This is a genomic window from Azospirillum sp. UENF 211521, from assembly GCF_058780535.1.
Map to the genome: position 1 here is coordinate 60,172 of NZ_JBSNCF010000002.1, position 53,385 is coordinate 113,556.

Genomic DNA, 53,385 nt, shown 5'->3' on the forward strand with positions numbered 1-53,385 from the left:
AGGCGGGCGGCGCGCGCCGCTATTGCGAGGCGCTGCGGGCGCGCGGCGTCCTGGCGAAGGACACCCACGACCACACCATCCGCATCGCCCCGCCGCTGGTCATCACCCGCGAGCAGGTCGATTGGGCGCTGGAGCAGTTCGACGCCGTCCTGACGGGAACCGCCGTTCCGTAAAAGGCCAGGGTCATCGCATTCGCCCCTTTTAACCCTCTCCCCTCCGGGGAGAGGGTGGCCCGGAGGGCCGGTGAGGGGGGTGCGCTTGTGCCGGACGTCCCGCCAAGCGCAACCCCCTCACCCTAACCCTCTCCTCAGGGGGAGAGGGGACTTAATCGAGACAGCCCAGCGCAAAAGGCGCTTGCGGCCCGCCCCGGCCTTCGCCACGGTGGGGCGGGCTTCTCCTTTATCCAGCAGCGATCCGCCATGCACAGCGCCATCATCGACCTCCCGTCCGCCACCCCCGGCACCCGGCGGACCCTGACCGTCCAGCGCTTCGGCACGGCGGGCGCTCGGCCCTGCGCCTACATCCAGGCGTCGCTGCACGCCGATGAGATCCCGGCGATGCTGGTGGCCGACAAGCTGCGCCGCATCCTGACCGCGCTGGAGGCCGAGGGGCGGATCGCCGGCGAGGTGATCCTCGTCCCGGTCGCCAACCCGGTGGGTCTGGGCCAGTCGCTGATGGACCATCACCTGGGCCGCTTCGACCAGGACGACGGCAAGAACTTCAACCGCGACTACCCCCACCTGACCGAGGCGGTGGCCGAGCGCGTGGCCGACCGGCTGACCGACGACGGCGAGGCCAACAAGGCCGCCATCCGCGCCGCCTTGGCCGACGCGCTGGCCGAACGCACCCCGCGCACCGAGACGGAGCACATGAAGCACCGTCTTCTGGAACTGGCGCTCCAGGCCGATTGGGTGCTGGACCTGCATTGCGACCTGGAAGCGGTGATGCACCTCTACACCCTGACGCCCTCGGCGGAGGCCTTCGCCCCGTTGCAGCGGCTTCTGGGCGCGCAGGCGGTCTTCCTGGCCGAGGAATCCGGCGGCGACCCCTTCGACGAGGCGGTCAGCCGCCCCTGGAACGAGCTTGCCAAGCGCTGGCCCGACCGCCCGATCCCCTTCGGCTGCCATTCCGTGACCGTGGAGCTGCGCGGGCAGGCCGACGTGGAGCACGCCCAGGGCGAAGCGGACGCCCGGGCCATCGCTGGCTTCCTCACCCACGTCGGCGTCCTGTCCGGCGAGCCGCCGGCCCTGCCGGAGCCGCTGTGCGCCCCGACCCCGCTGGAATCTTCCGAGCCGCTGACCGCGCCGGTGGGCGGCGTGGTGGTTTTCCATCACAAGGCGGGCGACCGCGTCGAGGCCGGCGCCGTGGTCGCCGACATCCTCGACCCGCTGACCGGCGAGGTGACCCCAGTGCGCAGCGAGTTGGCGGGCGTGCTCTACGCCCACAGCGCGACCCGCTTCACCCTGGCGGGCAAGCGGATCGCCAAGGTGGCGGGGACGACGCTGCGGCGGACGGGGCCGTTGCTGAGCGCGTAATCCAGTTGCACGATGATGCCCTCATCGTTGTTCAGCCGCGACATTCGGCCGATCAAAGCGCTGGCGCTGATTGAGGGGGCCACGTCGGCAGAGCCATGCGGCGCTGCCGGCAAGAGGTGGCAATCCTGGCCATGCTCGCTCTCTCGATCCGTCTCACGACGCTGATCCGGATTTGATTTTATCAAGGATCTTTTCGTTTTCCTTCGCGTGATTGTTCACGTCCGCTTCGGCCAACATCTTGATGGCGGATTCGAATTTTTCCGATTTGAAGCCAAGTTCGTTCAAGCGCTGTCCGGCTTGGCGCTCTTCGTCACTCTGCACGTAGCGTTCATCGCCAGCGCTCATAAAATACGGCGTGCTGACATTTCCAAAGGATCTTTTGGCGGCTTCGAATTCCGCGGACCCCTCGACATTCTTGCCGAAGACCTCGCTTTGCATTTGCTGCATCGCGGCGATTTCCTGAGCGCCGGTCATGCCGCTGCTTTTGATCGCGCTGCGCCGCGCGGCGGTTTGACTCATCTGTTCTGCCGAAATGTCGAGTGGGCCGGGCGTCCCGGATGCACGGCCCGAAAGGGACTCAACGGCATCGGATGCCTTGCCCCAGAATGTGTTGGCGCGTTGCTGCTTCAAATGACTGGACAGAGCAAGTCCCAGATCCCGCGCGCTCATCGCTCCGGAGGAAACCAAGTTTCCGAGTTTGCTGCGATCCTCGGTTGAAAGCTGTGAGAAGACCTTAAGGGAGTCTCCCTTCAATTCCGAGGCGAGAGGGCTGAGGACAACCGAGTCCTGTTGAGAGCCGGCGCGGCTGGAGGCCTGAGCGCCATCGCTTTTCGTCGATGCAGCGCCGGGCGGGGGCGTGGCCGGGATTGTCTTTGCTGCGCTGGCGGCTCCCGATAAATCGGAGACAATCATATCGATCTCCTTCGTCTGCGAAATTGCCAAATGGCGTTTCGGGGGCGTCTCTTCGATATCTAAGTATTAGATTTCGAATGATCGCGTCGTCTGCCTTGTATGTTCTCATTGCGCTGTTAATAAAAACTTAAAATGGTCGAATACTGTAGTATTCTCATGATTTGAATTCTAAGCAATGCAAACGTATTAATAAAAATATGTTGCCGATTTATAATTTTTGTGGGATAGGTGCGTCGCTGTATTATTCGTCTATAACTATGATGATGGGGGTTGTTATGGGTGTTTATGTTCTTCCGTCTACGCAGTACAACTGGAGCGCAACCAACGTCAGTGAGTCGTGGTCTGTGTACGGAAATAACCTTGATAACTATATTATTGGCGGTAATCTTGGTGATTACATTGACGGTGGTGCCGGGAATGACAAGATAGACGGTAATCCCGGTAATGATACGCTCAATGGTGGCACCGGCAACGATACACTGCTTGGCTGGACCGGCGATGACAATCTCATCGGGGGCAGTGGCGAGGATTGGCTTGAAGGGGAGGCCGGCAACGACACGCTCAACGGTGGGGCCTCGGGATTTCGTGATGTTCTCCTCGGTGGCGACGGAAATGATACATACATTCACTATTACAACGATACCGGCCTCTCTTGGATCGCTGACAGCAGTGGGTCAAGTGACAAGATCGTAATCAACGATGTTTCATCCATCTACGATCTCCGTTTCGCTCTGGATTCGAGCAATGCCAACAACTTGGTTATATACACCGATGCGGACGCGGTTAACGGTATCGGCGATGGCGTGGTGATTCAGGATTACTTTAGCGGCGGCGGGCATGGCGCCGGAGAGGTCGAGTATATTCAGGTGGGCAGCTACACCACTTCCCTCTGGGGCTTCCTCGGTCTGCCGTAAGCTTGGTATGCATTTGCGGTCGAAGAAGCTGGCGAAGGGAATCCTCGCCAGCTTCTTTGAATTGATCCGAACGCCCAAACATGTTTGACAGGCATACCAACCGTTCGGTATGTTTCAGGCTATGCCGAGACCTGCCAAACATCACCCCGAACGCGGCGATGCCCGCACCCGGCTCCTCAATGCAGCGCGGGACGTCATCCGGGCCAAGGGCTTCGCGGCGACCTCCGTCGATGATCTCTGCAAGGCGGCGGGGGTCACCAAGGGCGCGTTCTTCCATCATTTCGAGACCAAGGAAGCGCTCGGCGTCGCCGCCGCCGCCTATTGGGCGGAAACCACCTCGGCCTTCTTCGCGAACGCGCCGTACCACCGGCTCGACGATCCGCTCGACCGCCTGTTCGGCTATGTCGAATTCCGCAAGGCGATCATCGACGGCGATCCCGCCGAGTTCACCTGCCTCGTCGGGACCATGACTCAGGAGGTCTACGGGTCGCACCCGGCGATCCGCGACGCCTGCGCCGCCAGCATCTTCGGCCACGCGGCGACGCTCGAACCGGACATCGCGGCGGCCATGGCGGCGCGCGGCATCGAGGCCGACTGGACCCCGGCGAGCCTCGCGCGGCACACCCAGGCCGTGCTCCAGGGCGCCTTCATCCTCGCCAAGGCGACGGGCGGGCGCGAGGACGCGCTGGACAGCGTCGATCACCTGAAACGCTACCTCACGCTGCTCTTTTCACAGCCCCGCTCGAAAGGGAATCCCCATGACGGAAGGTGAGCGCGACCTCGTTCTGACCCGCAGCCTCGACGCGCCGCGCGGCGCGCTGTGGCGCTGCTGGACCAAACCCGAGTTGCTGAAACAGTGGTTCTGCCCCAAGCCCTGGTTCGTGTCCGAGGCGCGGATGGACCTGCGGCCGGGCGGCGAGTTCTTCACTCTGATGAACGGTCCGAACGGCGAATCCTTCGGCGAGCCCGGCGTCTTCCTCGACGTGGAGGAGGGGCGGCGTCTGGTCTTCACCGACGCCTTCCGCCCCGGCTGGCGGCCGTCGGGCCGGGCCTTCATGACCGCCGACGTGCGGTTCGAGGACGCGGGCGACGGCCGGACCCTCTACACCGCCCGCGCCATGCACTGGAGCGCCGAGGCGCGCGACGAGCACGAGAAGATGGGCTTCCACGAAGGTTGGGGCAAAGCGACCGACCAGCTCGAAGCCCTCGCCAAGACGCTCTGACCCCAGAACAATCCGACCGGGAGGAAACGACACCATGGAACCGACGATCTACCTGTTCTTCAACGGGACCTGCCTGGAGGCGATGACCCACTACGCCGAGACCCTCGGCGGCGAGGTCGTCTATGTGTTCCGCAACGGCGACGCCCCGGATGCGGACAGCCGGATGCCCGGCGGCGATCACCTCGTGATGAACATGATGGTGAAGCTGGGGGCGACCACGGTGATGGCGTCCGACTCGCCGGACAGCATGTACAGCAAGCCGCAGGGCTTCCGGGTGCAGATCGCCCCGCCGTCGCTCGCCGAGTTCGACCGCATCTTCGCCGTGCTGGCGAAGGACGCCCGCGCCGTGGAGATGCCGCCGGGCGAGACCTTCTGGGCCGAGCGCTTCGCCATGTTTACCGACCGCTTCGGCACGCCCTGGATGTTGAACCACACCGGCGCGAAGTGCCCGGACGCGGCGGCGTCCTGACGGACGGGGCCGAAGCTTCAAACAAACAATGGGAGGAAGGACATGGCGTACATCGACGGGTTCGTCATCGCGGTTCCGACGGCCAACAAGCAGGCCTTCATCGACCACGCCAACAAGATCGACGTCCTATTCAAGGAGCTCGGCGCGACGCGCGTCATCGAATGCTGGGGCGACGACGTGCCAAACGGCAAGCTCACCGACTTCCGCCGGGCGGTGCAGGCGACGGAGGACGAGACGGTCGCCTTCTCCTGGATCGAATGGCCGGACAAAGCGACGCGGGACGCCGCGATGGGGCGGATCGAGGAGCTGATGAAGACCGACGAGCGGTTCAGCCCGGAGAAAAACCCGATGCCCTTCGACGGCAAGCGGATGATCTTCGGCGGCTTCACGCCGGTCGTCGAGGTGTGAGCGGGCGCGTCAGGAGCCGGTGAGCGCGCCGGGCTCAGCGAGGGAAAGACCGAGGTCCGCGGCGGCGTTGCGCATCAGCGCCGCCACGTCCCGGTCCCTCATGCGCCGGTGTCCCGCCTCAGCCAGCGCCGCCCGACGCGCATCGTCGGCGACCAGCGCGCAGGCGGCCTCGACCAGCCCGTCGTAAGGGGCGAAGGCCATGGCGTCCAGAAGGTCGGGGTCGATCTCGCTGCCGGGGTGGCGCTCGGCCAGCACCGCCTTGCGGTTCGACAGCAGGTGCGAGACGCGGACGATCTCGAAGATGCCCGCCTCGTGGTAATGCAGGTTCAGCACCAGCTTGGCGTCGGCGACGAAGCGGTCGCGCAGCGCCCCGTAATAATGCTGGAGGCTGACCACGGTCAGCCCGCACTCGCCCAGCGTGTCGAGGACGGCGCGGCGCCGCGGGTTCACGGCGCCGTAGAACAGCACGTCGATGCCGGGGGATGGGCTGTTGGGGATGCGGGTCATCTCGTCCACATGCCCGATGGGAACGAGGCGCGCCCGGATGCCCTGGCCGGCCAGATCGGCGATGTTGCGCGGGCTGTAGTCCCACACCCGGCAGCGGCGCAACAGGTCCAGATAATGGGCGTTGCGCGGGTGGAGCGTGGCGATCTGCTCCAGATTGTAGAGGATGGTGCCGCTGGGCAGGCGGTCGCCTTCCTCCGGCGTCAGGTCATGCCCGCCGAGGACGATGGCGCGGCGCCGGCGGCCGACGCGGTTCCACACGATCTCCGCGTCGATGCCCAGGCGGCGCAGCGCGAAACGCAGGGTTTCCGCGACCTCCGAAAAGACGCTGGCCCCAGCGTCGCCCAGCCCGTTCTTCTTGATGATGACGATGTCGATCCCGTCGGCCATGCGATCGCCCCTCCGCCCCGCGCGCCCATCCTAAAGCGCGGGCAGGCGGACGCACAAAAAGAAACCCTCCTTCCCTTGCGGGAAGGAGGGCGTGCAGTCAGGGGACTTCACTGATAAATCGGGACTGACGGATCAGGCCCCAGCCTTACGCAGAGACCAGCTCCTCCAGGGAGCGCTCGATGATGTCCAGGCCCTCGTCCACCAGCGCGTCCGACGCGGTCAGCGGAACCAGGATGCGGATCACGTTGCCGTAGGTGCCGCAGGACAGCAGGACGAGGCCCTTCTCCGCCGCCTTGGCGACCAGCGCCTTGGTCAGCTCCGGCGCCGGCTCCTTGGTGCCGCGGTCCTTCACCAGCTCCATGGCGATCATGCCGCCCAGGTTGCGCACGTCGCCGATCACCGACAGCGTGTTGCGCTGGGCCATGGTGCGGAAGCGGCCGGCGATGCGCTCGCCCAGGTCGTTGGAGCGCTGGATCAGCTTCTCCTCCTCGATGACGTCCAGCACGGCCAGCGCCGCGGTGGTCGCCAGCGGGCTGCCGGCGTAGGTGCCGCCGATGCCGCCGGGGATCGGGGCGTCCATGATCTCCGCCTTGCCGGTGACCGCCGACAGCGGGAAACCGCCGGCCAGGCTCTTCGCCATGGTCATCAGGTCGGGCTCGACGCCGGAATGCTCGATGGCGAACATCTTGCCGGTGCGGGCGAAGCCGGTCTGGATCTCGTCGATGATCAGCAGGATGCCGTTGTCGTCGCAAATCTTGCGCAGGGCCTGCAGGAACTCCGGCGGGGCGATGTTGAAGCCGCCCTCACCCTGCACCGGCTCCACGATGATCGCGGCGACGCGGGTGGCGTCGACGTCCGACTTGAAGAGCTGCTCCAGCGCCTTCAGGCTGTCCTGGACGCTGACCCCGCGGTAGGCGTTGGGGAAGGGCGCGTGGTAGACCTCGGCCGGGAAGGGGCCGAAGCCGACCTTGTAGGGCACGACCTTGCCGGTCAGCGCCATCGCCAGCAGCGTGCGGCCGTGGAAGGCGCCGGAGAAGGCGATCACGCCCGGACGGCCGGTGTGGGCGCGGGCGATCTTCACGGCGTTCTCGACGGCTTCCGCACCGGTGGTGAAGAAGGCGGTCTTCTTCGGCGTGGCGCCCGGAACCAGCGCGTTCAGCCGCTCTGCCAGGGTCACGAAGGACTCGTAGGGCGTGACCATCGCGCAGGTGTGGGTGAAGCGGTCGAGCTGGGCCTTCACCGCCTCGATGATCTTCGGATGGCGGTGGCCGGTGTTCAGCACCGCGATGCCGCCCGCGAAGTCGATGAAGCGGTTGCCCTCGACGTCCCACAGCTCGGCGTTCTCGGCGCGGTCGACATAGACCGGCATGGCGTTGGCGAGGCCGCGCGGAACGGCGGCGTTGCGACGATCCTGGAAGGACTGGTTGCTCATCTCAAACCCCCGATTGGAAAGGATGGCGTCAGGCGCCCAGGCCGACGCACAGGTACTTGATCTCCAGGAAGTCCTCCACACCGTACTTGGAGCCTTCCCGCCCGATGCCCGACTGCTTGATGCCGCCGAACGGCGCGACCTCGGTCGACAGGATGCCTTCGTTGATGCCGACCATCCCGTATTCGAGCTGCTCGGCGACGCGCCACACCCGGCCGATGTCCCGGCTGTAGAAATAGGCGGCCAGACCGAACTCGGTGTCGTTGGCCATGCGGATGGCGTCGGCCTCGGTCTCGAACTTGAACAGCGGGGCCACCGGGCCGAAGATCTCCTCGCGGGCCACGCGCATCTCGGTGGTGACGCCGGTCAGGATCGTCGGCTCGAAGAAGGTGCCGCCCAGGCCATGGCGCTTGCCGCCGAGCGCGACCGTGGCGCCCTTGGCCAGCGCGTCGCCCATCAGCTCCTCGACCTTCTCGACGGCCTGGCCGTTGATCATCGGGCCCTGGGTGATCCCGGCCTCCATGCCGTTGCCGACGCGGATCTGCTTCACCGCCTCGGCCAGCTTGGCGGCGAAGGCGTCGTAGACGCCGGCCTGGACCAGCAGGCGGTTGGCGCAGACGCAGGTCTGGCCGGAGTTGCGGTACTTGGACGCCAAGGCACCCTTGACCGCCTCGTCCAGGTCGGCGTCGTCGAACACGATGAAGGGCGCGTTGCCGCCCAGTTCCAGCGACACCTTCTTCACCGTGTCGGCGGACTGGCGCATCAGGATCTTGCCGACCTCGGTCGAGCCGGTGAAGGACAGCTTGCGCACGATCGGGCTGGCGGTCAGCTCGCCGCCGATGGCGACCGGGTCGGACCCGGTGACGATGTTAAACACCCCGGCCGGGACGCCGGCGCGCTCGGCCAGCTCGGCCAGCGCCAGGGCGGACAGCGGGGTGTCCTCGGCCGGCTTGACGACGATGGTGCAGCCGGCGGCCAGCGCCGGGCCGACCTTGCGGGTGATCATCGCGTTGGGGAAGTTCCACGGGGTGATCGCCGCGACGACGCCGATCGGCTCCTTCAGGACGACGATGCGCTTGTTGCCGGCGAAGCTGGGGATCACGTCGCCGTAGACCCGCTTGCCCTCCTCGGCGAACCACTCGATGAAGCTGGCGCCGTAGGCGACCTCGCCACGGGCTTCGGCCAGCGGCTTGCCCTGCTCCAGGGTCATCAGGACGGCCAGATCCTCCTGCGCCGCCATGATCAGCTCGAACCAGCGGCGCAGGATCGCCGCGCGCTCCTTCGCGGTCTTGGCGCGCCAGGCGGGCAGGGCGGCGTCGGCGGCATTGATGGCCTGCCGCGTCTCTTCCGCGCCGACGTCGGCGACCCGGGCCAGTTCCTCGCCCGTCGCCGGGTTGGTCACCGCGAAGGTCTTGCCGGAGAAGGCGTCGCGCCACGCGCCGTTCACATAGGCTTGCGTCCGAAGAAGGCTCTGGTCGTTCAGCGACAGCATGGGAATCAGCCTCGATTTGCAATGTGAAGGGAGCGTACCCATGTTTAATAAATTAAACAACCCTAATCGGGTGTTGAGTTTTTGATGACGCACACACGCGAATCCGGTATGCCTTCCGGTCAGGAGCGAGGAACCGATCCATGGATGTGGACGCTGTCGATTTCAACGTGGGCGCGCGCCTGAAGCAGGTTCGCGAAGCGCACGCCCTGTCCCAGCGCCAGTTGGCGCAACGGGCGGGCGTGACCAACGGCACCATCTCGCTCATTGAACAGAATCGGTGCAGCCCGTCCGTCTCCTCGCTGCGCAAGGTGCTCCAGGGCATTCCGATGACCCTGGCGGAGTTCTTCTCGTCCGACGACCTGCCGCCGCGCGAGCAGATCTTCTTCAAGGGCGGCGAACTCGTCGAGCTGACCGGGCTGGTGAAGAGCCGGGTCGGTTCCATCTCCTTCCGGCAGGTGGGCGACCTGCGCGGCCGCAACCTCCAGGTCCTGCACGAGAAGTACGCCCCCGGCGCCGACACCGGCGGCCGCACCATGCTCCAGCACGAATCGGAGGAGGGCGGCATCGTCATCAAGGGCCGGATCGAGCTGACGGTCGGCGACCGCAAGGAAATCCTCGGCCCCGGCGACGCCTATCTGTTCGACAGCCGCATCCCGCACCGCTTCCGCAACCTCGGCGACGAGGAATGCGAAATCATCAGCGCCTGCACCCCGCCGTACCTGTAATTCCCTCTTCATAGTCCGTTCCCTCTCCCCTCTGGGGAGAGGGGTAGGGTGAGGGGGTTGCGCTGTTGCCGGACGTACCGCCACGCGCACCCCCCTCACCGGCCCTTCGGGCCACCCTCTCCCCAGAGGGGAGAGGGTTGAATTCCCCAGAATGAGGCTCAGCGCAGGTTGCCCTTCAGCCGCTCGTTGCGGCGGCGCAGCGCCTCCAGCGTGGCGAGCAGGATGACCGAGATGGTCGTCAGGATCACCGCCGCCGCCGTGATGGTCGGGCTGATGTTCTCGCGGATGCCGCTGAACATTTCGCGGGGCAGGGTGCGCTGCTCCGGTCCCGCCATGAACAGCACCACCACCACCTCGTCGAAGCTGGTGGCGAAGGCGAACAGGGCGCCCGAGGCCAAGCCCGGCAGGATCAGCGGCAGGATCACCCGGCGGAAAGCGTAGATCGGCGAGGCGCCGAGCGAGGCCGCGGCCCGCGCCAGATTCATGTCGAAGCTCTGCAGCGTCGCGCTGACCGTGATGACCACGAAGGGCGTGGACAGCGCGGTGTGCGCCAGGATCAGCCCGGCGTAGCTGCCGGTCAGGCCCAGCGGCGCGAAGAAGAAGTACAGGCCGACCGCGGTGATGACGCCCGGCACGACCACCGGCGACAGCACGATGGCCAGCACCAGCGGCTTGAACTTGCTCTTCCACTGGGCGAGGCCGAGCGAGGCGAGGGTGCCCAGCACCATCGACAGGATGGTCGAGGCCACCCCGATGATGACGCTGTTCTTCAGCGACGACACCCAGCGCGGGGAGTTCAGGAAATCCTCGTACCAGCGCAGCGAGAAGCCGGGCAGCGGGTAGGTCAGGTAGGAGCCGGAGCTGAAGGACAGCGGCATGATCGCCAGGATCGGCGCCATCAGGAAGACCAGCACCAGCGAGGCGACGACCACGGTGGTGATCCAGGCGACGCGCTGGCTGGCGGTGCGGGGGGCGTGGTTGTCGCTCAATTCTTCATCCCTCCCGTGACCTGCTGGCCGTGGACCAGCTTTCCATAGACGACGGCGAGCAGCAGCGTGGCGAGCAGGAGCACCGCGCCCAGCGCCGAGGCCAGACCCCAGTTGACGGTTTCCGTCGTGTAGAAGGCGATGAAGTAGCTGATCATCTGGTCGGCGGCCCCGCCCACCAGGGCCGGCGTGATGTAGTAGCCGATGGCCAGGATGAAGACGAGCAGGCTGCCCGCCCCGATGCCGGGCACGGTCTGCGGCAGGTAGATGCGCAGGAAGGCGGTGACCGGCGAGGCGCCGAGCGACGCCGCGGCCCGCATGTAGGCCGGGGAGATCGAGCGCATGCTGCTGTAGAGCGGCAGGATCATGAAGGGCAGCAGCACATGCGTCATCGCCACATAGACGCCGAAGCGGTTGTAGATCAGCCGCAGCGGCTCGTCGATCAGGCCGATCCAGCGCAGGCTGTCGTTGACGATGCCCTCGCTCTGCAACACGACGATCCAGGCGCAGGTGCGCACCAGAAGCGAGGTCCAGAAGGGCAGCAGCACGAAGATCATCAGGACGTTCGACTGGCCCGTGGGCAGCGTCGCCAGCATGTAGGCGACCGGAAAGCCCAGGATGAGGCAGAGGACCGTGACGCCCAGGCTGATGGTGAAGGTGCGCCCGAAGACGTCGCGGTAGATCGCCTGCTCCTCGGGGGCGGCAACGATGGCGCCGTCCACGTTGCGCGTCAGATCCAGCGCGCCCAGCAGGTAGAAGCTGGTGAGCGGCCCGCTGGCGCCCTTGATCGCCGCCCAGGTGGCGCGTTCGCCCCAGGCCGGGTTGATGCCGATCAGCGTGTCCTTGGCGGTGCCGGGTTCCGGCAGGGCCTTCAGGTTGCGCGCCGTGCCCGACATGATGGTGCGGAAGCCGTTCAGCGCGTAGTTCAGCCGCTTGGACGCGATGGCGACGGTTCCGGCGTCGCGCGCCGTGCGGATGTCGCCGGCCAGCGCGGCGAAGGCCGGCTCGCCCGGAACGTCCTTGCCGTCCCAGTCGGCCAGGGCCGCGACGGTGTGGGGCATGACCTGACGCACCTCCCAGTCGTCGACCGACCGCCAGAGCATGCCGGCGATGGGACCGAGGAAGGTGAACAGCAGGAAGAGGAGGAGCGGCAGGATCAGCGCCAGGGCCTTGAGCCGGCGCGTCCGCTCCGCCCGTTTCAGGCGGCGCTTGAGAGGCACCTCGGACGACGCATCGGCGCCGGCGACGAACGCGGCTGTCATGGGCGGCCTATTTCGAAAAATGCGGTAGAGACGTGTGCGGGGTGGTCGAGGTGGGCCCCCACCCTAACCCTCCCCCGCTTCGCAGGGGAGGGGACCAATCTCCCTCCCCTGCGTCAGCGGGGGAGGGCCGGGATGGGGGCCCGTCGCAACCACTCAGAGACGGAAGCGGCTTACTTCGCCGCCCACTTGTTGAAGCGCTCGGTCAGGCGGTCGATGTTCTCCAGCCAGAAGGGAACGCTGATCTCGACCGCGTTCTTCATGTTGTCCGGAGCGGTCGGCAGGTCCTTCAGGACGGCGGGCGCCAGCTTGGACGGGGCGTCCTTGTTGGAGGTGCCGTAGGCGATGTTCTCGGACAGCTTGGCCTGGTTCTCCGCCTTGCCGACGAAGTCGAGGAACTTGTAGGCGGCGTCCTTGTTCGGGCTGCCCTTCAGGATCACCCAGCTGTCGATGGTGTAGAGCGCGCCGTTCCACACCATGCCGAAGTTCTTCTTCTCGGCCTTGTTGGCGGCGTCGATGCGGCCGTTGTAGACCGAGGTCATCGCCACCTCGCCCGAGGCGAGGAGCTGCGGCGGCTGGGCGCCGGCCTTCCACCAGAACGATGTCGTTCTTGATGGTGTCCAGCTTCTTGAAGGCGCGCTCCAGTCCCTCTTCGGTGCCCAGGACCTTGTAGACGTCCTTCGGCGCGACGCCGTCGGCCATCAGGGCGATTTCCAGCGTGGTCTTGGCGCCCTGGCGCAGGCCGCGCTTGCCCGGATACTTGGTGGTGTCGAAGAAGTCGGCCCAGCTCTTCGGCGCGTCCTTCAGCTTGTCCTTGTCGTAGCCGAGCACGAAGTCGTACACGATCGCGCCGACGCCGCAGGCATCGACGGTCTGCGGCAGGTAGGCCTGCTCGCCGCCGATCTTGCTGAACTCCATCGTCTCGAACAGGCCCTCTTCGCAACCGACGGCCAGTTCCTCGCTCTCCACCTGGACGACGTCCCAGGTCGCCGCACCGCCCTGGACCTTGGCGCGCAGCACGCCGATGCCGCCGTCCCAGGACTCGTCGTTCATCGGGGTGCCGGCCTTCTTGAACGGCTCGAAATAGACCTTCTTCTGGGCTTCCTGATAGGCGCCGCCCCAGGACACGACCGTCAGGTCGCGGGCCTGCGCGGCGGTGGCCAGCGCCACACCGGCGGTGAACGTCGCAAGGAACCCAACTGCCACCTTAAGCTTCGACATCGTCCCCGTTCCTTCATTATGTGTGGTTGCGTCAGGAGGTGGTGCGCGCCCCCGGCCCCCCCTCCCGGAGAGACCGGACGGACGGGTTGCTGCCGATCACACGGGATCGAGCGCCCGGCAGTCCTCGGGGCGGAAGCCGATGGACACGCTCTGGCCGTGGCTAAGGCCCGCGTGGGCGCCCGGCGGCAGCTTGACCATGAATTCCCCGTTGCCGGCGACCTTCAGCACGGCCAGCGCGTGGTCGCCGAGATAGATGGTGTCCTGGACATGGGCGGGCAGGGCGTTCATGCCGTCCGGGGCCTGCCCGTCGGTCAGGATGCTGATGCGCTCCGGCCGGACCGACAGCGCGGTGGCAGCTCCGGCACCGGCGACGTTGATCGCCTGGGCCACGACCGAGCCGCCCGACGCCAGGGCCACGCGGCAGAAGCCCTGTTCGATATTCTCGACGGTGCCGCTCAGCACGTTGTTCTCGCCGATGAAGTTGGCGACGAAGCTGTTGACCGGGCGTTCGTACAGCGCGTCCGGCTTGTCGATCTGCTGCACGATGCCATCGTTGAACACAGCGATGCGGTCCGACATGGTCAGCGCCTCGCTCTGGTCGTGCGTGACGTAGACGACGGTGATGCCCATCGTCTCGTGCAGCTGCTTGATCTCGAGCTGCATGTGCTCGCGCAGCCGCTTGTCCAGCGCGCCCAGCGGTTCGTCCATGAGGACGAGCTGCGGGTTGAAGACCAGCGCGCGGGCGAGCGCCACGCGCTGCTGCTGGCCGCCCGACAGCTGGCCGGGATGGCGGTGCGCCAGATTCTCCAGCTTGATCATGCGCAGCGCCGAGCGCACCCGCTCCTTCACCTCCGACCGCGGCATCTTGCGCACGGTCAGCGGAAAGGCGACGTTCTCTTCGATCGTCAGGTGGGGGAACAGCGCGTAGTTCTGGAAGACCATGCCGATGTCGCGCTTGTGCGGCGGCATGTTCTTGATCGGCCGGTCGGCGAGATAGATATCGCCGTGGGTGGGGACCTCGAAGCCGGCCAGCATCATCAGCGTGGTCGTCTTGCCCGATCCCGAAGGGCCGAGCAGGGTGACGAACTCGCCCTTCTTGATGTCGAGGTCGAGGTTCTTCACCACGAGGTGTTCGCCGTCATAGGTCTTCTGGACCCCGACGAAGCGCACCAGTGCCTGTGCGGTCGTGACCATGCCGCCGTCCATCATCCTCCCCCCGTCCGAGGTGTCCCGAGCGCGGTCCGGGGTCAGGGTTGCGTTCCCGACACAGGACCTATGCAATGGGTCAGACGGTATACCCGTTTAATAAATTCGACAAGCCCGACGCTCGCATTGTGATCAATTCAACGGTTCGGCGTCGGTCTGACGAAATTTTGTGCATCTGCGAAGGCCGTGCACGCGGTTTGAACGGGAGTTTGCTCCTTCCTTGACCGCTTGAAAACCCAGACTTTGGGAGGTTCGGGGTCCGGACGGGCGATTTTTCCCGAGTCGCCGGTCAGGTGTCGGGGATCGGTGGAACAAACGGAACGATCCGTTCGACGAGACCGGTGAATTTTTTCACCAGGGGCGAACTTTCGTTGCTCCGTTGGGCCAGTTGCAGGGTGGTGACGGCGTCCGGCGTGTCGAGCGGCCGGTACACCACTCCCTCCAGCGCCACCTGCCGAAGCTGGCCGGGAAGAATCGACACGCCCAGCCCGGCGGCGATCAGCCCGATGATGGTGAAGGCCTCGCGCGCGTCCTGGGTCACGTTGGGGCGGAATCCGGCGGCGGCGCACAGGGCGAAGACCTGCTCGTGCGTGCTGGTGCCGAAATCGGCGGGGTAGAAGACGAAGGGCTCGTCGCGCAGCGCGGCCAGCGGCACCACCTCCCGCCCGGCCAGCGGATGGTCGGCGCGCATCACCGCCAGCAGCGGTTCCCGCACCACGTCGTGGAAGCGAAAGGAACTCGGGCTCGGGGACGAAGCGCGGCTCCCGGATGAAGCCGACGTCGAGCCGGCGGTCGGCCAGCGCCGTCAACTGCTGCTTGGACGGCAGCTCGACCAGAGTCAGATGCACGTCGGGATGGGCCCGGCGGTAGGCGTCGATGATCCGCGGCACAATCGGCAGGAAGGGGGCCGCCGCGGTGAAGCCGACGCGCAGTTCGCCGACCTCGCCCTTGGCGGCGCGGCGGGTCAGCACGGCGGCGCGCTCCGCCCGCGCCAGGATCTCCCGCGCCTCGCCGAGAAGGAGTTGCCCCGGCTCGGTCAGCTCGACCCGGCGTTTGGTACGCTCGAACAGGCGGGCGCCCAGTTCGGCCTCAAGCGCCTGGATCGACTGGCTGAGCGGCGGCTGGCCGATGCCCAGCCGGGCGGCGGCGCGGCTGAAATGCAGCTCCTCGGCGACGGCCACGAAATGGCGGAGATGGCGCAGGTCCATGGCAGTGTCTTATATGAGGATCATATTAAAGTCCCCTGATAAATGTATTTGAACCATGAAAGCGACCGCGCCATGTTGGGCGCATCGGACCTAGGGAGATTTTAAACATGGCCGCCAAGACCGGAGCCGCCTCCGCCAAGCTCGCTTCCTTCGCCTGGGAAGACCCGCTGCTCCTCGACGAGCAGCTGACCGAGGACGAGCGGATGATCCGCGACGCCGCGCGCAGCTATTGCCAGGACAAGCTGCTGCCGCGCGTGACCGAGGCCAACCGGCACGAGATCTTCCACCGCGAGATCATGAACGAGATGGGCGAGCTGGGCTTCCTCGGCTCGACGATCGACGGCTACGGCTGCGCCGGCGTCAACTACGTCTCTTACGGTCTGGTCGCCCGCGAGGTCGAGCGGGTGGACAGCGGCTACCGCTCCGCCATGTCGGTGCAGTCCTCGCTGGTCATGCACCCGATCTACGCCTACGGCAGCGAGGCGCAGCGCGAGAAGTACCTGCCGAAGCTCGCCACCGGCGAATGGATCGGCTGCTTCGGCCTGACCGAGCCGGACGCCGGCTCCGACCCCGCCGGCATGAAGACCCGCGCCAAGAAGGTCGCGGACGGCTACATCCTCAGCGGCGCGAAGATGTGGATCACCAACTCGCCGGTCGCCGACGTCTTCGTCGTCTGGGCGAAGACCGACGAGGGCAAGATGAACGGCTTCGTGCTCGAAAAGGGCATGAAGGGCCTGTCGGCGCCGAAGATCGAAGGCAAGTTCTCGCTGCGCGCCTCGGCCACCGGCGAGATCGTCATGGACGAGGTGTTCGTGCCGGAGGAGAACCGCCTGCCGAACATCGAGGGCATCGTCGGCCCGTTCGGCTGCCTGAACCGCGCCCGCTACGGCATCGCCTGGGGCGCCATGGGCGCCGCGGAGTTCTGCTTCCACGCCGCCCGCCAGTACCAGATCGACCGCAAGCAGTTCGGCCGCCCGCTGGCCGCGAACCAGATCCCGCAGCTCAAGCTCGCCAACATGCAGACGGAGATCGCGCTCGGCCTGCAGGCCGCGCTGCAGGTCGGCCGTCTGCTCGACGCCGGCAAGGCGGCGCCGGAGATGATCTCGCTCATCAAGCGCAACAACTGCGGCAAGGCCCTGGACATCGCCCGCGTCGCCCGTGACATGCACGGCGGCAACGGCATCGCCGACGAGTTCCACGTCATCCGCCACGTGATGAACCTGGAGGCGGTGAACACCTACGAGGGCACGCACGACATCCACGCCCTGATCCTGGGCCGCGCCATCACCGGCATCCAGGCCTTCGCGTGAGGTGATGTTGCCCCTCTCCCGCCTCGGGAGAGGGAAGGGGCCCACGCCAGTGGCGTGGGAAGGGTGAGGGTGCCGCCAAGGATCAGCGCGACGATCCTCGTACGACCCTCACCCGCCCGCTGACGCGGGCACCCTCTCCCGGGGCGGGAGAGGGGAATCAGGCGCTTTTCCATAAGGACCCCACCATGCCCGGCCCGCTTTCCCATGTCCGTGTTCTGGAACTCTCCCGCGTGCTCGCCGGGCCGTGGGCGGCGCAGACGCTGGCCGATCTCGGCGCGGACGTCATCAAGGTCGAACGGCCCGGCGCCGGGGACGACACGCGCGCCTGGGGCCCCCCCTGGGCCGGGGAGGAGTCGGCCTATTTCCTCTCCACCAACCGCGGCAAGCGGTCGATCACCATCGACTTCGAGCGACCGGAAGGCCAGGAGCTGGTCCGCAAGCTGGCTGCCCAGGCCGACGTCGTCATCGAGAACTTCAAGGTCGGCGGGCTGGTCAAGTACGGGCTGGACTATGACAGCCTGAAGGCGATCAACCCGGGTCTCGTCTACTGCTCGATCACCGGATTCGGGCAGGACGGCCCCTACGCCAAGCGCGCCGGCTACGACTTCATGATCCAGGGCATGGGCGGGCTGATGAGCATCACCGGCCAGCCCGACGCCGAAGCGGGCGGCGGTCCGGTCAAGGTCGGCGTCGCGGTGACCGACGTCTTCACCGGCCTCTACGCCACCATCGGCGTGCTCGGCGCGCTGGCCCACCGCGACCGGACGGGGGAGGGGCAGTGGGTGAACCTCGCCCTGCTCGACGTGCAGGTGGCGGTGCTGGCGAACCAGGCGATGAATTATCTGGTCGGCGGCAAGGCGCCGCAGCGGCTGGGCAACGCCCACCCGAACATCGTGCCCTATCAGGCCTTCGCCACGCTGGACGGCCACATCATCCTGGCGGTCGGCAACGACGGGCAGTTCACCAAGTTCTGTCAGGTTGCCGGCCGTCCGGAGCTGGCGCAGGACCCGCGCTACGCCACCAACCCGGCCCGCGTCGCCAACCGCAAGGAGCTGGTGCCGATCCTGGAGCGGCTGCTGGAGCAGCGGACCAGCCGCGACTGGCTGTCGGCTCTGGAAGCGGTGGGCGTGCCCTGCGGGCCGATCAACGACGTGTCCCAGGTCTTTGCCGACCCCCACGTCCAGGCCCGCCACATCCACCAGGACCTGCCGCACCCGACCGCCGGGACGGTGCCGACGGTGGCGAGCCCGATCCGCTACTCCGCGACCCCCATCGAGCATACGGTCGCCCCACCGACGCTCGGCCAGCACACCGACGCCGTGCTGGAGGAGGCGCTGGGCCTATGCGCGGCGGACATCGCCGCCCTGCGGGAGAAGGGCGTGGTCTGAACCGCGCGCACCCGTCATTTTGCCGCCCCGATCCCATCCCTTCCCCCGCCGTGCGCGGGGGGAGGGATTTTTTGCGTGAACCGAGATGATCGCCTCCAGCACCCCGTCCTCCGCCGCCACCGACACCCGCCTGGGCATCCTGCTGATGCTGCTGGGCATGTCGCTGTTCACCGTCAACGACGCGCTCGGCAAATGGCTGGTCGCCGACTATCCGGTGGCGATGCTGCTGGCCATCCGCAGCCTGTTCGGCGCGATGCTGCTGGCCCCGCTGATCCTGCGCGAGGGGGTGCGGTCGGTCTTCGCGGTGAAGCGGCTGCCGTTGCATCTTCTGCGCGTCGGCTGCGTGGCGGGCGAGGTCGCCTGCTTCTACTGGGCGGTGCGGTCGCTGCCGCTCGCCAACGTCATGACCATCTACATGGCCGCCCCGCTGATCGTCACCGCCCTGTCGGTGCCGCTGCTCGGCGAGAAGGTGGGCTGGCGCCGCTGGGCGGCGGTGGTGGTCGGCTTCGCCGGGGTGGTGATCGTGCTGAACCCGACGGGCCAGTTCGACGCGGTGCCGTCGCTGGTCGCCCTGTTCGGCACGCTGGTCTTCTCCACGGGCCTGATCTCCACCCGGCTGCTGCGCGATTCGAGCAACCTGTCTCTGGTCAGCTTCCAGACCTTCGGCACCGGCCTGCTCGGCAGTGCGGCGCTGCCGCTGGTCTGGGTGCCGCCGCCGGGGTTGGACTTCCTGCTGCTGGGCGCGCTCGGCGTCACGGCGCTGGTCGGGCACGCGGCGATGAACCGTTCGCTCCAGCTCAGCCCGGCGGCGGTCGTCGTGCCGTTCCAGTATGTCTCGATCATCTGGGCGGTGGTGCTCGACCTGCTGGTCTGGGGCACGGCGCCGACCCTGCGCATCATCGTCGGTGCGCTGCTCATCATCGGCAGCGGCCTGTTCGTCTTCCACCGCGAGCAGGCGTTGAACCGCGGTGCCGCGGCCGAGGCCAACGCCAGCGGCGGCCCCGGCGCTTAAAAACGGCGCCTAAAGCGGGAAGAAGCGCGGCTCAAGCCGGACGGCGACGGGCTCCACCGGGGTCCAGCCGAGGCGCGCGATCACCGCGTTCGACTCCACCGCCCGGCGCCCCGGTCCCAGCGACCATGTGATGTGGTAGATGCCGCCGCCGGGCCGGCCGGTCGTCCCGGCGATGGCGACGACCAGCGCCTGAACGCCTTCGCCGTCGTCGGCTAGCCCGAGGACCGTTCCCTCACGTTCCGTGGGCAGCGGATGTCCCGCTCCGACGCCGTGGGCCAACGTGATGTGATGGGCGACGGTGCGGGCGTAGCGCGCCGGGAACCGCGCCAGCAGGCGGGCGCGCTCCGCCTCCGGCAGCGCCCAGCCGACATAGCCTCCGCGGCGCGTCATGCGATCTCCCCGGTGCCCTCAGCGGCGTCCACCCCGCAGGATGTCGTCCATAACCTGGTTGGCCTCCGCCGGTCCGGCAATCAGCTCGATCATGCGGATGGCGGTGTAGCCTGTCCGTGCGTCGCCGACCCCGTCCGCCAGCGACTGCCGTGCCGTGCCGGTCAGCGAGGCGGTGGCCTGCTGGGTCACGCTCTTCAGCTCGCCGCGCAGGCCCAGCGTGTCGACGATGGTCGAGCATTTGCGCAGGGCGCGCGCCTGATTCTCGGCCTGCGCCATCCGCGCCGTGTCGGTGCCGGGGACCAGCGTCTCCACCGCGGTAAGGATTTCGGTGTCCGCGCCGTCGAGCACCTGGGTGCGCACCAGCTCGTGCACCGAGTTCCGGATGGTCTTCAGCCGCTGGTCGAAGTCCTTGTTGCGGCTGTGCTCCATGGCGTTGCGCGTGGCCTCCAGGCTGGCCACCAGATCGACCGCGAGGGTGGCGGCGGCCATGCGGTCCACCGTGCCGCCGGAGGTCGAGGCGACGCCGCGCGACCGTTCCTCGATCTGCGCCACCACCGTGCCGCCGAGGTCCAGGAACAGGGCGGCCCGGTCGCTGGACTTCTGGCCCAGGTCCATGTCCCACAGGCTGCCCAGCAGGATCGATGGGTCGGACAGGCGGGCAGCGGCCAGAAGGATGAACAGTTTCAGCGCCTCCGGGCGGGAGCGCGCGACCTGCCGCCCGATGGCCTGGATGCCGTCCAGATGATCCTTGTGCAGCTTCTGGATCGGCTTGGGCGACAGGACGGCCTTCAGCTCCGCCACCGGCTGGGCGATGGTCAGGATGCGGGCGATGTCCTCAAGGGTCCGGATGCGGTCGGGGTTCAGCCGCAGCCCCAGCTCGTCGGCGAAGCGCCCCGTCTCCGTCTGCTCCAGAATGCCGGCCACGGCGGCGGAGGCCATGGACCAGAAGGCGCGGGCCGGCTCTGCCCGCGACGCGCCGTCGCCCAGCGCGCCCGTGACGCCGCGCAGCCGCTCCTTGCCGATCTGACCCTCCACCAGCGGCCACAGGGCGTTGACGGCGTCGCGGTCCACCTTGTTCAGCGGAGCCGGCTGGTTGCCGGTGGGAAGCTGGAACAAGTCCTCGAACGGTTCGCAGAACAGCCGCTTGAAGGTCGCGCGCCGCCTGGGCCGCACCTCGGCCAGACGGGGGCGGATCAGCGAGAAGGTGTGCCGGACCTCCGGATGGTCGCCGATCTGCTGGAGCAGGTCGACCACCTGCCGGAACCGGGCCTCGTCGATGTCCAGCAGCTTGGTGCCGAGGCTGAGAAGGGCCTTGGGATCGGTGGTCATGGGTCAGGCCGCCTTCGCCTTGATCGCCTCGATCCGCATCACGAGGTCCATGTCGAGCTGGCCGCTGCGCCAGTCCACATAGGCGCGCACCGTGCGGCGGTTCGAGGCGAGAAGCCGGTCGGCCAGCAGCGCGTGGTCGGACTTCTCCTCGTCCTTGGGCAGCAGGGGCAGGACGCGGAACAGCTCGTGCACGGTCATGTCCTGCTCGTGCTTGCTCCGGGTCTGGGCCTCCGCCCAGCTCGTGATGATGAAGTCCCAGCCGTCGAGCAGCCAGGACAGCCGGGTGGTCGACCTGCGCACCAGCGTGCGCTTGGTGTCCCACTGGCGCAGCAGCGTTTCAAAAGCGGCGACCGACTGGTCGAGCTGGTTCACCACGTTGCGGACCTGGTTGAGCGTGTGCTCCGCCACCTCCGCGCAGAAGGTGCCGATGGGGGCGGCCTCCGACACGCTGCCGTTCGCCCAGTCGGTCAAGCTGTCGCGGAACTGCAGCAGGTCGCGGGCCAGACGGCGCAGCCGCGCCGGCTTCGGCGAGGTGGCGATGCCCACCGGCTCCATGAAGGTCGCCAGCTCGGCCACGCGCGCGTAGAGTTCGGTCGGCTCCAGGGCGAGGCTCTGGGCCGCCTTGGTCATGTAGCTGCGGGTCAGCTGCTCGCCCTTTTCCGAGCCGAGGCCGGCGCGCAGGATGTCGGTCGATTCCAGCCCGACCGCCTTCAGCACCTCGACGATGAGCTGGTAGTTGATGAGCAGCCGCTGCTCGTCCTCGTCGCGCAGCGCCGCCTCCGCCGCCTCGACGGCCAGCGGTCCGGCGAGGCCGCAGCGCGCCGCCTGGAGCACCGCCTTGCGGATGTCGTCCGGCGAGCAGCCGTCCGCCTTGCGGATCAGGTCCTGCAGCATGCGGTCGTGGACGGTCATCGGGAAGGCGAGCGGCAGACCCTTCCACGGCACCACATAGACGCCGTGCCCGTCCGACAGGTTGGGAATCAGAACCTCCAGCTTGTCCCGGTCGTCCTTGCGCACCCGCGTCTGCGCCAGCACCGGGGTGGTGAAGGCCACGGCGGCGCCGCGCTCCTCGAAGGTGGAGGGAGCAAAATTCGTAAGTGAACGCATGGTTCTCGGGTCGGGAGGGAAGTGGAACGCCGTGCGGTACCACCCCTAGCATGATTCGCTCAATTTTTCGTTAAATCCGCACAAGATCATCCTTTCCTCAGCCCTTTGGAGGTAAGGCGCCACACCGGCGGTCATTTGCCCGTTATTCAGCCAGAGGGTGCGGTGCGGACAGGCAAGGGGGCGTGGCGGATGGCCGTGGTGAAATGGATCGGCTACGGCCTGTTGGGGCTGGTGGTGACGGTGGCGGCGGGCGTCGGCATCGCCTTGGCCGTCCTCGACTGGAACGACGCCCGCGGCTTCATCGCCCGGCAGGCGTCCAAGGCGCTGAACCGCGAGGTCGCCATCGACGGCGATCTCAACGTCCGGTTGGGGGACCCGCTGCGCATCCGCGTCGAGGGGCTTCGGGTCGCCAACGCGGAGTGGAGCGACGACAAGACGATGGCGGAGCTGCGGGTGCTGGATCTTCAACTCCGCCCCTGGCCGCTGCTGCGCGGCGATTTCGAGTTTCCGGAAATCCGCCTCACCGGTCCCAGGCTGCTTCTGGAGAAGAACCGGGAAGGGGCCGCCAATTGGGACTTCGGCGGGCCGGACCCGCGCAAGGAGGCGGCGAAGGAGACGGTGAAGCCGGAAGACCGCACCGACCTGCCGATCATCGAGACGCTGGTGGTCGAGGAGGGGCGCCTGCGCTTCCGCGACCCGACCCGCAAGATCGACATCGACAGCGGCGTCAACACGGCGGTCGGCGGCAACGGCGATCAGGAGGTCCGGCTGGAGGGCAAGGGCGACTTCGCCGGCAAGCCCTTCACCCTGACGGCGGCCGGCGGCTCGCTGGAGTATCTGCGCGACGATCCCAAGCCCTATCCGCTGCGCGTCGAGACCGCCATCGGCAAGACGCGCGGCAAGATCGAGGGCTCGATCGCCGAGCCGGTGCTGCTCCAGGGCGTCGACCTGTCGGTGGAACTGCGCGGCGACGATCTGGCCGACGTCTTCCCGATCCTGGGCATTCCGGTGCCGACGACGCGGCCCTACGCCATTTCCGGCCATCTCGGGCGCGAGGGCGACGTCTGGCGGTTCGAGGGGATGAAGGGCAAGGTCGGCGAAAGCGACCTGTCCGGACAGGTGGCGGTCGATCTGGGTGGCGAGCGTCCGCGGATCACCGGCGACCTCACGTCGCGCAAGCTGGCGGCGATCGATCTGGCGGGCTTCATCGGCGCCTCGCCGGAAGGCCGCGGCGACTACCCGACCAAGGGGCGGGAGCGGATCATCCCGGCCACCGAGGTGCCGCTGGAGAAGCTGCGCACCGCCGACATGGACGTGAAGTTCCGTGGCGAGCATGTGGAGGCGCCCTTCTCCACGCTGGACGCGCTCGACGCGCGGGCGAAGCTGGAGAACGGGCGGCTGGTGCTCGACCCGCTGTCGCTCGGCGTCGGCGGCGGGCGGGTGGCCGGGACGGCGGTGCTCGACGGCGGGCGGAAGACCCCGGCGTTGGACGTGAACCTGGACGTTCGGCAGATCAAGCTGGCCCGCCTGTTCCGCGAGACGGCCTTCGCGCAGGAGATGGGCGGCACGGCCAGCGGACGCATCCAGCTGAAGGGGCAGGGGACCACGGTCGCCAACATCCTGGGGTCCTCCGACGGCAAGCTGGGCGTCGCCGTGGACGGCGGCCGGATCACCAGCTACGCCGTCAAGGGGCTGAAGACCAACATCCTGGAAACGCTGGGCGTCGTCCTGTCCGGCGACAAACCCTTGCCCTTCAACTGTCTGGTCGCCGACGTGACGGTGAAGGACGGGCTGGTGGAAAGCCGCGCGTTGGTGCTCGACACGCCGGAAACGCTGGTGACGGCGGACGGCACGATCAACCTGCGCAGCGAGGCGATGGACCTGACCGTGCTGGGGCGGGCCAAGAGCCCCCAGATCTTCGCCACCCACGTCCCGGTCCATGTCCGCGGCACCCTGGGGGCGCCGGACATCGGGGTGAACGCGGCGGAGTCGGCGGCGCGCGGCGCCGCTGCGGTGGCGCTGGGCGTCCTGCTGACTCCGCTCGCCAGCGTCCTGCCTTTTCTTGACCCAGGCAGTGACGAGCAGCCACACTGCGGCGAACTTGTCCGGAACGCCCGGTCGCCGTCGAACGCCAACACCGGCTCCAGCGGGGCCGGCAAGGGGCGCGACGCGGCGCCATCGGGCTCATCCTCCGGCAAATCCCAGTAACGACGCACCAACAATTCCCCAAAAAAGGGCTGCATGACGCTCGACCAGGGACTCGCCTTCGGCATCATCGGCGCGGTGATCGCGCTGCTGATCTGGGACAAGCTGCGCTACGATCTCGTCGCCATGTTGGCGCTGCTGGCGGCGGTGGCCGTCGGGATCGTCAAGCCAAAGGACGCTTTCGCCGGCTTTTCCGACGACATCGTCATCATCGTCGGCTCCGCGCTGGTGGTCAGCGCGGCGGTCGGCCGCTCCGGCATCGTCGAGGAGGTGATGCGCCCGCTCAGCGCCCGCATGAAGACCGTGCCGGCGCAGATCATCGTGTTGACGGGGGCGGTGACGCTGCTCTCCGCGGTGGTCAAGAACATCGGGGCGCTCGCCATCTTCATGCCCATCGCCATGCAAGTGGCGCGGCGCAACGGGACGAAGGTGTCGTCGCTGCTGATGCCGATGGCCTTCGGCTCGCTTCTCGGCGGGCTGATGACGCTGGTCGGCACCTCCCCCAACATCATCGTCAGCCGCCTGCGCAACGAGATGGTCGGGGAACCCTTCGGCATGTTCGACTTCACGCCGGTCGGCCTGACCGTCGCGGTGGCGGGGGTGGCCTTTCTGACGGTCGGCTACCGCCTTCTGCCCACCGGCCGGCAGGCGGCGTCGGGCAGCGCCGGGGGCTTCTCCATCGACGACTACACGGCGGAGGCGCTGCTGCCGGAGAAGTCGCCCTTCGTCGGCAAGACGGTGGCCGACCTGGAGGCCTATGGCGAGGGCGACGTGACGGTGGCGGCGATCATCCGCGGCCGGCACCGCCGCCACATCCCGTCCGGCCACTGGGTGCTGCTCGCGGGCGACGTGCTGGTGCTGGAGGCCGACACCCAGGCGCTGGGCGACCTCGTGAAGCACGCCGGCCTGGAGCTGATGCACGAGAAGGAGCTGGAGGGGGTGGAAAGCGACGAGGATCTGGCGGTCCTCGAAGCGGTGGTGGAGCCGCGCTCCCCCCTGATCGGCAGCAACGTCGAGGATGTCGAGCTGCGCGAGCGCTACGGCGCCAACCTGCTGGCGCTCAGCCGGCGCGGCCGGCCGATCCGCCAGAGGCTGCGCCGCGTCCGCTTCCAGCCGGGCGATCTGGTCGTTCTCCAGGCGCGGGCGGCGGGGTTGTCGGACACGCTGAACGAACTGGGCTGCCTGCCGCTGGCGGAGCGCAACCTGTCCATCGGGCGGCGGCGCAAGCGGCGGATCGCGCTGGCCGTGATGGCGGTGACCATCGGTCTGGTGGCGACCAGCCTCGTCCCGGTGACGCTCGCCTTCTTCGGTGCGGCGGTCGCCATGACGGCGCTGCGGGTGATCACGCTGAAAGAGGCCTACGAGTCGATCGAGTGGCCGATCCTGGTGCTGCTGGGCGCCCTGATCCCGGTCAGCGAAGCGTTGCGCACCACCGGCGGGACGGAGCTGATCGCCGGCTGGCTGTCCATCGCGGCGCAGGGGATGCCGCCCATCGGCGCGCTGGCGATGATGCTGGTGGCGGCGATGGCGGTGACGCCCTTCCTGAACAACGCGGCCACCGTGCTGGTGATGGCCCCCATCGCGGCCAGCCTCGCCAACCATCTGGGCCTGCGGCCCGACGCCTTCCTGATGGCGGTGGCCGTGGGGGCTGGCTGCGACTTCCTCACCCCCATCGGGCACCAGTGCAACACGCTGGTCATGGGGCCGGGCGGCTACCGCTTCAGCGACTACGCGCGCCTCGGCCTGCCGCTGTCGCTGATCGTGATCGTGCTGGGCACCGGTGCGATCGCGCTGTTCTGGCCCATGGTGCCGCATTAGGCGCCCTCTCCCTCTCCCGCCCCGGGAGAGGAAGAGGAATGCTCCCTCAATCCCAGGCGGGGGCCAGACCGTCCGGGCTGACGATCCGCCCGTCGGGGCGGGCGAGGCCGTGGATGGCCGCCATGTCCGCCTCCGACAGTTCGAAGTCGAAGACGGCAAGGTTCTCGGCGGCACGCTTCTCGCCGACCGTCTTCGACAGGGCGATCACCCCCTCCTGCTGCACCAGCCAGCGCAGGACCACCTGGGCGGGGCTCCGGCCCAGCCGGGCGGCGATGTCGGTCAGCACCGGGTCCTTGAAAACCTTGCCGTCGGCCATGGCGTAATAGGCGGTGACCGACTGGCCATGGCGGCGCGCCGCCTCCAGCATCACCGACTGGTCGAGATAGGGGTGATACTCGATCTGGTTGGTCACGATCGGCGCTTTGCTGAGGCGCACGGACTCGTCCAGCAGCGCCCGGTTGAAGTTGCTGACGCCGATGTGGCGGGTCTTGCCGGCGGCCTGGACGGCGTTCAGCGCCTCGATCTGCTCGGCGAGCGGAACGGCCTCGTTCGGCCAGTGGAGCAGCAGCAGGTCCACGCAGTCGGTCCGCAGCTTCGCCAGAACTCTCGTCCACCGAGCGGCGGAAGTCGTCGGCCTTGTAGTTGCTGACCCAGACCTTGGTGGTCAGGAAGATCTCGCCGCGCGGCAGGCCGGACGCCTTGATGGCCTCGCCGACCTCGCTCTCGTTGCCGTAGATCTGCGCGGTGTCGATGTGGCGGAAGCCGAGCTTCAGGACCTCCGGCACCATGCGCAGCACGTCGGGGCCGCTCATGCGGAAGGTGCCGAAGCCGAGGGCGGGGATGGAGGCGCCGTTGGCGCTTACGGTGTGCATTGGTCTCGATCCTCTCGAGGGCTGTGTTTTTGTCAGTGTATCAGGCGGATTGCGCAATGGCGGCGCCGTGGCGCCCGTCCTTGCGGTCGAGCGCGCCGCTGAGCAGGGTCAGCGCCAGCCCACCCAGGACGAACAGCCCACCCACCCACGGTGTTGCCGCGAGGCCGAGCGCGCTGTCCACCACCCGCCCGCCGAAGAAGGCGCCGGCGGCGATGCCCAGGTTGAAGGCGGCGATGTTCAGGGCCGAGGCGACGTCCACCGCGCCCGGCGCGTGGCGCTGCGCCAACTGCACGACGTAGAGCTGGAGCCCCGGCACGTTGGCGAAGGCCAACGCGCCCATGCCGGCCAGCGTCACCAGCGCCGGAACCGGGCTGGAGGCGGTGAAGGTGAAGACGATCAGCACCACCGCCTGGAGGGCGAACAGCCACGCCAGCGCGCGGACCGGGTTGCGGTTGGCGAGCTTGCCGCCCACCATGTTGCCGACCGCGATGGCCGCCCCGTAGAGCACCAGGACGAGGCTGACCGTGCCGCTGGAGAAGCCGGTGATCGTCTCCAGGATCGGCGCCAAGTAGGTGAAGGCGACGAAGGTCCCGCCATAACCCAGCGCCGTGATGGCGAAGGCCAGCAGCAGGCGCGGCTTGGCCAGCACGCGGACCTGCGTGCCGAGGCCGGCGGCGGGCGGCTGGCTGAGCTTCGCCGGGACCAGAGCCGCGACGCCCAGCGCGCCGATCACGCCTAGCGCGGAGACCGCCAGGAAGGTGGCGCGCCAGCCGAAATTCTGGCCGATCCAGGTGCCCATCGGCACGCCGGTGACGATGGCGATGGTCAGGCCGGAGAACATCATGGCGATGGCCGAGGCGCGCTTGTCCTCCGGCACCAGATCGGCGGCGATGGTCGCGCCGACCGAGAAGAAGACGCCGTGCGCGAAGGCGCTGAACACCCGGGCGGCCAGCAGCGTCTCGTAGTTGGGGCTGACCCCGGCCAGCAGGTTGCCGGCGATGAAGAGGCCCATCAGGCCGAGCAGCAGCGGCTTGCGCCGCAGCCGGCCGGTCAGCGCGGTCAGGACCGGGGCGCCGACGGTGACCCCCAGGGCGTAGACGCTGACCACCATGCCGGCCATCGGCAGGCTGACGTTCAGATCGGTGGCGACGGTCGGCAGCAGGCCGACGATGACGAACTCCGTCGTCCCGATGGCGTAGGCGCTGATCGCCAGCGCCAGCAGTGCGAGTGGCATGACTGAAGGCTCCATCCATGCGAGCTGTGCAGGACACATCAGATGAGCCAAAAAGCCAGGATGCGGAATGCCGTCCGTTTTCGCATGATCGTGTCATTCAATGACAAGATCGGCGAAAGGGCACACCCGATGAGCGACAGCCGGGCCTGGGACATGAGGGTCTTCCTGCGCGTCGCCGCACTCGGCAGCTTCAGCGCCGCCGGGCGCGAGGTCGGCATGACCCCGTCCTCAACCGCCAAGCTGGTGACCCGGCTGGAGGAGCGGCTCGGCGTGCGGCTGATTGAGCGCTCCACCCGCCGGCTGCGCCTGACCGCGGAGGGCGAGCTGTACCGCGAGCGGGCCGAAAGCCTGCTGGGCGACCTCGACGCCATGGAGGCGGAGGTGGCGGGCGGCGCCCGCTCGCCCACCGGCCTGATCCGCATCAGCGTGTCGGTGCCCTTCGGGCGGCATTGCCTGCTGCCGCTGCTGCCCGACTTCACGCGGGACTATCCCGGCATCCGCCTGGACCTGACCCTGACCGACGAGGTGGTGGACCTCTACGCGGCGCGGACCGACGTGGCCTTCCGCGCCGGTCGGCTGTCCAACTCGGCGCTGCTGGCGGTGCGGCTGGGCGACGTGCGGCGGCGCATCGTGGCGTCGTCGGACTATCTGGAGCGCAAGGGGAGGCCGGAGAGCGCCGCCGATCTGGAGCGTCACGACTGCCTGGGCTTCAACTTCCGCCGCGCCGCCGCGGTGTGGCCGCTGAAGTCCGGCGGGCGGCTGGTCGACCGCGAGATCGACACGCGCATCGTCGCCAACAACGGCGAGACGGTGCGCCACATGGCCCTGCTCGGCCTCGGTCTGGCCCGGCTGGCCGAGTACCACATCCGCAACGACCTCGCCGTCGGGCGGCTGGTCAGCGTGCTCGACGACGTGCTGGTCGACCGCGAGGAGATCCACGCCGTCTACACCGGGCGGGAACGGGTGCCGCACCGGGTCCGCGCCTTCCTCGACCATATGACGCCGCGGATGCGCGCATGCCTGCAATGACCGAGTGGCGGGGTAGGGCGTCTTGCCGAAAATAGATAGCAAAGCTATTAAATAGGCATGCAATCGAACGGCCCGCCCACCCCCGCTCCCACTCCCGCCCCGGACTTTCCGTCCAACTTCGGCATCCACCTGTTCCGCGCCGCCCATCTGTGGCGGCGGGAGGCGAACAAGGTGCTGGCGGAGAGCGGCTTCTCCTCTTCCGTCATCTCGCCGCTGATGCTCCTCAACGAACTGGGTGACGGGATGCGCCAGCGCGAGCTGGCCGAGGAGATGGGGGTGGAGGGGCCGTCGCTGGTCCGGCTGCTCGACAGCCTGGAGGCCGCGAAGCTGGTCGAGCGTCGGGAGGCGCCGGACGACCGGCGGGCCAAGACCCTGCACCTGACCGACGAGGGCCGCGACCTGCTGGTCCGCGTGAACGCCGCGCTGAACGACGTGCGCCGCCGCCTGCTCCAGGGCGCCTCCGGCCCCGAGATCGCCGGCGCCATGCGGGCCATGGCGGCGATTGAGTCGAACGCCCGAGCCATGAAGGGCTGACGGGGGTTTATGGCAATGGAATTCCCCTCTCCCGCCCCGGGAGAGGGAAGGGGCCCGCGCCGCAGGCGTGGGAAGGGTGAGGGGGCCGCCAAGGATCAGCGCCACGATCCTCGTGCGACCCTCACCCGCCCGCTTCGCGGGTACCCTCTCCCGGGGCTCTCGGCGGCCATAGGCCGCCTGACGCCGTCAGCGCCCGCAAGCGGGCGCGAGAGGCGGGAGAGGGTTGGATTCGCAAACATCGCTCCCGGCCGCGCCGGTCGAGCGCAAGGACGAACCACGGTGAAACTCTTCTCCCTCCTCATTCGGATCACGGTCACGCTGGTCGTCACGCTCGGCGCCGGCGGCGGCGGCTGGTGGCTGTGGGACTACTACATGAACGAGCCCTGGACCCGCGACGGGCGGGTGCGGGCCGACGTGGTGCAGGTGTCCTCCGACGTCGCCGGTCTGGTGACCGAGGTGCGGGTCATCGACAACCAGGCGGTTCGCAAGGGCGACGTCCTGTTCGTCGTCGATCCCAGCCGCTACCGCCTCGCCGTCGATCAGGCCGACGCCAACCTGGAAAGCGCCCGCGCCGAGCTGTCCTTCCGCAAGGCCGAGGCCGACCGTTACGCGCAGCTCGGCAACAACGTCGTCTCCACCGCCCAGCGGCAGGAGGTCGCCTCCGCCCAGGCCAAGGCCGCCGCCGCCGCCCGCCAGATGGAGGCGGCGCTCGACCTCGCCCGCTTCAACCTGGAGCGGACGGAGGTGCGGGCGACGGTGGACGGCTTCGTCACCAACCTCCAGCTCAAGGCCGGCAACTACGTGACGGCGGGCCAGCCGGTGGTCGCGGTGATCGACCGCCATTCCTTCTACGTCGTCGGCTATTTCGAAGAGACCAAGCTGCCGCGCATCCGCGTCGGCGACCCGGTCCGCGTCACCATCATGGGCGAGCCGGAGCGGCTGGCCGGCCGGGTGGACAGCGTGACCCACGCCATCGTCGACCGCGACCGTACCGAAGGCACCGGCCTGCTGCCCAACGTCAACCCCACCTTCAACTGGGTCCGTCTGGCCCAGCGCATCCCCGTGCGCGTCGCGCTGGAGCAGGTCCCCGACCCGCGCGACCTCGTCGCCGGGCGCACCGTCACCGTCGAGGTGGTGCGGGGGGCGGAGCAGGAGGCGCCCGCCGAGCGGGTGGCCGGGCAATGAAGACGCCCGTCCTGAAACTGGTCTCGCTGAAACTGCTCTCACTCAACGAGGCGCTGTTCTCGGTCAAGGCCTTCGCGGCGGCCATGGCGGCGCTCTACATCGCCTTTTCCATGGGACTGCCGCGGCCCTTCTGGGCGATGGCGACCGCCTACATCGTCTCCGGCCCGCTTTCGGGCGCCGTGCGCTCGAAAGCGGTCTTCCGCGTCGTCGGGACGGCGCTGGGCTGCGCCGGGGCCATCGCCCTGGTGCCGGCTTTGGCTGATTCGCCGGAGCTGCTGACTTTGGCGCTGGGGCTGTGGGTCGCGGTCTGCCTGTTCATCTCGCTGCTCGACCGCACGCCGCGCAGCTATCTGTTCATGCTGGCCGGCTACACCATCGGCCTGATCGGCTTTCCCGCGGTGACCGACCCGTCGACCATCTTCGACACCGGTCTGGCCCGCGTCGAGGAGATTCTGATCGGCATCCTCTGCGCCACCGTGGTGCACAGCGTGGTCTTCCCGCAGAGCGTCGGGCCGGCGCTGCTCGGCCGGCTGGACGCCACGCTGCGCGACGCGGAGCGCTGGACCCGGGAAGCCCTGTCGCGCGAGACGGCGCCGGAGGGCGCGGCCAACGCGCAGGAGCGCCAGAAGCTGGCCCGCGACATCACCGAACTGCGCGTCATGGCGACCCATCTGCCCTACGACACGTCGGAGGTGCGCTGGATGACGCGGGCGGTGCGGGCGATGCAGGACCGCATGGCCTATCTGCTGCCGCTGACCGCGGGCATCGAGGACCGGCTGGACGCCCTGCGCGGCCAACTGCCCGCCGAGGTCTCCGCCCTGCTGGCCGATCTCGACCGCTGGGTGGCCAGCGAATCAGCCGGCGGTGACGATGAGGAGGGCGGCGCCGACCTCCTGCGCGCCGAGATCGCCCGGCTGTCCCCGGCCATCGGCGAGGGCACCGGCTGGAAGGAGGCGACCCTTCTCAACCTGCTGACCCGGCTGCGCTCGCTGGTGGACATCCACCAGGATTGCCGCGATCTGCGGGCGCACATCCGCGACGGCAAGGGCAGCCTGCCGGAGCGTCTCGATCCGCTGACCCGCCGCCGCTCGCGCGACGTCTTCCATCTCGACGCCGGCATGGCGCTGTGGTCGGGCTTCGCGGCGCTGCTCGGGATCGCGGTGGTCTGCGCCTTCTGGATCGGCACCGGCTGGTCGTCGGGATCGACGGCGGCGATGATGACGGCGGTCTTCTGCTGCTTCTTCGCTTCGCTGGACGATCCGGCGCCGGGCATCCGGCTGTTCCTGGTCTTCACCCTGCTGTCGGTGCCGCTGGCCGCCTTCTACCTGCTGGTGGTGCTGCCGTCCTTCGACAGCTTCCCCATGCTGGTGCTGGGCCTCGCCCCGACCTTCCTGACGCTGGGGGTCTTCATCGCCCGCCCGGCGACCATGGGCAAGGCGATGGCCCTGCTGATGGGGGTGGTCGGCTCGCTCAGCCTGCTCGACCTCGGGTCGGGGGACTTCGCGTCCTTCCTGAACAGCAACGTGGCCCAGGTGGTCGGAATCACCACGGCGCTTCTGGTCACCCAACTCTGCCGCTCGGTCGGCGCGGCGTGGAGCGCCCGCCGCCTGCTCCGCGCCGGCTGGCGGGAGATCGCGGCGATGACCGCCGCCCGCTCCGGCATTCCGGTGGGCAGCTTCGAGAACCGGATGCTCGACCGCGTCGGGCTGCTCTCCTCCCGTCTGGCGCTGGCCGGTCCGCAGCAGGACCTCGCCGCCGCGGACGCGGTGAACGACCTGCGCGTCGGGCTGAACCTCGCGGAGCTGCAGCGCGCCCGCCGTGCGCTGGGCGGCCCGGCGGCGCCCCATGTGGCGCGGCTCCTGGGGGCGGTGGGGCAGCATTTCCGCGGCCTGTCCAGCCGCCGCCTCGGCACCCCCCCGGCGGAGGTCCTGCCGATGATGGACGCCGCCCTGTCCAACCTGTCGGCCGAGCCGCGGTCGGCGGAGCGCGACCGGGCGGTGATCGCGCTGGCCGGCCTGCGCCGCGCCCTGTTCCCGCATCTGACCTTCGCCGCGCCTGAATCCTCCAGCGAATCGCTTCGCGAACCGGTGACCGCATGATCGGCGAAATCGACATCTACGGGCTGTTCATCCCGCCACTGCTGATCCTGGCGATCGCCGCGTGGTTCATCTCGGGCCTGCTGCGGCGCGGCCTGCGGGCGGTGGGCTTCTACGGCTGGGTCTGGCACCCGCCGCTGTTCGATCTGGCGCTCTACGTGCTGGTGCTGAGCGCGCTGACGGCGCTGACCGCGTGGTTGCGCTGAGCGGCAGCGGCGGCGCTGGCTGAGGAAAGGCGGGTCGGGGCGCTTATTGTTATGGACTTCCCTCCGACGCCCCGAACCACCTATACCCATCCAAACCGTAAGGTTTAGAGACGTATCGGTTACCGCTGATATAACAGTTTGTCAAGCGATGGGGCGGTTGAGGTCAGTTCCCTCTCCCGTCCCGGGAGAGGGTGGCCGCAAAGCGGCCGGGTGAGGGTCGTGCGAGGGTCAAACCACCGATCCTTGGCAGCACGCTCACCCTTCCCACGTTTCGCGCGGGTTCCTTCCCTCTCCGGGGCTGGAGAGGGCTATCAATGCCGCCGCGCTTCCTCGCTTCCGCGCGCGACAACGGTTGGACGGAACCGCCTCCGCCTTGCCGGTGGGGTGCTGGTTGCGGTACATAACGGGCATGGTTGAAACGCGACGCACCGGTGACCGCTCCAACGAACCGATCCGCTCCGAGGTCGGGGGCGGGCGAGTCGCGTCGCCGGGCGCGGTCGGCGTCCGCAACCGGGCGGAGCAGGTCGGCGGCGGGCGCCAGCGCATCCCCAGCGTCCGCGAACTGGCCAGCCTTCTGGTCAACGGCATCCTGACGCTGCCGCGCAATTACCGCCGCGGCATGTATCTCGACGTTCAGGTCTGACCCACGCCGCTCCCCGTGTAGGCTGCGATCTCCGGTCCGAACAGGCGCTCCAGCAGCAGGGGCGGCAATTCGTATTGGGGCAGGCACAGGCTGGTGCTGCGGGCGTGCAGGGTGTGCAGGCACAGCCCCTCGGCGTCCGGAAAGGCGGCGACGCGGAAGCGCTCCCGCGCCGCCTTCATGAAGGGCGCGTCCTCGCAGGCGTTGACCGGCGGGAAGCGCACCGCCTCCCACACCGACCGCCGGTAGGCGTAGGAGAAGCCGTAGCCCAGCAGATTGTCGTCGGAGGGCGGAGTCTCCGGCGCCTCCACATAGGACCGCGCCGTGCGGCCCCAGCGGTGATGGGAGCCACCGCGCGCCGTGTCCCAATAGCCGAAGGTCCCGTGCACCGCGCTGTGCAGGAACCAGCCCGACAAACTCACCGCGTCGTGCCCCGCCTCCAGCCAGCCGAGCAGCCGCTCCACATAGGTGGAGGCGTAGAAGTCGTCGTCGTCGAAATGGACGATGATCGCGCCGCGCGCGTGCTCGGCCAGGATGTTGCGCTTCTCCCCGATGGCGTAGCGGCGCGGCGCGTAGAAATACTTCAGCCGCGGGCCGGCGAGCGGCTGGAGGTAGGCGGATGGGCGCGGGCTGTCGTCGAACACCAGCCATTCGATGTCGGGGACGGTCTGCGACAGCACACGGGCGTGGCACAGCGGCAGGAAGGCTTCCCGTCCCCAGCTTGGCGTGATGACGCTGACGAGCGGCCGATCGGCCATGGTCTCTCCTTCGCAACAGACGGCGCCCCCGATTGCGGCACCGCATGGACTCCGGCGCGGCGGCGCGTGTAGACAGGCGGCATGGTGACACTTCGGGATGCCCTGGCCGCCGCGGTCGGCCACCATCAGGCGGGCCGGCTGGACGCGGCCCGGCCGCTCTATCATAGCATCCTGCGCAGCCAGCCGGGCCATCCCGACGCACTTCACCTGCTGGGCGTCCTGGAAAGCCAGAGCGGCCGGCCGGGCGCGGCGCTGCCGCTGTTGCGCCGCGCCGTGGCCCTGCTGCCCGGCGACGCGGATTTCCTCGGCAATCTGGCGCGGACCCTGCGCGCGGCGGGGCAGCCCGACGCGGCGGAGCACGCCTTCGCCCGAACGGTGGCGCTCGACCCGGCGGATGTCCAAGCCGCCTTCACACTGGGCTCGTTGCGGGCGGAGCGCGGGGACGCGGCGGGGGCTGCTGCGGCCTTCGCCCAGGCGCTGGCCGGGCGGCCCGACTTCGCGGAGGCGCGCATCAACCGCGCCAACGCCCTGGCGGCGCTGGGCCGGGCGGAGGACGCGGCGCGGCTGCGCCGGCAGGCGGTGGCCCTGGCGCCCGCCCATCCCGACGCGCTGCACAACGCCGCGGTGAGCGCGCTCGCCGAGGCTGGGCTGGACCGCCCCGTCTCGCACGCCCGGCGCCTCGACCCGGCGCGGGTGGAGCGCGCGGGCCTCGCCCTCACCCACGCGCTCGCCGCCGACCCGCGGCACGGGGCGGCGGCGGACGCGCTGCTCGGGACGGCGCTTTCGCTTGTCCAGGCCGGGCAGGCGCCGGTATGGCTGCTGGAGCGCGCCGCCGCCACCGCCCTGACGGTCCTGCGCCGCAACCCACGCGACGCGCGGGCGGCGGCGGTGGTCGCCTACCGCTTCTACCGGCGGGGGCGGACCGATCTCGCCAGCCGCTTCATGCGGCGCGTCTCCCGGCGCTTCACCGCGGCGGAGGTCGCGGCGGATTTCGAGTTGGGCCTGTGGTCGATGGTGCGCGCCGGGGCTCGGGCGCTCGACGGGCTGCCCGACGCCGCCTCGCTGCTGGACGCCTTTCCGCCGCTGGAGGTTCTGGCCGAGCCGCCGGCGGGCCGCGGCCCGTTGCTGGCGGTGTCCTGCGACGACGGCTATTACCGGCGCTTCGCCACCGGCCTGCTCGATTCGGTGGAGGCGACGGGCGGCGGCGTGGTGGTCCATGTGCATGTCGTAAACCCCTCGCCGGACACCCTGGCCGACCTCGCGCGGCGGAGGGAGCGCCTGCCGCTGGGCACCAGCCGGGAGGAGGTGGATTTCACGGACTGGGACGACCACCGGCGCACCACCTACTACGCCTGCATCCGCTTCCTGCGCTGGCATCAGTTGATGATGCGCTGGGGGCGGCCCCTGCTGCATGTGGACGCCGACTGCACGCTGGCCGGGGAGATGGCCGGGGGGCTCGATGGGCTGGCGGCGCTGTTGGAGGGGAGCGACGTCGGGCTGCTGCGTGACGCCCGCTGGCGTGGACCGACGCGGGAAATCACCGTCTGCTTCGCCGGATTCCAGCCGACCCCGCTCGGCCGGGCCTTCCTGGCGCTGACCGCCGCCTACATCGGGGCCTTCCTGCGCGACGGGCGCGGGTTCTGGATGCTTGATCAGGCGGCGCCCTTCGCGGTGCTCGACGCTCTGAGACGACGGGAAGGGGAGGGGCGGGAGGACGGGTTGCGGGTGCGCTGGTTCGACGTGTTGGACTTCCCCTGGGTCCGCTTCATCGGGGAGAAGTGAGTCAGCAGGGAAGCCGGGCGCAGCGTCCGTCCGGGCAGTTGCGGCAGCATTGCCCGCAAATGTCGTCGAGATCCACGGCGATGCCGTGCCGCTTCAGCATTCCCTGGGCATAGGCGGTGTAGAGCCGGGCCAGCGCCCGCCGGTTGGCGGCCACCGTCTTGGCGGTCAGCGCTTCCGGTGCCAGCACGGCGGCGATGGCTTGTTCCACGTCCTCGATGGCCGTGCGGACAGCCGAAAGGTTCAGCATCCAGGACCCCCTGGGCGTCACGACCCTTGATGAATCTGATATACAACATGTGACGAAAATTCGGAGACCAAACAACCCCTAATTTAGGAGTTGGTGGTGTCCTATCCGGAAAGGCTAGGTGCGTTGCGACAGGTCCCGCAGCGCCTTTGCCAGGGCTTCGGCGAGGCGCCGCCCGTCGCAGAGCGGTCCGGCCGCCAAACGTGGGCGCAGGGTGCGGCGCAGGTCCGCCAGCCGCGCCGGGTCGGCGGCCCAGCCGGCGGCGAGGTCCACATAATGAGCCGGGTCCCGGGCGACGCAGCCCTCCACCCCCGCCACGCTCAGGAACGCCAGGGAATGGCGGCTGGAGAAGGTCTCGCCCGGCAAGGTGACGACCGGCACGCCCATCCACAGCGTCTCCAGCGTCGTCGTGCTGCCGGCGAAGGGGAAGGGGTCCAGCGCCACGTCGACGCGGGCGCACCAGCCCATATGCTCCCGGCTGGTGGTCGCCCCGGCCAGGATCAGCCGCTCCGGCGCGACGCCCGCCGCGGCCAGCCGCCCGCGCCACCGGGCGGCGGTTTCCGGGCAGGACAGCGCCTTGGTCTTCAGCAGCAGGCGCGACTCGGGCACCCGGGCGAGCAGGGCAGCCCAGGTGGCGAGGACCTCGTCGGTCAGCTTGGTCAGGATGTTGAAGACGCCGAAGGTGACGGGCTGGCCGGTCAGGCAGGGCGGCGGGCCGGGCTCCGGCGCGTCCGGCGGCGGGTCGTAGGCGATGAAGGCGCCGGGCATGCGCAGGATGCGTTCGCTGTAAAAGCGCTCCGCCCCCTCCGGCACATGGTGGGCGTCGGCGACCAGCGCGTCCATGGCGGCGAGCCCGGTGGTCGCCATGTAGCCCGACCACGCCACCTGCAGCGGCGCCGGCTTGCGGGCGAAGACCCCCAGCCGTCCGCGGGCGTTGTGCCCGGCGAGGTCGATCAGCGCGTCCAGCCGGTCGTCGCGGATCAGCGTTGCGAGTTCAGCGTCGGTCTGGTCGGCGACCGGCACCCAGCGCGCCGCCGCGGCGCGGAAGCGGTCGGTCAGGTCGTCCGACTCCAACTGGTTGGCGTAGAGGGTCAATTCGACGCCGAAGTCCGGCAGCGCCTCCACCGCCCGCACCGCGAACTGCCCCGCCGGGTGGCGGCGGAAGTCGCCGGACAGGATGCCGACGCGCAGCGGACGGGAGTCGTCCCGAACCGCCGGAGTGCGCGGCGCCCATTCGGCGCGCAACGGCGCGCCGTGCACGGCGTCCCAGCCGCGGTGCGCCTCCAGCACGCGGGCCAGCGTCACGCCGGGCCGGAACAGCTCCAGATAGGCGAGGTTGGAGCGCACCTCCGCGAGATCGGGCCGCAGCGCCAGCGCGCGGCGGTAGCCGGCCTCAGCGGCGTCCAGGTCGCCCTGCGTCTGGCGCACCAGCGCGAGGTTCGCGTAAGCCTCCGCCAGATCGGGACACAGGGCGGCGGCCCGGGCGTAGGCACGAGCGGCCTCGGCCAGACGGTTGCGCTTCTGCAAGGCGTCGCCCCGGCGCAGCGCCGCCTCCGCAAAGTCCGGGCGCACGGATTCGGCGCGGCGGGCCGCCCGCTCGGCATCCATGGGAGCGTCGAGGGCCAGCAAGGCGGCCGACAGGTTGGCGAGCGCCGTGGCGTGGTCGGGGCGCAAGGCCAACGCCCGGCGCAAGGCCCGTTCCGCCTCCGCCGCCCGGCCGCGTTGCAACATCAGCGAGGCGCGGTTAGCGTGCGCCTCCCCGAATCCGGGATCGTCGGCCAGCGCGGCGCGGAAGGCGTCGTCCGCCTCGCCCAGCCGGCCGAGCGCCGTCAGCGTGTTGCCGAGGTTGAAGCGCGCCCGCGCGTAGCCGGGGCGCAGCGCGGCGGCCTGCCGGTAGGCGTCCACTGCCTCCTCCAGCCGGCCCAGCCGGTCCAGCGCGTTGCCGAGGTTGTAATGGGCCTGCGCGAAGGCCGGGCGCAGGCGGATCGCCGCGCGGTGGGCGTCGGCCGCCTCCGCCGCGCGGTCCAGGGCGCGCAGCGCGCTGCCCAGATTGTCGTGATAGTCGGCGACGGTCGCGTCGGCGCGGATGGCGGCGCGAATCCGCGGCTCAGCCTCCGCCGGGTGTCCGGCCTGGAGATAGACGACGCCCAGCAGATGCAGCGCGTCGGGATGGTCGGGCAGCGTGTCGAGGACGGCCTGATAGCCGGCGGCGGCCTGCGCCAGCCGTCCGGCCTGATGATGGGCCAGCGCCGCGGCCAGCACGTCCTTGATCGTCGCCATGCTCGCTTGTGTAGAGCATTTCACCGCATGGCTGAAGAGCGCGCGTCAGCTCACCATGCGCCAGCTTCCGTCCGCTTGGCGGCAGGCGGTGCCATAGCCCTGCTGGAGCTGCCCGCCGACCACGATGCTGGTCTGGAACTCCCGGCACAGCTCGCCATAGGGGCCGGTGCCGTCGCGGGTCGGGGTGTAGGTGCCCCAGTTGCCGGTCTGCGGGTTGTTCCACTGCACGGTCGCGCCGGTGGGCGCCATGTAGGCCTGTCCCGCCGCCTGCTGCGCGTACATCAGGTCGGCGCGGTCCATCGACTGGCCGGCGGCGTTGCCGAGCGCGGCGCCGAGCAGCGTGCCGATGCCGACCGCCACCAGCTTTCCCGTGCCGCCGCCGAAGCGCGACCCGGCGAGGCCGCCGGCCACGCCGCCGAGCAGCGTTCCCGCCGTCGCCTTGTTGCCATAGCCGGGAGCGTAGCCGCCGCCGTAATTGGCTCCGTACCCGCCGCCACCATACCCGCCGCCATACCCATAGCCATAGGGGCTGGCGCAGCCGGCCAGCAGGCCCACGGACAACACAACCGCAACAATCCCCTTGGCCTTCATCTCGAACCCCACGGAACGGAACCTGCCCCCGTAAACATGGCAGCCCCGCAAACTATTCCGTCCGCGTGACGGAACGCCGCCGTTGCCCGTATGATGAAACCAAATGGCCGCGGTCAAGCGGCCGGCAAGAACCTGTCGGGAGGAAAAGCATGCTGCCGGAAGCGGACAGCTACGAGGGCCTACGCGACCGTTTCGTCTGGTCGGTGCCGGAGCGTTACAACATCGGCGTGGACGTCTGCGACACGTGGGCGGAGCGCGATCCGGACCGCACCGCCCTGATCCACAAGCGCCGCGACGGCGCGGTGGAGACCTACAGCTTCGCCGACATCCGCCGCCTGTCGAACCGCCTCGCCAACGTGCTGGCCGCCCATGGGGTGGCGCGCGGCGACCGGGTGGGCATCCTGCTGCCCCAGGCGCCGGAGACGGCGGTCAGCCACGTCGCCGTCTACAAGATGGGCGGCGTCGCCGTCCCCCTCTTCTCGCTGTTCGGGGTGGAGGCGCTGGAATACCGCCTCGGCAACTGCGGGGCGCGGGCGGTGGTCACCGACGCCGTGGGCGCGGCCAAGATCGCCCAGATCCGCGACCGCCTGCCCGAACTGAAACTCGTCCTGCGCATCGACGAGGCCGGGGAGGGCGAGCTGGACTGGCACGCGCTGGTCGAGGCCGCATCGGAGGACTTCACGCCGGTGGACACGGCGGCGGACGATCCGGCGGTCATCATCTACACCTCCGGCACCACCGGCCAGCCCAAGGGCGCGCTGCACGCACACCGGGTGCTGCTCGGCCATCTGCCGGGGGTGGAGATTTCCCACGACCTGTTCCCGCAGCCGGGCGACCGCATCTGGACCCCGGCGGACTGGGCGTGGATCGGCGGCCTGCTCGACGTGCTGATGCCCGCCTGGCACCATGGCGTGACCGTGGTCTCCCACCGCTTCGAGAAGTTCGACGCGGAAGAGGCCTTCCGCCTGATCGCCGATTTCCAGGTGCGCAACGCCTTCCTGCCGCCGACCGCGCTGAAGATGATGCGCGCGGTGAAGGACCCGCAGACGCGCTGGACTTACAGCATGCGCTCCGTCGCCAGCGGCGGCGAGACCTTGGGGGCGGAGCTTCTCGATTGGGGCCGTCAGACCTTCGGGCTGACCATCAACGAGTTCTACGGCCAGACCGAGTGCAACATGATCGTGTCCTCCTGCGCCACGGTCATGCCGCCCAAGCCTGGCGTCATGGGCCGTCCGGCGCCCGGCCACGACGTGGCGGTGATCGACGGGGACGGCAAGCGCCTTCCTCCCGGTGAGATCGGCCTGATCGCCGTGCACCGCCCGGACCCGGTGATGTTCCTGCAATACTGGAACAACCCGGAGGCCACGGCGGCGAAGTTCATCGGCGACTGGCTGGTCACCGGCGACCAGGGCGAGTTGGACGCGGACGGCTACATCCGCTTCGTCGGGCGGGACGACGACGTGATCACGTCGGCCGGCTACCGCATCGGCCCCGGCGAGATCGAGGATTGCCTGATCGGCCACCCCGCCGTCCGCATGGCCGCCGTGGTCGGTGTGCCCGACCCCCTGCGCACCGAGATCGTCAAGGCCTTCATCGTCCTCCAGGATGGCGTGCGCCCCAGCGACGCGTTGGCCGCGGAGATCCAGGCCCATGTGAAGACGCGGCTGGCTGCCCACGAATACCCGCGCGCCGTGGAGTTCGTGGACAGCCTGCCGATGACCACCACCGGTAAGATCATCCGCCGCGAGTTGAGGGGGAGGGGATAGGCTTCCCAAACCCCTCTCCCGTCCCGGGAGAGGGATGAAAAACAACAAGAAAAGACAACGACCCGAACGATGGTGACGATATCCCTTCTTCTGCTCGCCGCGGCCTTCCTGGCCGGGGCGATGAACGCGGTCGCCGGCGGCGGCAGTTTCCTGACCCTTCCCGCGCTGATCTACGCCGGGGTGCCGCCCGTGGCGGCGAACGCCACCGGCACGGTGGCGCTGCTGCCCGGCTACGCCAGCGGCGTCTACGGCTACCGCCACGACCTGGAGCCGGTGGGCGGGGTCGGGCTGGTCACGCTGTCGGTGGTCAGCCTGACCGGCGGGCTGATCGGGGCGGCGTTGCTGCTGGTGACCCCGGATTCGGTGTTCCGCAGCATCGTGCCCTGGCTGCTGCTGGTCGCCACCGCGCTGTTCGCCTTCGGCGGCATGCTGGCAGCCCGGCTGCGGGCGGTGGGGCTGCACGGGACGGGGGCGATGCTCGCCACGCTGTTCGCGGTGTCGGTCTATGGCGGCTATTTCAACGGCGGCCTCGGCATCCTGCTGCTGGCGCAGCTGAGCCTGTTCGGGATGACCAACCTGAACGCCATGAACGCGCTGAAGAACCTGTTCTCCGCCGTGCTGACCGCCATCGCGGTCGCCGCCTACGCGGTCGGCGGGGCGGTGGAGTGGTCCCACGCCGCGCTGATGACCGTGGCGGCGGTGGCCGGCGGCTATGCCGGGGCGCGGGTCGGGCGCAAGATCCCCTCGCGCATCCTGCGCGCGGGCATCATCGCCGTGGGCTTGGCGATGAGCGTCCTCTTCTTCCTGAAGTAAGGGCGGGCTGAAGCAAAAGCCGTTCGGTTCCGGCGGTGCCTGCGCTAAGGTGGCGGCCCTTCTCCCAAGGCCGCCACGACGCAAGACCCCGCATGCTGACCGTATCCGACCTCGACCTCTTCTACGGCGACGCCCAGGCGCTCGACGGCGTGTCCATCGCGGTGGCGGAGGGCACGACGACCGCCATCGTCGGCGCCAACGGGGCGGGCAAGACCTCGCTGATCCGCACCATCTCCGGCATCCTGAAGCCGGCCCGCGGCACCATCCGCTTCCGCGGCAAGGACATCGCCGGCCTGCCCAGCCACGTCGTCTGCGACCTCGGCATCGGGCAGGTGGCAGAGGGGCGGCAGATCTTCCCGACGCTCAGCATCCGCGAGAATCTGGAGATGGGCGCCGTCATCCCGCGCGCCCGCGCCGGGGCGAAGGACACGTTCGAGCGCGTGCTGGCCCTCTTCCCCCGCCTCAAGGAGCGTCTGGAGCAGGCCGCCGGCACCCTGTCGGGCGGCGAGCAGCAGATGCTGGCCATCGGGCGCTGCCTGATGGGCAAGCCCGACCTGATCATGTTCGACGAGCCGTCGCTCGGCCTCTCCCCGACCATGGTGCAGGAGTTGTTCCGCACCATCCGCGCGCTGGCCGCCGAAGGCATGACGATCATCCTGGTGGAGCAGAACGTCGCCGCCTCGCTGAAGCTGGCGCAGCGCGCCTATGTGCTGGAGAACGGGCGCGTCGTTCTGGCCGGCACGGGCGAGGAATTGCTAGCCGATCCCGCGGTGAAGCAGGCCTATCTCGGCCTGTGAGCCTTGGCGGTCGCGGTGACCGAATCCCTCTTGACTTAGAGCGCGCTCGAACCCGTAGCGTCCTGTGCATCGTGATGAGAAGCAGACGCGCATGAAGATCGGGGACCTCGCGAAACGCTCGGGACTGACGGCCCACACCATCCGATATTATGAGCGGATCGGGCTGCTGCCCTACGCCGACCGGAACCAGTCCCGCCACCGCGATTACGACGCCTCGATCCTGACCTGGATCGAGTTTCTCGGCCGGCTGAAGACGACCGGGATGCCGATCCGCGACATGCTCCGCTACGCCGCGCTTCGCGAGGCGGGCGCCGGCACCGAAGCGGAACGGCGGGCCTTGCTGGAGCAGCACCGCGAGCGTGTGCGTGCCCAAGTCGATGAGCTGAACGCCTGCCTTCTCGTCCTCGATACCAAGATCGACGGCTACGTCGAAACGGAACAGAGGAAGATTGACGATGACGCACCTGAACAACATCGCATCCGGGGTCGAAGAAAGCCGGCTTGAGCGCGGGCAACGGGCGCTTGCCGAGATCGACGGGGAGGCCGGGCACAAGGTGGTGGCGGCGCTTGCCGACATCGCGCCGGACTTCGCGACCTATCTGTTTGAATTTCCTTTTGGCGACATCTATTCGCGGCCCGGCCTCGATCTTCGGTCCCGCGAGATCGCCACCATCGCGGCGCTCGCCGCCATGGGCAACGCGGCACCCCAGCTCAAGGTGCACATCGAGGCCGGGTTGAACGTCGGGCTGACCCGCGACGAGATCGTCGAGGTTCTGATCCAGATGGCGGTTTATGCGGGGTTCCCGGCCGCTCTCAACGGGCTGTTCGCGGCCAAGGAGGTCTTCGCGGCGACCGACGGGCAACGGCCGCAGGGACCGTCCTGAGACCTACCGCGCCAGCAGGTCGTGATGCTCGCGGTGGCGGTGCATCCAGTTGGCGGCGTAGCCGCAGATCGGGACGATGGTCAGCCCCTCGGCGCGGGCGATGGCCATCACCCCCTCCAGCAGCCGCCCGGCCGCCCCGGTGCCGCGCAGGGACGGCGGCGCCTCCACATACGGGATGTGCAGGATGGTGCCGCGGCGGCGGTAGGTCGCGAAGACCGTCTGGCCGTTCACGTCCAGTTCGAACCGGCTCATGGCCGGGTTGTCGGTCACGGTGTCGCTCATGCCCATTCCAACAGCCGAAGCCTTTGGTTGTTCACCGCACATGTCAGGAACCGGGGGCGCGCGGCGCGCTCCAGCCGCGCAGCACGCTGACCACCCGCAGCAGGAAGGCCGCCGCCGCCCCGGCGATGGCGACCGGCGCCTTCGGCAGGTCCAGCATGGCACCGGCGATGACGATCGCCGCACCCAGCAGGGCGGCCACCGCGTAGATCTCCTCGCGCAGCACCCGCGGCACCTCGGCCACCAGCACGTCGCGCACCAGCCCGCCGCCGCAGGCGGTCAGCACGCCGAGCAGGACCGCGGGCAGCGGACCCAGCCCATAGGCCAGCGCCTTGCCGCAGCCGGCCACCGCGAAGATGCCGAGGCCGGCGGCGTCCAGCACCATCACCGGCTTGACCAGACGGTTGATGAAGGGGTGAAAGAAGAAGGCGAACAGGCCCGAGGCCAGCGCCGTGATCAGGTAGCGTTCGTCCTGCATGGTGGCCGGCGGGATCGCCCCGATCAGCAGGTCGCGCAGCACGCCGCCGGCCAGCGCCGTCACCAGCGCCAGCACCATCACGCCGAAGATGTCCAGACGGTGCCGCACGGCCAGCGTCCCTCCTGTCAGCCCGAAGATGAAGATCCCGGTCAGGTCCATGGCAAGGAGGAGGGGCGAAACGTCGGGTATGATGGCGGGCATGATGGCGGTCGGCGACGCTGGTTGAGGGGAGCCGCCATCATAGCCGTTTGTTGCGTCTCATGGAACAGATAAGCCGCAACTCCGGCAATTGTTGTTTTGCGGAAACGGGAGCACATTCCTCTCCAGACGAGGGGCCACAGGGCCTCGCACAGGACGAGGAGGAGCAGAGATGATCACGATCCGCAACCGCGACGAACGGGGCGCCGTCAACATGGGCTGGCTGAACAGCAAGCACAGCTTCTCGTTCGGCCACTACTACGACCCGGCCCACATGGGCTTCCGCGCGCTGCGCGTCATCAACGACGACCGGGTGATCCCCGGCGCCGGCTTCCCCACCCACGGGCACGCCGACATGGAGATCGTGTCCTATGTGCTGGACGGCGCGCTGGAGCACAAGGACACGCTGGGCACCAGCTCGGTCATCCGCCCCGGCGACGTGCAGCGGATGAGCGCCGGGTCGGGCATCCGGCACAGCGAGTACAACGCGTCCAAGAAGGACCCGGTGCACTTCCTGCAGATCTGGATCCTGCCCAACGAGGAGGGCATGGTCCCCGGCTATGAGCAGAAGGCCTTCGAGCGGGAGGAGAAGCAGGGCCGCCTGCGCCTCGTCGGCTCCCAGGACGGGCGCGACGGCAGCGTGGTCATCCACCAGGACGTGGACCTCTACGCCACGCTTCTGGACGAGGGCGACAGCGTGACCCACGAACTGCGTCCGGGCCGCCACGCCTGGGTGCAGGTTGCCCGCGGTCAGGTCCGGCTGAACGGTGAGATCCTGAAGGAAGGCGACGGCGCCGCGATCAGCAAGGAGGAATCCCTGACGCTGGACGGCGTGGTCAGCGCCGAGGTGCTGCTGTTCGATCTGGCCTGAGGCATGAACCCCTCTCCCGTCTCGGGAGAGGGTGGCCCGGAGGGCGGGGTGAGGGTCGTGCGAGGATTGATGCACTAATTCTCGGCCGTACCCTCACCCTCCCGCCGCTTGCGCGGCGGGTCCCTCCCTCTCCCGGGGCGGGAGAGGGATTGTCGGATGCCTTCACATCATCCCCTGCGGGGCGGTGGGCCTCCGCAATGCCGCCGGTCGGGCGGGTCGTCACGGGCTCGGTGTCGTCTGTTGCCGGGGCCAAGCCGACGACAGGCCGGGGTCCGCCTGGTTCAGGGCTCCACGTAGCCGAGCACGCGCAGGCGCAGCGTGTGCGCCCTTGGGTCGCGGTCGAAGAACAGCCCGCCCTTCTGTTCGGAGCCGGCGGGCACATAGTCGAACTCCGCCGTCGCGGTTTCGAGCGCCTCGTCTCCCGCCATCAACTGCCCTTCCACCTGGACCTTCGCGCCGGTCTTGCCGCCGTCGTTGGTGACCTGGATGTGGGCGAGCCAGCGTGGCCCGGCGGGAACCACCGCCTCCACCACGGCGGTGATCACCGGGGGGCCGCTGCCGCGGGTGACTCCCTCGTAACCCAGAACCCCGACCGAGCCCAGGAACAGCAGCAACCCCAGCCCCGACGAGACCCAGGCCAGCCGCGACACCGACGCGCTGCCGTCCTCGTCCCGGGGGGCGCTCCTGGACTCGATGTCGTTCTGCCGGATATCGGCCATCGGCGGTCCTCCCGTCACACGATCAGGCGGGCGGTGGCGGCCCCCAGCGCGCTGGGGAAGCCCAGCACCACCGTGGCGGTCACCAGCTCCATCATCGACAGGCCGGCGATCCGCTCGAAGGTCCACAGAAGATAGAGGCTGATGAGCAGGGCGATGCCGTAGCCGGCGACCGAGAAGCGCAGGAAGACGGACAGGAATCCGTCGTCGCCAGCGCTCTCCTGCCCGGCGAAGCCGACCGTGTAGACGAAGATGTGCAGCAGCCCCAGCGACAGCACCGCCAGGGCCACCGCGTGCCAGGGCGACATCTTGTAGGAGATCAGGATCATCTCCTCGGTCGGGGCGACGTTGAAGCCGACGAACAGCGCTCCCGCCCCCATCAGGAACAGTTCCCCCGGATAGCTTGAGCGGATGCGCCGCTCCCTATCGGCGTCGTCCTGCTGGCCGAGCTGCTTGCGCGCCAGCATGGCGCCGATGCTGGCCGGCACGGACTGGAGAGCGATCTTGCCGATGATCTCCGGCAACGGCTGGTCCAGGCGCACGATGGCGAAGACGGTCAGCAGCGCCGCCGACATCAGGAAGCCGACCGCGAAGGCCGACAGCGCGTCGATCAGGTCGTCCTGCCAGCAGAAGGTCTCTTCGAACCCGGCGAAGTAGGACAGGCCGAACAGCACCGGCAGGGTCACCAGGATGAACAGGGCCAGCCGGAAGCGGTCCATGTAGAATCCCAGCTCCCACATCTCCATGGTCATCAGCAGCGGCAGGGCGAAAATGATCGCCCCCGCCGACGCGCGGGCCAAAGCGCGGGCGAATTGAGCTTCGTCATGGAGAAAGCTGCGCTGGCGGGTGATGTCCATGGCCCATGAATGCGCGAGCGGAGCGGTTGGTTCCGGCGGTACCACGGTGGTGACCGTGGCCGTGATCGAAGCCGTGATCAGGACGGCGACTTTCCTCTTGACCTTCCAATCGCTGGAAGGCGGAAGCTGATTCCGTTGCCATTCCCTGGGAAGGAATTCGTCATGGTTGCGTTCAAGGTTCCCGGCATGACCTGCGGCGGCTGCGCCGCGTCTGTCCGCCGTGCGCTCGGCGCCGTCGCCGGGGTCGAGGGTGTGGAGATCGATCTGGAGTCGAAGGATGTCCGCGTCGACGGCGCGCCCAGCGCCGATGCCCTGCGGACGGCCCTGGACAAGGCCGGCTTCGAAGCCGAAGGGCTTCCGGTCGCCTAACGGAAACTCCAATTTCCCTCTCCCGCCTCGGGAGAGGGAAGGGGCCCGCGCCGAAGGCGTGGGAAGGGTGAGGGTATCGGCACAGGGCCAGCGCCTCGATCCTCGAACGCCCCTCACCCGCCCGCTTCGCGGGCACCCTCTCCCGGGGCTCTCAGCGGCCATAGGCCGCCTGACGCTGTCAGCGCCCGCAAGCGGGCGCGAAAGGCGGGAGAGGGGATGGCAGCCAAGGCTGGTGCAACGGGACCCTTGACCTTCCAATCATTGGAAGCCTTATCTGGGGAAGCCGGTTGACGACGAAGAAAGGACGATCATGTCCGCCACCACCACCGACCTCGACATCGGCATTTCCGGCATGACCTGCGCCTCCTGCGTGGGGCGCGTGGAAAAGGCGCTGTCGCGCCTGCCGGGCGTCACCGGCGTGTCGGTCAACCTCGCCACCGAGCGGGCGCGGGTCGCCTTTGCGGGCGATCCCGATCCGCGGGCGGTGGCGGAGGCCATCGAAAATGTCGGTTTCGAACCGCAGAGGCAGGACTTTGACCTGACGGTCGGCGGGATGACCTGCGCCTCCTGCGTCGCGCGCGTCGAAAAGGCGCTGCTGCGCGTGCCGGGGGTGGAGTCCGCTGCCGTCAACCTCGCGACGGAGCGGGCGCACGTCACCGCCTACGCCGGGACGGTGGACGCCGCACGGTTGGCCGAGGCGGTGGAGATGACCGGCTTCACCGCCGCCCCCGTCGCCGACACCGAATCCGCGGCGACGGCGGAAGACCCGGCGCGGGACCGCAACCGGCGGGACCTCCACCATGTGCTGATCGCCGCCGCGCTGTCGGCGCCGCTGGTGCTCGGCATGGTGGGGGACCTGCTGGGGCTGAAGCTGATGCTGCCGCCCTGGGCGCAGTTCCTGCTGGCGACCCCGGTGCAGTTCTGGCTGGGCTGGCGCTTCTACCGGGCGGGCTTCATGGCGGCGCGCGCCGGGTCCGGCAACATGGATCTGCTGGTGGCGCTCGGCACCTCCGCGGCCTGGGGGCTCAGCGTCTACATGATGCTGACGGCGCATCCGGGCCACACGCCGCACCTCTATTTCGAGGCGTCGGCGGTGCTCATCACCTTCGTGCTGCTCGGCAAGTGGCTGGAGGCCCGCGCCAAGGGCCGGACGGCGGCGGCGATCCGCGCCCTGATGCAGCTTCGCCCCGACACCGCCCGCGTCCGCCGTGACGGCGTGGAGGTGGACCTGCCCATCGCCCAGGTGCGCGTCGGCGACCGCGTGGCGGTCCGCCCCGGCGAGCGCATCCCGGTGGACGGGCGCGTGGCGGAGGGGGCGGGCAGCGTCGACGAATCCATGCTGACCGGCGAAAGCCTGCCGGTGGAGAAGACGCCGGGCTCCCGCGTCACCGGCGGCTCCATCAACGTGGATGGGCTGCTGCTGGTCGAGACGGTGGCGGTGGGCGCCGAAACGATGCTCGCCAAGATCGTCCGCATGGTCGAAGGCGCGCAGGCGTCCAAGGCGCCGATCCAGCGGCTGGTCGACAGGGTGGCGGCGGTCTTCGTGCCGGTGGTGCTGGGCATCGCCGCGGTGACGCTCGCCGGCTGGTGGATCGGCACGGGGAACGCGGAGACGGCGATCATCACGGCGGTGTCGGTCCTGGTCATCGCCTGCCCCTGCGCGCTGGGCCTCGCCACGCCGACCGCGATCATGGTCGGCACCGGGGCGGCGGCCCGCCACGGCATCCTCATCAAGGACGCGGAGGCGCTGGAGCGCGCGCACGCCATCACCGCCGTCGCCTTCGACAAGACCGGCACGCTGACCGAGGGCAAGCCCCGCGTCACCGATCTGGTGCCGGCGGATGGCGTCAACGACGCGGAGTTGCTGCGGCTGGCCGCCGCGCTCCAATCCGGCAGCGAGCATCCGCTGGCCCGCGCCGTCCGCGACCGCGCGGCGGAACAGGGCGTGTCGGCGACGGCTCCGGAGGGCTTCAAGGCGCTGGCCGGGCGCGGCGTGTCGGCGACGGTGGAGGGCCGCGCCCTTCTGCTGGGCAGCAAGCGGCTGGTCACGGAAAGTGGCCTGTCCGACGCGGCATTGGAGGCACGGGCGGCGGCGCTGGAATCCGCCGGGCGCACCGTGTCCTGGCTGGCCGAAACGGTGCCGGAGCGGCGCGTGCTGGGCCTCGTCGCCTTCGGCGACACGGTGAAGGAAAGCGCCCGCGCCGCCGTGCGCTCCCTGAAGGCGCAGGGGGTGGAGACGGTGATGGTCACCGGCGACGGCGCCGGGGCCGCCCGCGCGGTGGCCGCCGACCTGGGCATCGACCGCGTCTTCGCGGAGGTGCTTCCGGACGGCAAGGCCGACGTGGTGGCGACGCTGAAGGCGGAAGGCAAGGTCGTCGGCATGGTCGGCGACGGCATCAACGACGCCCCGGCGCTGGCCGCCGCCGATGTCGGCATCGCGATGGCGACCGGCACCGACGTGGCGATGCACACCGCCGGGGTGACGCTGATGCGCGGCGACCCGGCGCTGGTCGCCGGCGCCATCGACGTGTCGCGCCGCACCTACTCCAAGATCCGCCAGGGGCTGTTCTGGGCCTTCATCTACAATCTGGTGGGCATCCCGCTGGCGGCCTCGGGCCTGCTCAGCCCGGTGCTGGCCGGGGCGGCGATGGCGCTGAGTTCGGTCAGCGTCGTCCTGAACGCCCTGTCGCTGCGGGGGTGGAAGCCATGAGCGTGGGCGGCATGACCATCGGGGACGCGGCGAAGGCGTCCGGCGTCAACGCCAAGCTGATCCGCTACTACGAATCCATCGGCCTGATCCCGGAGGCCGGGCGGACGGCGTCCGGCTACCGCGTCTATTCGCCGAGCGACGTCAACGTCCTGCGCTTCGTCAAGCGGGCGCGGACGCTGGGCTTCAGCATCGAGCGCATCCAGATCCTGGTCGGGCTGTGGCAGGACCGCAGCCGCTCCAGCGCCGAGGTGAAGCGCGTGGCGCTCGACCATGTGGCGGAGCTGGAGGCCAAGATCGCCGAGCTGCGCGCGATGAGCGACACGCTGACGCATCTGGCCCACGCCTGCCACGGCGACGAGCGGCCGGATTGCCCGATCCTGCGGGATCTGGAGGAGGGTGGGGGACGTTGCTGCGACGAGCCCCCTCCCTAACCCTCCCCCGCTGACGCAGGGGAGGGGACAGTCTCCCTCTCCTGCGACAGCGGGGGAGGGAAGGGTGGGGGCAACCCGCTACCCCAGCGCCGCCCTCAGGCTCGCCTCCAGCGGCCGGACCGTGTAGCCCAGCTCCCGCACCGCCTTGCCGCTGTCGAACCCACCACCGCCCAGCGCCAAGCGGACGCCCGTCACCGGCGCGGTGGGCGGTCGGCGCGTCACATGGTCGGACAGCCATTCCTCCACCCGCGCGGCGGCCAGCGCCAGGGCGGGCGGCACGGAATGGCGGAGGAGCGGCACCCGGCCGCACAGCCGGTCGATCCGCTCCGCCAGATCGCCCAACCCGATGTCCATTCCCCCCAGGATGTAGCGCTCGCCGATCCGCCCGCGCTCGGCGGCCAGGATCATCCCCTGAGCCACGTCGCGCACGTCCACGAGGTTCAGCACGCAGTCGAGGATCAGCCGCGGCCCGCCGCGCCGGAACAGACGCAGCATGGCGTTCGGCGGGGTGGGCAGCCGGTCGCCGGGGCCGATGGGCGCCGTGGGGTTGACCACCACCATCGGCAGCCCCTGCGCCGCGGCGGCCAGCGCGTCCTTCTCGGCCAGATACTTCGACCGGCAGTAGGGACCGGCCAGCGCGTCCAGCCCCGGATCGGCGCGCTCATCGAGGCGGCGCGGCGGCGGGTGGCCGATCATCACGGCCTCGGTCGAGCAATGGACGAAGCGCCGCAACGCCGGCGCCCGCGCCGCCGCGTCCAGGACCACCCGCGTGCCTTGCCGGTTGACCCGGTCGAAGGCGGTCGGGTCGCGGTCCCACAGCGTGGCGACGGCGGCAAGGTGATGGACCCGCTCCACCCCCTCCAACGCGCGGGCCACCGCCGCCGCGTCGAGGATGGAGCCGTGCTGGACCTCCACGTCCGGCGGCAGGCCGTCCGGCGGATCCTGAAGGTCGAGGATGCGCACCCGCTCGCCCCGCGCCGCCAGCGCCGCCACCAGATGCCCGCCGATGAAACCGCTGCCCCCGGTGACGAGGGTGATGCCCATGCGCCTACGCCCCCGCCTCTAGGCCCCGCCGAGGATGCGGTCGGCGTTGCTGTTGAGATCGCGGGTCAGGGCGGCCAGCCCGCCGCCGCGCAGCGTGTTCTGGAACTCCGAGCGCTGGGTGGCAAGCTGGCTGACCGTGCCCTTCGCCAGCACGTCGAGGATGCGCCAGCGGTCGCCCTCCGGTCGCAGCAGGTAGCTCAGCCGGACCGGCGTCTTGCCCGCGCGCACCAGATCGGTGTCGATCAGCAGCATCCCGCGCGGAGCCGGCCGCTCGCCGACGATCTCGATCCGCTGGCCGTCGTAGCTGTCGAAGCGGTCGACATACTGGGCGGCGCTGCGCCGGGCGAAGGCGTCCAGCGCCTGCCGCTTCTCCGGCTCCGCCGACTGGTCGAAATAGGGGGCGGCGGCGACGCGGAGCGCCGCCTCCAGGTCGAAGGTGTCGAGCATCACCGGCAGGAAGCGCTGGAGCCGCGCCCGCGCCGGCTCCCGTCCCGCGGCCTCCCGCATCAGGGACAGGATGGCCTCGTTCAGCCGGGCCACCGTGGCGCGGGCGCCCGGGGTGGTGCCGGCTGTGGTGCCGGGGGCTTGCTGGGCCACGGCGGGCACCGGCAGCAGGCCGGCCGCCACGACGGCCAGCGCGAGCGCGGCGCGCATCCACGCCCGGCGTGAGAAAGAACCAATCATCGCGGCGTTCCCATGCTCCTGCATTGGTCGTGGAAATCTGCCCGTTCGGGGCAGGTGGATTCAACCGTCCGTGTGGGATGTAACAGCGTCCGGCCCGGTCTATCCTCCTGCGCGACGCTGTCGAAGGGAGGTGTCCGGATGGGTGGGCCGACGAAGGGGCGACAGGGATGGATGCCGATCCCGGACCATCCGCTGTATGGCTGCGACGCCGTCACGCTGCTGACCGTCCTGGCGCGCAACGGCGGTCCGCGGGGTGCCGGCTGGCCGACGGCGCTGGCGGCGCTGGCCTCGGCGGTCGGGCGCGCGCCCTTCTCGCTGGCCGAGGCCGGGTGGGTGGCGGCGCGGCGCCGGACGTCCACCGGTTTGCCGCCGCCGGTCTTCATCCTCGGCCATTGGCGCAGCGGCACGACCCATCTCTACAACGTGCTGAGCCGCGACCCGCAATTCGGCATCATCGACCCCTTCGCGGTCGGCCTGCCCTGGGACATGCTGGGGCTGGGCTCGGTCCTGCGGCCTCTGCTGGCCCGCGCCCTGCCGGAGCGGCGCTACATCGACAACGTGCCGGTCAAGGCCGACAGCCCGCAGGAGGACGAGATC

The 53,385-nt window shown here is 69.2% G+C and carries 54 protein-coding genes and 3 pseudogenes (2 of these 57 cut by a window edge); 30 read left to right on the top strand and 27 right to left on the bottom strand.

Annotated features, from left to right (window positions below; all coding sequences use genetic code 11):
• Both rocD and ACWPN5_RS17015 read left to right on the top strand, forming a co-directional pair.
• Positions 1 to 173, top strand: partial view of an ornithine--oxo-acid transaminase gene (gene rocD, locus ACWPN5_RS17010; RefSeq protein WP_492296444.1) — the 3' end only. 1,045 nt of this gene lie to the left of the window's left edge; 173 of the gene's 1,218 nt are visible here — the last part of the coding sequence; its start codon lies off the left edge, out of view; it ends in the stop codon at positions 171 to 173.
• Between the two features lie 246 nt (positions 174 to 419).
• Positions 420 to 1,535 (top strand): M14 family metallopeptidase, encoded by a 1,116-nt coding sequence (locus ACWPN5_RS17015; RefSeq protein ID WP_492296445.1) that lies wholly within the window; start codon positions 420 to 422, stop codon positions 1,533 to 1,535.
• Positions 1,536 to 1,688: 153 nt separating this feature from the next.
• On the opposite strand, the gene ACWPN5_RS17020 is transcribed toward ACWPN5_RS17015, so the two are convergent.
• Positions 1,689 to 2,447, bottom strand: a complete 759-nt coding sequence (locus tag ACWPN5_RS17020; RefSeq protein WP_492296446.1) for a hypothetical protein — start codon at positions 2,445 to 2,447, stop codon at positions 1,689 to 1,691.
• A 197-nt stretch (positions 2,448 to 2,644) separates the two neighbouring features.
• Between ACWPN5_RS17020 and ACWPN5_RS17025 the strand changes: the two genes are divergently transcribed.
• The 5 genes from ACWPN5_RS17025 (at position 2,645) to ACWPN5_RS17045 (ending at position 5,461) form a co-directional block, all read left to right on the top strand.
• Positions 2,645 to 3,361, top strand: a complete 717-nt coding sequence (locus tag ACWPN5_RS17025) for a calcium-binding protein (protein WP_492296447.1) — start codon at positions 2,645 to 2,647, stop codon at positions 3,359 to 3,361.
• A gap of 121 nt (positions 3,362 to 3,482) precedes the next feature.
• The gene (locus tag ACWPN5_RS17030) at positions 3,483 to 4,133 is read left to right on the top strand and encodes a TetR/AcrR family transcriptional regulator (RefSeq protein WP_492296448.1); all 651 of its coding nucleotides are present in this window, start codon (positions 3,483 to 3,485) and stop codon (positions 4,131 to 4,133) included.
• Positions 4,120 to 4,584 carry an SRPBCC family protein gene (locus tag ACWPN5_RS17035; RefSeq protein ID WP_492296449.1) on the top strand — a complete coding sequence of 155 codons (465 nt, stop codon included), beginning with the start codon at positions 4,120 to 4,122 and terminating at the stop codon, positions 4,582 to 4,584. Before ACWPN5_RS17030 ends, ACWPN5_RS17035 begins: the two co-directional genes overlap by 14 nt.
• Before the next feature lie 34 nt (positions 4,585 to 4,618).
• A complete protein-coding gene (locus ACWPN5_RS17040) occupies positions 4,619 to 5,053 on the top strand; it encodes a VOC family protein (RefSeq protein ID WP_200477145.1) in 435 nt (144 codons plus the stop codon).
• Between the two features lie 42 nt (positions 5,054 to 5,095).
• On the top strand, positions 5,096 to 5,461 hold the full coding sequence (locus ACWPN5_RS17045; RefSeq protein ID WP_492296451.1) for a DUF1428 domain-containing protein: 366 nt from the start codon (positions 5,096 to 5,098) through the stop codon (positions 5,459 to 5,461).
• Between the two features lie 9 nt (positions 5,462 to 5,470).
• Here ACWPN5_RS17045 and ACWPN5_RS17050 read toward each other — a convergent pair whose 3' ends face one another.
• From ACWPN5_RS17050 to gabD, 3 genes are all read right to left on the bottom strand, one after another.
• A complete protein-coding gene (locus ACWPN5_RS17050; protein ID WP_492296453.1) occupies positions 5,471 to 6,355 on the bottom strand; it encodes a hypothetical protein in 885 nt (294 codons plus the stop codon).
• 145 nt (positions 6,356 to 6,500) lie between these two features.
• Positions 6,501 to 7,787, bottom strand: a complete 1,287-nt coding sequence (gabT, locus tag ACWPN5_RS17055) for a 4-aminobutyrate--2-oxoglutarate transaminase (protein ID WP_145689927.1) — start codon at positions 7,785 to 7,787, stop codon at positions 6,501 to 6,503.
• 28 nt (positions 7,788 to 7,815) lie between these two features.
• Positions 7,816 to 9,276 carry an NADP-dependent succinate-semialdehyde dehydrogenase gene (gene gabD / locus ACWPN5_RS17060; protein ID WP_200477147.1) on the bottom strand — a complete coding sequence of 487 codons (1,461 nt, stop codon included), beginning with the start codon at positions 9,274 to 9,276 and terminating at the stop codon, positions 7,816 to 7,818.
• A 140-nt stretch (positions 9,277 to 9,416) separates the two neighbouring features.
• Between gabD and ACWPN5_RS17065 the strand changes: the two genes are divergently transcribed.
• Positions 9,417 to 10,001: a cupin domain-containing protein gene (locus ACWPN5_RS17065; RefSeq protein WP_492296454.1), complete on the top strand. Its 585-nt coding sequence runs from the start codon at positions 9,417 to 9,419 to the stop codon at positions 9,999 to 10,001.
• A 158-nt stretch (positions 10,002 to 10,159) separates the two neighbouring features.
• Here the strand turns inward: ACWPN5_RS17065 and ACWPN5_RS17070 are convergent, their stop codons facing one another.
• From ACWPN5_RS17070 to ACWPN5_RS17100, 7 genes and pseudogenes are all read right to left on the bottom strand, one after another.
• On the bottom strand, positions 10,160 to 10,990 hold the full coding sequence (locus tag ACWPN5_RS17070; protein WP_186466205.1) for an ABC transporter permease: 831 nt from the start codon (positions 10,988 to 10,990) through the stop codon (positions 10,160 to 10,162).
• Positions 10,987 to 12,249 (bottom strand): ABC transporter permease, encoded by a 1,263-nt coding sequence (locus ACWPN5_RS17075; RefSeq protein WP_040134523.1) that lies wholly within the window; start codon positions 12,247 to 12,249, stop codon positions 10,987 to 10,989. Before ACWPN5_RS17075 ends, ACWPN5_RS17070 begins: the two co-directional genes overlap by 4 nt.
• Before the next feature lie 170 nt (positions 12,250 to 12,419).
• Positions 12,420 to 12,788: an extracellular solute-binding protein gene (locus ACWPN5_RS17080; protein WP_492297985.1), complete on the bottom strand. Its 369-nt coding sequence runs from the start codon at positions 12,786 to 12,788 to the stop codon at positions 12,420 to 12,422.
• A 109-nt stretch (positions 12,789 to 12,897) separates the two neighbouring features.
• A pseudogene (locus ACWPN5_RS17085) lies at positions 12,898 to 13,467 on the bottom strand (extracellular solute-binding protein); the annotation flags it as partial.
• A gap of 96 nt (positions 13,468 to 13,563) precedes the next feature.
• A complete protein-coding gene (locus tag ACWPN5_RS17090) occupies positions 13,564 to 14,661 on the bottom strand; it encodes an ABC transporter ATP-binding protein (RefSeq protein ID WP_492296455.1) in 1,098 nt (365 codons plus the stop codon).
• 301 nt (positions 14,662 to 14,962) lie between these two features.
• Positions 14,963 to 15,388, bottom strand: coding sequence for a LysR family substrate-binding domain-containing protein (locus ACWPN5_RS17095; protein WP_492296457.1), 426 nt, complete (start codon positions 15,386 to 15,388; stop codon positions 14,963 to 14,965).
• Between the two features lie 76 nt (positions 15,389 to 15,464).
• Positions 15,465 to 15,881, bottom strand: a pseudogene (locus tag ACWPN5_RS17100) (LysR family transcriptional regulator); the annotation flags it as partial.
• 107 nt (positions 15,882 to 15,988) lie between these two features.
• Between ACWPN5_RS17100 and ACWPN5_RS17105 the strand changes: the two are divergent.
• The 3 genes from ACWPN5_RS17105 to ACWPN5_RS17115 all read left to right on the top strand — a co-directional run bounded on the left by ACWPN5_RS17105 (position 15,989) and on the right by ACWPN5_RS17115 (position 19,591).
• Positions 15,989 to 17,191, top strand: coding sequence for an acyl-CoA dehydrogenase (locus tag ACWPN5_RS17105; RefSeq protein WP_492296459.1), 1,203 nt, complete (start codon positions 15,989 to 15,991; stop codon positions 17,189 to 17,191).
• 185 nt (positions 17,192 to 17,376) lie between these two features.
• Positions 17,377 to 18,579, top strand: a complete 1,203-nt coding sequence (locus ACWPN5_RS17110; protein ID WP_492296461.1) for a CaiB/BaiF CoA transferase family protein — start codon at positions 17,377 to 17,379, stop codon at positions 18,577 to 18,579.
• Positions 18,580 to 18,664: 85 nt separating this feature from the next.
• The gene (locus ACWPN5_RS17115; RefSeq protein WP_114858005.1) at positions 18,665 to 19,591 is read left to right on the top strand and encodes a DMT family transporter; all 927 of its coding nucleotides are present in this window, start codon (positions 18,665 to 18,667) and stop codon (positions 19,589 to 19,591) included.
• Between the two features lie 9 nt (positions 19,592 to 19,600).
• Here ACWPN5_RS17115 and ACWPN5_RS17120 read toward each other — a convergent pair whose 3' ends face one another.
• From ACWPN5_RS17120 to ACWPN5_RS17130, 3 genes are read right to left on the bottom strand one after another with little or no spacing between them, the layout of a single operon-like run.
• Positions 19,601 to 19,981: a hypothetical protein gene (locus tag ACWPN5_RS17120; protein ID WP_145689933.1), complete on the bottom strand. Its 381-nt coding sequence runs from the start codon at positions 19,979 to 19,981 to the stop codon at positions 19,601 to 19,603.
• A gap of 18 nt (positions 19,982 to 19,999) precedes the next feature.
• Positions 20,000 to 21,310, bottom strand: a complete 1,311-nt coding sequence (locus ACWPN5_RS17125; protein ID WP_492296464.1) for a hypothetical protein — start codon at positions 21,308 to 21,310, stop codon at positions 20,000 to 20,002.
• Positions 21,311 to 21,313: 3 nt separating this feature from the next.
• Positions 21,314 to 22,417, bottom strand: coding sequence for a hypothetical protein (locus tag ACWPN5_RS17130; protein WP_145689935.1), 1,104 nt, complete (start codon positions 22,415 to 22,417; stop codon positions 21,314 to 21,316).
• A gap of 189 nt (positions 22,418 to 22,606) precedes the next feature.
• Between ACWPN5_RS17130 and ACWPN5_RS17135 the strand changes: the two genes are divergently transcribed.
• Both ACWPN5_RS17135 and ACWPN5_RS17140 read left to right on the top strand, forming a co-directional pair.
• Positions 22,607 to 24,625 (top strand): AsmA family protein, encoded by a 2,019-nt coding sequence (locus ACWPN5_RS17135; protein WP_492296466.1) that lies wholly within the window; start codon positions 22,607 to 22,609, stop codon positions 24,623 to 24,625.
• Between the two features lie 33 nt (positions 24,626 to 24,658).
• Positions 24,659 to 26,440: an SLC13 family permease gene (locus tag ACWPN5_RS17140; protein ID WP_145689937.1), complete on the top strand. Its 1,782-nt coding sequence runs from the start codon at positions 24,659 to 24,661 to the stop codon at positions 26,438 to 26,440.
• A 46-nt stretch (positions 26,441 to 26,486) separates the two neighbouring features.
• Here ACWPN5_RS17140 and ACWPN5_RS17145 read toward each other — a convergent pair whose 3' ends face one another.
• The 3 genes and pseudogenes from ACWPN5_RS17145 to ACWPN5_RS17155 all read right to left on the bottom strand — a co-directional run bounded on the left by ACWPN5_RS17145 (position 26,487) and on the right by ACWPN5_RS17155 (position 28,546).
• Positions 26,487 to 27,017 carry an aldo/keto reductase gene (locus tag ACWPN5_RS17145; protein WP_492296467.1) on the bottom strand — a complete coding sequence of 177 codons (531 nt, stop codon included), beginning with the start codon at positions 27,015 to 27,017 and terminating at the stop codon, positions 26,487 to 26,489.
• A gap of 85 nt (positions 27,018 to 27,102) precedes the next feature.
• Positions 27,103 to 27,312 (bottom strand): annotated as a pseudogene (locus ACWPN5_RS17150) (aldo/keto reductase); the annotation flags it as partial.
• Positions 27,313 to 27,352: 40 nt separating this feature from the next.
• The gene (locus ACWPN5_RS17155; RefSeq protein WP_492296469.1) at positions 27,353 to 28,546 is read right to left on the bottom strand and encodes an MFS transporter; all 1,194 of its coding nucleotides are present in this window, start codon (positions 28,544 to 28,546) and stop codon (positions 27,353 to 27,355) included.
• Between the two features lie 129 nt (positions 28,547 to 28,675).
• Here ACWPN5_RS17155 and ACWPN5_RS17160 point away from each other — a divergent pair, with 129 nt between their 5' ends.
• From ACWPN5_RS17160 to ACWPN5_RS17185, 6 genes are all read left to right on the top strand, one after another.
• Complete coding sequence (locus ACWPN5_RS17160) at positions 28,676 to 29,575, top strand: LysR substrate-binding domain-containing protein (RefSeq protein WP_492296471.1); 900 nt, start codon at positions 28,676 to 28,678, stop codon at positions 29,573 to 29,575.
• A gap of 57 nt (positions 29,576 to 29,632) precedes the next feature.
• Positions 29,633 to 30,109: a MarR family winged helix-turn-helix transcriptional regulator gene (locus ACWPN5_RS17165; protein ID WP_492296472.1), complete on the top strand. Its 477-nt coding sequence runs from the start codon at positions 29,633 to 29,635 to the stop codon at positions 30,107 to 30,109.
• 279 nt (positions 30,110 to 30,388) lie between these two features.
• Positions 30,389 to 31,294: an efflux RND transporter periplasmic adaptor subunit gene (locus tag ACWPN5_RS17170; protein WP_492296474.1), complete on the top strand. Its 906-nt coding sequence runs from the start codon at positions 30,389 to 30,391 to the stop codon at positions 31,292 to 31,294.
• The gene (locus ACWPN5_RS17175) at positions 31,291 to 33,393 is read left to right on the top strand and encodes an FUSC family protein (RefSeq protein ID WP_492296476.1); all 2,103 of its coding nucleotides are present in this window, start codon (positions 31,291 to 31,293) and stop codon (positions 33,391 to 33,393) included. The genes ACWPN5_RS17170 and ACWPN5_RS17175 overlap by 4 nt, the downstream gene beginning before the upstream one ends.
• Complete coding sequence (locus tag ACWPN5_RS17180; protein ID WP_492296478.1) at positions 33,390 to 33,596, top strand: DUF1656 domain-containing protein; 207 nt, start codon at positions 33,390 to 33,392, stop codon at positions 33,594 to 33,596. The genes ACWPN5_RS17175 and ACWPN5_RS17180 overlap by 4 nt, the downstream gene beginning before the upstream one ends.
• A gap of 409 nt (positions 33,597 to 34,005) precedes the next feature.
• A complete protein-coding gene (locus ACWPN5_RS17185; RefSeq protein WP_035678364.1) occupies positions 34,006 to 34,239 on the top strand; it encodes a hypothetical protein in 234 nt (77 codons plus the stop codon).
• Here the strand turns inward: ACWPN5_RS17185 and ACWPN5_RS17190 are convergent.
• Positions 34,230 to 34,994 carry a glycosyltransferase family 2 protein gene (locus tag ACWPN5_RS17190; RefSeq protein ID WP_492296480.1) on the bottom strand — a complete coding sequence of 255 codons (765 nt, stop codon included), beginning with the start codon at positions 34,992 to 34,994 and terminating at the stop codon, positions 34,230 to 34,232. The two genes, ACWPN5_RS17185 and ACWPN5_RS17190, sit on opposite strands and share 10 nt — an antisense overlap.
• An 81-nt stretch (positions 34,995 to 35,075) precedes the next feature.
• On the opposite strand from ACWPN5_RS17190, the gene ACWPN5_RS17195 reads away from it, so the two are divergent.
• Entirely contained in the window at positions 35,076 to 36,776 is a 1,701-nt protein-coding gene (locus ACWPN5_RS17195; protein WP_492296482.1) for a tetratricopeptide repeat protein, read from the top strand.
• Position 36,777: 1 nt separating this feature from the next.
• Here ACWPN5_RS17195 and ACWPN5_RS17200 read toward each other — a convergent pair whose 3' ends face one another.
• The 3 genes from ACWPN5_RS17200 to ACWPN5_RS17210 form a co-directional block, all read right to left on the bottom strand.
• Positions 36,778 to 37,023: a hypothetical protein gene (locus ACWPN5_RS17200; protein WP_145679279.1), complete on the bottom strand. Its 246-nt coding sequence runs from the start codon at positions 37,021 to 37,023 to the stop codon at positions 36,778 to 36,780.
• Between the two features lie 114 nt (positions 37,024 to 37,137).
• On the bottom strand, positions 37,138 to 39,300 hold the full coding sequence (locus tag ACWPN5_RS17205) for an O-linked N-acetylglucosamine transferase family protein (RefSeq protein ID WP_492296484.1): 2,163 nt from the start codon (positions 39,298 to 39,300) through the stop codon (positions 37,138 to 37,140).
• A gap of 45 nt (positions 39,301 to 39,345) precedes the next feature.
• Positions 39,346 to 39,864, bottom strand: coding sequence for an RT0821/Lpp0805 family surface protein (locus ACWPN5_RS17210; RefSeq protein WP_492296486.1), 519 nt, complete (start codon positions 39,862 to 39,864; stop codon positions 39,346 to 39,348).
• A gap of 176 nt (positions 39,865 to 40,040) precedes the next feature.
• On the opposite strand from ACWPN5_RS17210, the gene ACWPN5_RS17215 reads away from it, so the two are divergent.
• The 5 genes from ACWPN5_RS17215 (at position 40,041) to ACWPN5_RS17235 (ending at position 44,151) form a co-directional block, all read left to right on the top strand.
• Complete coding sequence (locus ACWPN5_RS17215; protein ID WP_492296488.1) at positions 40,041 to 41,657, top strand: acyl-CoA synthetase; 1,617 nt, start codon at positions 40,041 to 40,043, stop codon at positions 41,655 to 41,657.
• 69 nt (positions 41,658 to 41,726) lie between these two features.
• A complete protein-coding gene (locus tag ACWPN5_RS17220; RefSeq protein ID WP_492296490.1) occupies positions 41,727 to 42,470 on the top strand; it encodes a sulfite exporter TauE/SafE family protein in 744 nt (247 codons plus the stop codon).
• A 92-nt stretch (positions 42,471 to 42,562) separates the two neighbouring features.
• A complete protein-coding gene (locus tag ACWPN5_RS17225) occupies positions 42,563 to 43,267 on the top strand; it encodes an ABC transporter ATP-binding protein (protein WP_492296491.1) in 705 nt (234 codons plus the stop codon).
• 91 nt (positions 43,268 to 43,358) lie between these two features.
• On the top strand, positions 43,359 to 43,772 hold the full coding sequence (locus tag ACWPN5_RS17230; RefSeq protein WP_145689949.1) for a MerR family transcriptional regulator: 414 nt from the start codon (positions 43,359 to 43,361) through the stop codon (positions 43,770 to 43,772).
• Positions 43,723 to 44,151 carry a carboxymuconolactone decarboxylase family protein gene (locus tag ACWPN5_RS17235; RefSeq protein WP_492296493.1) on the top strand — a complete coding sequence of 143 codons (429 nt, stop codon included), beginning with the start codon at positions 43,723 to 43,725 and terminating at the stop codon, positions 44,149 to 44,151. The genes ACWPN5_RS17230 and ACWPN5_RS17235 overlap by 50 nt, the downstream gene beginning before the upstream one ends.
• Before the next feature lie 3 nt (positions 44,152 to 44,154).
• On the opposite strand, the gene ACWPN5_RS17240 is transcribed toward ACWPN5_RS17235, so the two are convergent.
• On the bottom strand, positions 44,155 to 44,433 hold the full coding sequence (locus ACWPN5_RS17240) for a GNAT family N-acetyltransferase (protein ID WP_035678432.1): 279 nt from the start codon (positions 44,431 to 44,433) through the stop codon (positions 44,155 to 44,157).
• Between the two features lie 43 nt (positions 44,434 to 44,476).
• On the bottom strand, positions 44,477 to 45,109 hold the full coding sequence (locus ACWPN5_RS17245; protein ID WP_035678407.1) for a trimeric intracellular cation channel family protein: 633 nt from the start codon (positions 45,107 to 45,109) through the stop codon (positions 44,477 to 44,479).
• Positions 45,110 to 45,278: 169 nt separating this feature from the next.
• Here ACWPN5_RS17245 and ACWPN5_RS17250 point away from each other — a divergent pair, with 169 nt between their 5' ends.
• A complete protein-coding gene (locus ACWPN5_RS17250) occupies positions 45,279 to 45,977 on the top strand; it encodes a pirin family protein (protein WP_040134497.1) in 699 nt (232 codons plus the stop codon).
• A gap of 281 nt (positions 45,978 to 46,258) precedes the next feature.
• On the opposite strand, the gene ACWPN5_RS17255 is transcribed toward ACWPN5_RS17250, so the two are convergent.
• Both ACWPN5_RS17255 and ACWPN5_RS17260 read right to left on the bottom strand, forming a co-directional pair.
• Positions 46,259 to 46,696, bottom strand: coding sequence for a hypothetical protein (locus tag ACWPN5_RS17255; protein ID WP_145689953.1), 438 nt, complete (start codon positions 46,694 to 46,696; stop codon positions 46,259 to 46,261).
• 14 nt (positions 46,697 to 46,710) lie between these two features.
• Complete coding sequence (locus ACWPN5_RS17260; RefSeq protein ID WP_014198258.1) at positions 46,711 to 47,550, bottom strand: TIGR02587 family membrane protein; 840 nt, start codon at positions 47,548 to 47,550, stop codon at positions 46,711 to 46,713.
• 162 nt (positions 47,551 to 47,712) lie between these two features.
• Between ACWPN5_RS17260 and ACWPN5_RS17265 the strand changes: the two genes are divergently transcribed.
• From ACWPN5_RS17265 to cueR, 3 genes are all read left to right on the top strand, one after another.
• A complete protein-coding gene (locus ACWPN5_RS17265) occupies positions 47,713 to 47,919 on the top strand; it encodes a heavy-metal-associated domain-containing protein (protein ID WP_145689954.1) in 207 nt (68 codons plus the stop codon).
• 310 nt (positions 47,920 to 48,229) lie between these two features.
• Positions 48,230 to 50,629: a heavy metal translocating P-type ATPase gene (locus ACWPN5_RS17270; RefSeq protein WP_492296496.1), complete on the top strand. Its 2,400-nt coding sequence runs from the start codon at positions 48,230 to 48,232 to the stop codon at positions 50,627 to 50,629.
• Entirely contained in the window at positions 50,626 to 51,060 is a 435-nt protein-coding gene (gene cueR / locus ACWPN5_RS17275) for a Cu(I)-responsive transcriptional regulator (protein WP_492296497.1), read from the top strand. Before ACWPN5_RS17270 ends, cueR begins: the two co-directional genes overlap by 4 nt.
• Before the next feature lie 78 nt (positions 51,061 to 51,138).
• Here cueR and ACWPN5_RS17280 read toward each other — a convergent pair whose 3' ends face one another.
• Together ACWPN5_RS17280 and ACWPN5_RS17285 are read right to left on the bottom strand one after the other, a co-directional pair.
• Positions 51,139 to 52,104 carry an NAD-dependent epimerase/dehydratase family protein gene (locus ACWPN5_RS17280; protein WP_492296499.1) on the bottom strand — a complete coding sequence of 322 codons (966 nt, stop codon included), beginning with the start codon at positions 52,102 to 52,104 and terminating at the stop codon, positions 51,139 to 51,141.
• Between the two features lie 18 nt (positions 52,105 to 52,122).
• Entirely contained in the window at positions 52,123 to 52,788 is a 666-nt protein-coding gene (locus ACWPN5_RS17285) for an ABC transporter substrate-binding protein (protein WP_492296501.1), read from the bottom strand.
• 171 nt (positions 52,789 to 52,959) lie between these two features.
• Here ACWPN5_RS17285 and ACWPN5_RS17290 point away from each other — a divergent pair, with 171 nt between their 5' ends.
• A protein-coding gene (locus tag ACWPN5_RS17290) for a sulfotransferase family protein (RefSeq protein WP_492296503.1) crosses the window boundary here: on the top strand, positions 52,960 to 53,385 show its start. The gene runs 669 nt beyond the window's last position; only the first 426 of its 1,095 coding nucleotides appear in the window; its start codon is at positions 52,960 to 52,962; its stop codon lies off the right edge, out of view.

What these genes read in the sequence shown, in the direction of transcription:
- ACWPN5_RS17015 (WP_492296445.1), top strand. Translation starts at nt 420, where the DNA reads ATGCACAGCGCCATCATCGACCTCCCGTCCGCCACCCCCGGCACCCGG.
- ACWPN5_RS17020 (WP_492296446.1), bottom strand. Translation starts at nt 2,447, where the DNA reads ATGATTGTCTCCGATTTATCGGGAGCCGCCAGCGCAGCAAAGACAATC.
- ACWPN5_RS17025 (WP_492296447.1), top strand. Translation starts at nt 2,645, where the DNA reads ATGTTGCCGATTTATAATTTTTGTGGGATAGGTGCGTCGCTGTATTAT.
- ACWPN5_RS17030 (WP_492296448.1), top strand. Translation starts at nt 3,483, where the DNA reads ATGCCGAGACCTGCCAAACATCACCCCGAACGCGGCGATGCCCGCACC.
- ACWPN5_RS17035 (WP_492296449.1), top strand. Translation starts at nt 4,120, where the DNA reads ATGACGGAAGGTGAGCGCGACCTCGTTCTGACCCGCAGCCTCGACGCG.
- ACWPN5_RS17040 (WP_200477145.1), top strand. Translation starts at nt 4,619, where the DNA reads ATGGAACCGACGATCTACCTGTTCTTCAACGGGACCTGCCTGGAGGCG.
- ACWPN5_RS17045 (WP_492296451.1), top strand. Translation starts at nt 5,096, where the DNA reads ATGGCGTACATCGACGGGTTCGTCATCGCGGTTCCGACGGCCAACAAG.
- ACWPN5_RS17050 (WP_492296453.1), bottom strand. Translation starts at nt 6,355, where the DNA reads ATGGCCGACGGGATCGACATCGTCATCATCAAGAAGAACGGGCTGGGC.
- gabT (WP_145689927.1), bottom strand. Translation starts at nt 7,787, where the DNA reads ATGAGCAACCAGTCCTTCCAGGATCGTCGCAACGCCGCCGTTCCGCGC.
- gabD (WP_200477147.1), bottom strand. Translation starts at nt 9,276, where the DNA reads ATGCTGTCGCTGAACGACCAGAGCCTTCTTCGGACGCAAGCCTATGTG.
- ACWPN5_RS17065 (WP_492296454.1), top strand. Translation starts at nt 9,417, where the DNA reads ATGGATGTGGACGCTGTCGATTTCAACGTGGGCGCGCGCCTGAAGCAG.
- ACWPN5_RS17075 (WP_040134523.1), bottom strand. Translation starts at nt 12,249, where the DNA reads ATGACAGCCGCGTTCGTCGCCGGCGCCGATGCGTCGTCCGAGGTGCCT.
- ACWPN5_RS17080 (WP_492297985.1), bottom strand. Translation starts at nt 12,788, where the DNA reads ATGACCTCGGTCTACAACGGCCGCATCGACGCCGCCAACAAGGCCGAG.
- ACWPN5_RS17090 (WP_492296455.1), bottom strand. Translation starts at nt 14,661, where the DNA reads ATGGTCACGACCGCACAGGCACTGGTGCGCTTCGTCGGGGTCCAGAAG.
- ACWPN5_RS17105 (WP_492296459.1), top strand. Translation starts at nt 15,989, where the DNA reads ATGGCCGCCAAGACCGGAGCCGCCTCCGCCAAGCTCGCTTCCTTCGCC.
- ACWPN5_RS17110 (WP_492296461.1), top strand. Translation starts at nt 17,377, where the DNA reads ATGCCCGGCCCGCTTTCCCATGTCCGTGTTCTGGAACTCTCCCGCGTG.
- ACWPN5_RS17115 (WP_114858005.1), top strand. Translation starts at nt 18,665, where the DNA reads ATGATCGCCTCCAGCACCCCGTCCTCCGCCGCCACCGACACCCGCCTG.
- ACWPN5_RS17120 (WP_145689933.1), bottom strand. Translation starts at nt 19,981, where the DNA reads ATGACGCGCCGCGGAGGCTATGTCGGCTGGGCGCTGCCGGAGGCGGAG.
- ACWPN5_RS17125 (WP_492296464.1), bottom strand. Translation starts at nt 21,310, where the DNA reads ATGACCACCGATCCCAAGGCCCTTCTCAGCCTCGGCACCAAGCTGCTG.
- ACWPN5_RS17130 (WP_145689935.1), bottom strand. Translation starts at nt 22,417, where the DNA reads ATGCGTTCACTTACGAATTTTGCTCCCTCCACCTTCGAGGAGCGCGGC.
- ACWPN5_RS17135 (WP_492296466.1), top strand. Translation starts at nt 22,607, where the DNA reads ATGGCCGTGGTGAAATGGATCGGCTACGGCCTGTTGGGGCTGGTGGTG.
- ACWPN5_RS17140 (WP_145689937.1), top strand. Translation starts at nt 24,659, where the DNA reads ATGACGCTCGACCAGGGACTCGCCTTCGGCATCATCGGCGCGGTGATC.
- ACWPN5_RS17155 (WP_492296469.1), bottom strand. Translation starts at nt 28,546, where the DNA reads ATGCCACTCGCACTGCTGGCGCTGGCGATCAGCGCCTACGCCATCGGG.
- ACWPN5_RS17160 (WP_492296471.1), top strand. Translation starts at nt 28,676, where the DNA reads ATGAGCGACAGCCGGGCCTGGGACATGAGGGTCTTCCTGCGCGTCGCC.
- ACWPN5_RS17165 (WP_492296472.1), top strand. Translation starts at nt 29,633, where the DNA reads ATGCAATCGAACGGCCCGCCCACCCCCGCTCCCACTCCCGCCCCGGAC.
- ACWPN5_RS17175 (WP_492296476.1), top strand. Translation starts at nt 31,291, where the DNA reads ATGAAGACGCCCGTCCTGAAACTGGTCTCGCTGAAACTGCTCTCACTC.
- ACWPN5_RS17180 (WP_492296478.1), top strand. Translation starts at nt 33,390, where the DNA reads ATGATCGGCGAAATCGACATCTACGGGCTGTTCATCCCGCCACTGCTG.
- ACWPN5_RS17185 (WP_035678364.1), top strand. Translation starts at nt 34,006, where the DNA reads ATGGTTGAAACGCGACGCACCGGTGACCGCTCCAACGAACCGATCCGC.
- ACWPN5_RS17190 (WP_492296480.1), bottom strand. Translation starts at nt 34,994, where the DNA reads ATGGCCGATCGGCCGCTCGTCAGCGTCATCACGCCAAGCTGGGGACGG.
- ACWPN5_RS17195 (WP_492296482.1), top strand. Translation starts at nt 35,076, where the DNA reads ATGGTGACACTTCGGGATGCCCTGGCCGCCGCGGTCGGCCACCATCAG.
- ACWPN5_RS17200 (WP_145679279.1), bottom strand. Translation starts at nt 37,023, where the DNA reads ATGCTGAACCTTTCGGCTGTCCGCACGGCCATCGAGGACGTGGAACAA.
- ACWPN5_RS17205 (WP_492296484.1), bottom strand. Translation starts at nt 39,300, where the DNA reads ATGGCGACGATCAAGGACGTGCTGGCCGCGGCGCTGGCCCATCATCAG.
- ACWPN5_RS17215 (WP_492296488.1), top strand. Translation starts at nt 40,041, where the DNA reads ATGCTGCCGGAAGCGGACAGCTACGAGGGCCTACGCGACCGTTTCGTC.
- ACWPN5_RS17220 (WP_492296490.1), top strand. Translation starts at nt 41,727, where the DNA reads ATGGTGACGATATCCCTTCTTCTGCTCGCCGCGGCCTTCCTGGCCGGG.
- ACWPN5_RS17225 (WP_492296491.1), top strand. Translation starts at nt 42,563, where the DNA reads ATGCTGACCGTATCCGACCTCGACCTCTTCTACGGCGACGCCCAGGCG.
- ACWPN5_RS17230 (WP_145689949.1), top strand. Translation starts at nt 43,359, where the DNA reads ATGAAGATCGGGGACCTCGCGAAACGCTCGGGACTGACGGCCCACACC.
- ACWPN5_RS17235 (WP_492296493.1), top strand. Translation starts at nt 43,723, where the DNA reads ATGACGCACCTGAACAACATCGCATCCGGGGTCGAAGAAAGCCGGCTT.
- ACWPN5_RS17240 (WP_035678432.1), bottom strand. Translation starts at nt 44,433, where the DNA reads ATGAGCGACACCGTGACCGACAACCCGGCCATGAGCCGGTTCGAACTG.
- ACWPN5_RS17245 (WP_035678407.1), bottom strand. Translation starts at nt 45,109, where the DNA reads ATGCCCGCCATCATACCCGACGTTTCGCCCCTCCTCCTTGCCATGGAC.
- ACWPN5_RS17250 (WP_040134497.1), top strand. Translation starts at nt 45,279, where the DNA reads ATGATCACGATCCGCAACCGCGACGAACGGGGCGCCGTCAACATGGGC.
- ACWPN5_RS17255 (WP_145689953.1), bottom strand. Translation starts at nt 46,696, where the DNA reads ATGGCCGATATCCGGCAGAACGACATCGAGTCCAGGAGCGCCCCCCGG.
- ACWPN5_RS17260 (WP_014198258.1), bottom strand. Translation starts at nt 47,550, where the DNA reads ATGGACATCACCCGCCAGCGCAGCTTTCTCCATGACGAAGCTCAATTC.
- ACWPN5_RS17265 (WP_145689954.1), top strand. Translation starts at nt 47,713, where the DNA reads ATGGTTGCGTTCAAGGTTCCCGGCATGACCTGCGGCGGCTGCGCCGCG.
- ACWPN5_RS17270 (WP_492296496.1), top strand. Translation starts at nt 48,230, where the DNA reads ATGTCCGCCACCACCACCGACCTCGACATCGGCATTTCCGGCATGACC.
- cueR (WP_492296497.1), top strand. Translation starts at nt 50,626, where the DNA reads ATGAGCGTGGGCGGCATGACCATCGGGGACGCGGCGAAGGCGTCCGGC.
- ACWPN5_RS17280 (WP_492296499.1), bottom strand. Translation starts at nt 52,104, where the DNA reads ATGGGCATCACCCTCGTCACCGGGGGCAGCGGTTTCATCGGCGGGCAT.
- ACWPN5_RS17285 (WP_492296501.1), bottom strand. Translation starts at nt 52,788, where the DNA reads ATGATTGGTTCTTTCTCACGCCGGGCGTGGATGCGCGCCGCGCTCGCG.